This is a genomic window from Pseudonocardia sp. D17 (assembly GCF_036984265.1).
Lineage (GTDB): Bacteria > Actinomycetota > Actinomycetes > Mycobacteriales > Pseudonocardiaceae > Pseudonocardia > Pseudonocardia benzenivorans.
In genome coordinates this window covers 110,543-151,484 of the sequence record NZ_BPRG01000141.1, presented here as the reverse complement: position 1 = coordinate 151,484, position 40,942 = coordinate 110,543, and the positions used below count along the sequence as shown (strand labels likewise).

The 40,942-nt window shown below is 74.7% G+C and carries 40 protein-coding genes; 12 read left to right on the top strand and 28 right to left on the bottom strand.

Annotated elements, in window-relative coordinates; all coding sequences use genetic code 11:
• The 13 genes from PSD17_RS22290 to PSD17_RS22230 all read right to left on the bottom strand — a co-directional run.
• Nucleotides 1-1,029, bottom strand: a 1,029-nt coding sequence (locus tag PSD17_RS22290) for an NAD-dependent epimerase/dehydratase family protein (protein WP_339124407.1), incomplete at its 3' end; no start/stop codon positions are given.
• 196 nt (nucleotides 1,030-1,225) lie between these two features.
• On the bottom strand, nucleotides 1,226-1,327 hold the full coding sequence (locus PSD17_RS22285) for a 30S ribosomal protein bS22 (RefSeq protein WP_010241351.1): 102 nt from the start codon (nucleotides 1,325-1,327) through the stop codon (nucleotides 1,226-1,228).
• 179 nt (nucleotides 1,328-1,506) lie between these two features.
• Complete coding sequence (locus PSD17_RS22280) at nucleotides 1,507-1,719, bottom strand: helix-turn-helix domain-containing protein (RefSeq protein WP_013677658.1); 213 nt, start codon at nucleotides 1,717-1,719, stop codon at nucleotides 1,507-1,509.
• 151 nt (nucleotides 1,720-1,870) lie between these two features.
• Nucleotides 1,871-2,683 (bottom strand): pyrroline-5-carboxylate reductase, encoded by an 813-nt coding sequence (gene proC / locus PSD17_RS22275; RefSeq protein WP_013677659.1) that lies wholly within the window; start codon nucleotides 2,681-2,683, stop codon nucleotides 1,871-1,873.
• 412 nt (nucleotides 2,684-3,095) lie between these two features.
• Nucleotides 3,096-3,950: an acyl-CoA thioesterase gene (locus PSD17_RS22270; protein ID WP_339124403.1), complete on the bottom strand. Its 855-nt coding sequence runs from the start codon at nucleotides 3,948-3,950 to the stop codon at nucleotides 3,096-3,098.
• On the bottom strand, nucleotides 3,947-4,882 hold the full coding sequence (locus tag PSD17_RS22265; RefSeq protein ID WP_339124401.1) for a proline dehydrogenase family protein: 936 nt from the start codon (nucleotides 4,880-4,882) through the stop codon (nucleotides 3,947-3,949). Before PSD17_RS22265 ends, PSD17_RS22270 begins: the two co-directional genes overlap by 4 nt.
• A 52-nt stretch (nucleotides 4,883-4,934) precedes the next feature.
• On the bottom strand, nucleotides 4,935-5,786 hold the full coding sequence (locus tag PSD17_RS22260; RefSeq protein WP_445261031.1) for a sugar phosphate isomerase/epimerase family protein: 852 nt from the start codon (nucleotides 5,784-5,786) through the stop codon (nucleotides 4,935-4,937).
• Nucleotides 5,783-7,204: a hypothetical protein gene (locus PSD17_RS22255; RefSeq protein WP_339124399.1), complete on the bottom strand. Its 1,422-nt coding sequence runs from the start codon at nucleotides 7,202-7,204 to the stop codon at nucleotides 5,783-5,785. Before PSD17_RS22255 ends, PSD17_RS22260 begins: the two co-directional genes overlap by 4 nt.
• Nucleotides 7,201-8,211, bottom strand: a complete 1,011-nt coding sequence (locus PSD17_RS22250) for a Ppx/GppA phosphatase family protein (protein WP_083845312.1) — start codon at nucleotides 8,209-8,211, stop codon at nucleotides 7,201-7,203. The genes PSD17_RS22255 and PSD17_RS22250 overlap by 4 nt, the downstream gene beginning before the upstream one ends.
• A gap of 91 nt (nucleotides 8,212-8,302) precedes the next feature.
• Nucleotides 8,303-8,992, bottom strand: coding sequence for a response regulator transcription factor (locus PSD17_RS22245; RefSeq protein WP_013677665.1), 690 nt, complete (start codon nucleotides 8,990-8,992; stop codon nucleotides 8,303-8,305).
• A 1-nt stretch (nucleotide 8,993) separates the two neighbouring features.
• Nucleotides 8,994-10,214 (bottom strand): sensor histidine kinase, encoded by a 1,221-nt coding sequence (locus tag PSD17_RS22240; RefSeq protein WP_339124398.1) that lies wholly within the window; start codon nucleotides 10,212-10,214, stop codon nucleotides 8,994-8,996.
• Nucleotides 10,215-10,363: 149 nt separating this feature from the next.
• A complete protein-coding gene (locus tag PSD17_RS22235; protein WP_041760081.1) occupies nucleotides 10,364-11,113 on the bottom strand; it encodes a phosphoglyceromutase in 750 nt (249 codons plus the stop codon).
• A 23-nt stretch (nucleotides 11,114-11,136) separates the two neighbouring features.
• Nucleotides 11,137-11,685 carry a MarR family winged helix-turn-helix transcriptional regulator gene (locus PSD17_RS22230; protein ID WP_013677668.1) on the bottom strand — a complete coding sequence of 183 codons (549 nt, stop codon included), beginning with the start codon at nucleotides 11,683-11,685 and terminating at the stop codon, nucleotides 11,137-11,139.
• Between the two features lie 94 nt (nucleotides 11,686-11,779).
• On the opposite strand from PSD17_RS22230, the gene PSD17_RS22225 reads away from it, so the two are divergent.
• Nucleotides 11,780-12,289, top strand: a complete 510-nt coding sequence (locus PSD17_RS22225; RefSeq protein ID WP_013677669.1) for a VOC family protein — start codon at nucleotides 11,780-11,782, stop codon at nucleotides 12,287-12,289.
• Nucleotides 12,290-12,892: 603 nt separating this feature from the next.
• Here the strand turns inward: PSD17_RS22225 and PSD17_RS22220 are convergent.
• The 5 genes from PSD17_RS22220 to PSD17_RS22200 form a co-directional block, all read right to left on the bottom strand.
• The gene (locus PSD17_RS22220) at nucleotides 12,893-13,978 is read right to left on the bottom strand and encodes a DUF4349 domain-containing protein (RefSeq protein ID WP_339124397.1); all 1,086 of its coding nucleotides are present in this window, start codon (nucleotides 13,976-13,978) and stop codon (nucleotides 12,893-12,895) included.
• A 668-nt stretch (nucleotides 13,979-14,646) separates the two neighbouring features.
• Entirely contained in the window at nucleotides 14,647-15,126 is a 480-nt protein-coding gene (locus tag PSD17_RS22215) for a YbjN domain-containing protein (RefSeq protein ID WP_013677671.1), read from the bottom strand.
• A gap of 18 nt (nucleotides 15,127-15,144) precedes the next feature.
• Nucleotides 15,145-16,518, bottom strand: coding sequence for a D-inositol-3-phosphate glycosyltransferase (gene mshA, locus PSD17_RS22210; RefSeq protein ID WP_013677672.1), 1,374 nt, complete (start codon nucleotides 16,516-16,518; stop codon nucleotides 15,145-15,147).
• The gene (locus PSD17_RS22205; protein ID WP_339124396.1) at nucleotides 16,515-19,478 is read right to left on the bottom strand and encodes a sacsin N-terminal ATP-binding-like domain-containing protein; all 2,964 of its coding nucleotides are present in this window, start codon (nucleotides 19,476-19,478) and stop codon (nucleotides 16,515-16,517) included. Before PSD17_RS22205 ends, mshA begins: the two co-directional genes overlap by 4 nt.
• A 38-nt stretch (nucleotides 19,479-19,516) precedes the next feature.
• Nucleotides 19,517-20,350: a DUF3027 domain-containing protein gene (locus tag PSD17_RS22200; RefSeq protein ID WP_013677674.1), complete on the bottom strand. Its 834-nt coding sequence runs from the start codon at nucleotides 20,348-20,350 to the stop codon at nucleotides 19,517-19,519.
• A gap of 28 nt (nucleotides 20,351-20,378) precedes the next feature.
• Between PSD17_RS22200 and PSD17_RS22195 the strand changes: the two genes are divergently transcribed.
• The 3 genes from PSD17_RS22195 to PSD17_RS22185 are packed head-to-tail and all read left to right on the top strand — an operon-like array spanning nucleotide 20,379 to nucleotide 23,638.
• Nucleotides 20,379-21,140, top strand: coding sequence for a glutaminyl-peptide cyclotransferase (locus PSD17_RS22195; RefSeq protein WP_339124394.1), 762 nt, complete (start codon nucleotides 20,379-20,381; stop codon nucleotides 21,138-21,140).
• A gap of 21 nt (nucleotides 21,141-21,161) precedes the next feature.
• Nucleotides 21,162-23,135, top strand: a complete 1,974-nt coding sequence (locus PSD17_RS22190) for an MFS transporter (protein WP_339124393.1) — start codon at nucleotides 21,162-21,164, stop codon at nucleotides 23,133-23,135.
• A 23-nt stretch (nucleotides 23,136-23,158) separates the two neighbouring features.
• A complete protein-coding gene (locus PSD17_RS22185; RefSeq protein ID WP_339124392.1) occupies nucleotides 23,159-23,638 on the top strand; it encodes a DUF2771 family protein in 480 nt (159 codons plus the stop codon).
• A 15-nt stretch (nucleotides 23,639-23,653) separates the two neighbouring features.
• Here PSD17_RS22185 and PSD17_RS22180 read toward each other — a convergent pair whose 3' ends face one another.
• A complete protein-coding gene (locus tag PSD17_RS22180) occupies nucleotides 23,654-24,040 on the bottom strand; it encodes a cold-shock protein (RefSeq protein WP_041762662.1) in 387 nt (128 codons plus the stop codon).
• Between the two features lie 220 nt (nucleotides 24,041-24,260).
• Nucleotides 24,261-25,925 carry an AMP-binding protein gene (locus PSD17_RS22175; RefSeq protein WP_339124391.1) on the bottom strand — a complete coding sequence of 555 codons (1,665 nt, stop codon included), beginning with the start codon at nucleotides 25,923-25,925 and terminating at the stop codon, nucleotides 24,261-24,263.
• Nucleotides 25,926-26,059: 134 nt separating this feature from the next.
• Here PSD17_RS22175 and serS point away from each other — a divergent pair, with 134 nt between their 5' ends.
• A complete protein-coding gene (serS, locus tag PSD17_RS22170; RefSeq protein WP_013677680.1) occupies nucleotides 26,060-27,322 on the top strand; it encodes a serine--tRNA ligase in 1,263 nt (420 codons plus the stop codon).
• A 30-nt stretch (nucleotides 27,323-27,352) separates the two neighbouring features.
• On the opposite strand, the gene PSD17_RS22165 is transcribed toward serS, so the two are convergent.
• The 5 genes from PSD17_RS22165 to PSD17_RS22145 form a co-directional block, all read right to left on the bottom strand.
• Entirely contained in the window at nucleotides 27,353-28,876 is a 1,524-nt protein-coding gene (locus PSD17_RS22165; protein ID WP_339124390.1) for a S8 family peptidase, read from the bottom strand.
• Nucleotides 28,877-29,373: 497 nt separating this feature from the next.
• Nucleotides 29,374-30,501, bottom strand: a complete 1,128-nt coding sequence (locus PSD17_RS22160; RefSeq protein WP_013677682.1) for an ABC transporter ATP-binding protein — start codon at nucleotides 30,499-30,501, stop codon at nucleotides 29,374-29,376.
• Complete coding sequence (locus PSD17_RS22155) at nucleotides 30,498-31,259, bottom strand: ABC transporter permease (RefSeq protein ID WP_049803780.1); 762 nt, start codon at nucleotides 31,257-31,259, stop codon at nucleotides 30,498-30,500. Before PSD17_RS22155 ends, PSD17_RS22160 begins: the two co-directional genes overlap by 4 nt.
• A 138-nt stretch (nucleotides 31,260-31,397) precedes the next feature.
• On the bottom strand, nucleotides 31,398-32,189 hold the full coding sequence (gene modA / locus PSD17_RS22150; protein ID WP_339124389.1) for a molybdate ABC transporter substrate-binding protein: 792 nt from the start codon (nucleotides 32,187-32,189) through the stop codon (nucleotides 31,398-31,400).
• Nucleotides 32,186-32,599: a TOBE domain-containing protein gene (locus PSD17_RS22145; RefSeq protein ID WP_379652790.1), complete on the bottom strand. Its 414-nt coding sequence runs from the start codon at nucleotides 32,597-32,599 to the stop codon at nucleotides 32,186-32,188. Before PSD17_RS22145 ends, modA begins: the two co-directional genes overlap by 4 nt.
• 60 nt (nucleotides 32,600-32,659) lie before the next feature.
• On the opposite strand from PSD17_RS22145, the gene PSD17_RS22140 reads away from it, so the two are divergent.
• The 3 genes from PSD17_RS22140 (at nucleotide 32,660) to PSD17_RS22130 (ending at nucleotide 35,414) form a co-directional block, all read left to right on the top strand.
• Complete coding sequence (locus PSD17_RS22140; protein ID WP_013677686.1) at nucleotides 32,660-33,865, top strand: acyl-CoA dehydrogenase family protein; 1,206 nt, start codon at nucleotides 32,660-32,662, stop codon at nucleotides 33,863-33,865.
• 200 nt (nucleotides 33,866-34,065) lie between these two features.
• The gene (gene moaA / locus PSD17_RS22135; protein WP_049803781.1) at nucleotides 34,066-35,127 is read left to right on the top strand and encodes a GTP 3',8-cyclase MoaA; all 1,062 of its coding nucleotides are present in this window, start codon (nucleotides 34,066-34,068) and stop codon (nucleotides 35,125-35,127) included.
• 14 nt (nucleotides 35,128-35,141) lie between these two features.
• A complete protein-coding gene (locus PSD17_RS22130; RefSeq protein ID WP_013677688.1) occupies nucleotides 35,142-35,414 on the top strand; it encodes a MoaD/ThiS family protein in 273 nt (90 codons plus the stop codon).
• 63 nt (nucleotides 35,415-35,477) lie between these two features.
• On the opposite strand, the gene PSD17_RS22125 is transcribed toward PSD17_RS22130, so the two are convergent.
• The 3 genes from PSD17_RS22125 to PSD17_RS22115 all read right to left on the bottom strand — a co-directional run bounded on the left by PSD17_RS22125 (nucleotide 35,478) and on the right by PSD17_RS22115 (nucleotide 37,826).
• Nucleotides 35,478-36,494 carry a P1 family peptidase gene (locus PSD17_RS22125; RefSeq protein ID WP_339124387.1) on the bottom strand — a complete coding sequence of 339 codons (1,017 nt, stop codon included), beginning with the start codon at nucleotides 36,492-36,494 and terminating at the stop codon, nucleotides 35,478-35,480.
• A gap of 46 nt (nucleotides 36,495-36,540) precedes the next feature.
• Nucleotides 36,541-37,161: a DUF3761 domain-containing protein gene (locus tag PSD17_RS22120; protein ID WP_339124385.1), complete on the bottom strand. Its 621-nt coding sequence runs from the start codon at nucleotides 37,159-37,161 to the stop codon at nucleotides 36,541-36,543.
• A 176-nt stretch (nucleotides 37,162-37,337) separates the two neighbouring features.
• Complete coding sequence (locus tag PSD17_RS22115; RefSeq protein WP_339124384.1) at nucleotides 37,338-37,826, bottom strand: hypothetical protein; 489 nt, start codon at nucleotides 37,824-37,826, stop codon at nucleotides 37,338-37,340.
• A 102-nt stretch (nucleotides 37,827-37,928) separates the two neighbouring features.
• On the opposite strand from PSD17_RS22115, the gene PSD17_RS22110 reads away from it, so the two are divergent.
• From PSD17_RS22110 to PSD17_RS22095, 4 genes are all read left to right on the top strand, one after another.
• Nucleotides 37,929-38,609, top strand: coding sequence for a response regulator transcription factor (locus PSD17_RS22110; RefSeq protein WP_339124382.1), 681 nt, complete (start codon nucleotides 37,929-37,931; stop codon nucleotides 38,607-38,609).
• Between the two features lie 3 nt (nucleotides 38,610-38,612).
• The gene (locus PSD17_RS22105) at nucleotides 38,613-39,884 is read left to right on the top strand and encodes a sensor histidine kinase (RefSeq protein WP_339124380.1); all 1,272 of its coding nucleotides are present in this window, start codon (nucleotides 38,613-38,615) and stop codon (nucleotides 39,882-39,884) included.
• Between the two features lie 205 nt (nucleotides 39,885-40,089).
• Nucleotides 40,090-40,242: a hypothetical protein gene (locus PSD17_RS22100; protein WP_339124379.1), complete on the top strand. Its 153-nt coding sequence runs from the start codon at nucleotides 40,090-40,092 to the stop codon at nucleotides 40,240-40,242.
• Between the two features lie 87 nt (nucleotides 40,243-40,329).
• Nucleotides 40,330-40,932: a PepSY domain-containing protein gene (locus PSD17_RS22095; RefSeq protein WP_339124378.1), complete on the top strand. Its 603-nt coding sequence runs from the start codon at nucleotides 40,330-40,332 to the stop codon at nucleotides 40,930-40,932.
• Nucleotides 40,933-40,942: the final 10 nt, after the last annotated feature.

Genomic DNA, 40,942 nt, shown 5'->3' with positions numbered 1-40,942 from the left:
CACCCGTGCCGCGGCCAGCGCCCCGCGTTCGACCGTGTCGACCCATCCGTCGCCGACGATCGGGTGCAGTGCGCGGCCGCGGACGTAGTCGTCGAAGGCCTGTGCGGTCGTCCAGCGTGGGGTGAACCCGAACTCCGTCCGCATCCTGCTGGTGTCCACGACTCGCCCGAAGTTCAGGAAGCGCATCTGCTCCGGGGAGAAGTCGACGATGCGCGCCGACCGGAACAGCTTGCCCACCGGTCCCACCGCGGGCGACGGCACCGGCAGCGGCAGCCGACCCGCACGCCGGATGGCCTGCGAGAGCAGCAGCACCCCGTCGGCGGCGACGTTGAACACGCCCGGCAGCTGCTCGGTGGCGGCTCGCTGCAGGACGGTCAGCGCGTCCTCCTCGTGGAGGAGCTGGACGCGCGCGTCGTACCCCAGGACGGTCGGGATGACCGGCAGGGCGAAGTACCGGGTCAGGACGGTGTCGATCCGCGGGCCGATGAAGTTCGCGAACCGCAGGACCGTGACGCCGACGTCGGGACGGCGGCGGGCGAACCCGCGCAGGTAGCCCTCGATCTCGGCGGCGTCCTTGCCGTAGCCGCCCGAGGACATCTCCTTGGGCGTCATGGCCTCGTCGAACAACGCGGGGTCGCGGGAACTGGAGCCGTAGACGGCCGTCGTCGACTTGAGGACGACACGGGTCACCGACGCCGCCTTCTGGCACGCCGCGAGCAGCTGCATCGTCCCGATGACGTTCATCTCCTTCATCGCCGTCCGGCCGCCGGACCGGGCGGGACCGGCCGAGACCGACGCGTGCACGACGGTGTCGACAGAGGCGTTGGAGATGACCTTGGCGATCAACGGGTTGCGGATGTCCGCGCGGACGAACTCGGCGCGGCCCATGCGGCGCAACAGATCCCGGGGCGGCGGGACCGTGTCCACGCCCAGCACCCGGTCGATCGAGGAGTCGGCGGCGAGGCGGGCGGCCAGATGCCCACCCAGGAACCCGCTCACACCGGTGACCAGGACGACGGAAGGAGCCACGGGGCCTCACAGAAGGGCGTCGGAGAGCCCCGATGCTAGCCCTCCCGGCCGAGCTCGGGGGCCGGTGCAGGAAAAGGCTGTGTGACGTCCGGGGCCGCAGGATCGGCGCGGCGGCGCGCCGTGGTCGTGGCCGGGTGCGGACGGTCGTGCGGCGGACCGGGGGCCGGTCGCCCGGGTGCGGGCGACCGGCCGGCGGTCACTTGCCGAGCTTGCGACGCTGGACGCGGGTCTTGCGCAGCAGCTTGCGGTGCTTCTTCTTCGACATACGCTTGCGGCGCTTCTTGATGACCGAGCCCATACGGGTTCCTTCCATGATGTGACGTGCGGGGTGCACAGCGCGGCGCGGGTCCGCGAGGCGCGGCGTACCGGAGCACGCCGACATCGTGACGGTCCGGACGAAACCGGGGCCGACGACGCTGATCGGCCATGCTACCTGCCGCCCACGGGCCGCCCCCTGCCCGGGCGCGGCCCCGGGACTCAGCCCGCGTCGAAGTACGCGCTGCGCAGGTACTCCTCGACGGCCCTCTTGGGCACGCGGAACGACCTGCCCACCCGTGCGGCCGGGAGCTCCCCGCCGTGCACGAGCCGGTACACGGTCATCTTCGACACGCGCATCATGGCAGCGACCTCGGCGACGGTCAGGAACTGCACCTGGGCCAGGTTGAGCTGCTCGGGCTGCTCGGACGGCATCCGAACACCGCCTTCCGCTCTCGCACCGTCCGTGGAGGGGACGATGTTCACCCGTGAGGATAGCGGTGCCGTTGTGACTGGCCCGACAGGGATGCCACCCGGGCGTGGGCCCGCGGCGGCACGTCAGGGTGCCCCCCGTCCGCCGATCGGGTCAACGTGCCTGCACCGAGCGTCCCAGCTCCACCGAACGGTCGCGGGCGGCCTCGATCGCGGCGATGAGCGCGGCCCGCACACCGTGGCGTTCGAGCTCGCGGATCGCGGCGATCGTCGTCCCCGCGGGCGAGGTCACGGCCTCGCGCAGCAGCACCGGGTGGTCGTCGGACTCACGCATCATCGACGCCGCCCCGTAGGCGGACTGCACGATGAGATCCGCCGCGACCGCACGCGGCAGCCCGAGCAGGATGCCGGCGTCGATCATCGCCTCGACCAGGAAGAAGAAGTAGGCGGGCCCCGATCCCGACAGCGCCGTGACGGCGTCCTGCTGCGACTCGGGCACCTGCACGACGCGGCCCACCGCGGCCAGCATGTCGACGACGGTCCCGACGTGCTCGGCGGTCGCGTGCGCGCCGGGCGACACCGCGCTCATCGCCTCGCCGACCAGCATCGGGGTGTTGGGCATGACGCGCACGACCGGTGTCCCGTCGGGCAGACCGCCCTCGAACAGGGCCGTCGGCAGACCGGCGCACAGCGAGACCACGAGCGTCCCCGGCCGGATGGCACCCTTGAGCTCACCGAGGACCGGCGCGATGTCCTGTGGCTTCACCGCCACGACGACGACGTCGGCCGCCGCCGCGGCCCCTGCCACGTCGGCAGACGCGATGCCCAGCCGCTCCGTCAGCTCGGCGGCGCGCTCGGCGTGGCGCTCGGTGAACACCAGCTCCGACGCCGGTCGGCCGCTCGCCAGCAGTCCGGAGAGCAACGCCTCGCCGATCTTCCCGGCCCCGAGCACAGCGATCCGTGTCATGGCCGGAACGGTAGCCGGGCCCCGCCCGGGCCCGCCGCCGGATTCCCGTACCGCCGCCCACCCGAGCCCGCCGTACCCGAGCCCGCCGCCCCACCCGAGCGCAACCTCACTGCTCCGCCGCGCCCGGAACGGGACCATCGGATTGCGCCCGGCTCTTCGCGCGCAACCTCACCGCTCTCCCGGGCCGCCGCGACGACCGTCAGGTTGCGCCCGGTTCGTCGGCCGCACCCTCAGCGCTCCGCACGCCCATGGCACGGCCCTCGGGACTGCGCGCCGTCCGTCGGCCGCAACCTCACCGCTCCCCCGCGCCCGCGACGCGACGCTCAGGTTGCGCCCGGGCTCGTCGGGCGCAAATGCACTCCCCCGGGCCGCCGCCGGCACCACACCGCGGACAGGCGCGGCCGGCCCCGGGTCAGCGTGGGAGCGGGGCCAGGGCGAGCTGGCGGGCCTGGCAGATCAGCCGGCCGGACTCGTCGACGACGGAGGCGTCCTCGTCGAACCAGGTGCCCGCGACGGTGTGCGACGTCGACGCGCACCGCAGCCATCCCGGCGACGGCCGGCCGCGCAGCAACGCCGTGAGCTGCACGGTCGGCGCCCAGCCGACGGTGCCGCCGAGGTTGAACACGGTCGGCGGCAGGATGTCCCCGGCGAGCAGGGCGAACAGGACGTCGGGTTCCTCGCCGCGGGGCCGCACCCAGCCGCGCATCGTGGCGTCGCCGGTCTCGCCCTTGGCGAAGGGCATGTCGGCGGGGTCGAAGCGCATCTCGCACGCCTTGGCCAGCGTCCGGCCGGGACCGCGGTGGTCGCGGCTCGGGTCGGCGGCCGTGGCGGTCGGCAGCGCGGGCATGTCGGGCAGGCCCGCGGTCCAACGCGGCGGGTCGTCGGGCAGCCGGCCCGTCGTCACCGACGCCGCCAGCATCGGGCGGCCGTCCTGCAGCAGCCGGGCGTGGCACACCGAGGCGGTCCGGCCGAGTTTGACGACGTCGGTGTGGATCTCGACGGGCCCCGGGTCCGGGGCCCGCAGGAAGTCCGCGGCGACGACGAGCGGCTCGGCGGGCGGGCCGTCGGCACCGCCCTCGGCACGGGCCTCGTCGACCCGGTGCAGGACGGTCCGCGTCAGCAGGGCCAGCATGAGCCCGCCGTGCACCTTGCCGCCCGCCGCGTTCCACAGCGTGCCCAGCACGGCCCGGTAGAGGTCCCGGCCGGCGGGCTCGACCACGAGCGCGTCGGAGAACGGTCGCGTCCCGGTCTCGGCAGCCGCGGTCATCGCCTGCCCGCCAGTGCGCGCAGGAAGAAGGCCACGTTGGCGGGCCGCTCCGCGAGTCGTCGCATGAGATAGCCGTACCACTGCGTCCCGTACGGCACGTACACGCGCACGGTGTGACCTTCGTCCACCAGGCGGCGCTGCTCGTCGGGCCGCACGCCGTACAGCAGCTGGAACTCGGCCGTCGCGGGGTCGCGGCCGGTCGCGCGCAGCCGGTCGGTCAGGACGCGGACCAGCACGGGGTCGTGCGTCGCGAACATGGGGTAGCCGGCGCCGTCGAGCAGGGTGCCGGCGCACCGGGCGAAGCTCGCCCGCACCGAGTCCGCGGTCCGGTAGGCGACCGACTCGGGCTCGGCGTAGGCGCCCTTGCACAGCCGCACCCGCGACCCCGGGCCGGCGAGGGTCCCGCAATCGGCCTCGGTCCGCCGCAGCTGGGCCTGCAGGACCGCGCCGACCCACGGCCACGTCTCCCGCAGCTTCGCGACGACGCGCAGTGTCGAGTCGGTCGTCGTGTGGTCCTCGGCGTCGACCGTGACGGTGGTCCCGGCGTCGGCCGCGACCGCGCAGATCGCGGCGGCGTGCTCGTACGCGACGGCCTCCCCACCGGCGCCCAGGCCCTGCCCCAGCGCGCTGAGCTTGACGCTGACCTCGACCCGGTCGGCCAGCCCGGCGGCGGCGACGGCCTCGAGGACCTCGCGGTAGGCATCGACGGCACGGCCCGCCTCCGCCGCGTCGGTGACGTCCTCACCGAGGTGGTCGAGGCTGACGGCGCAGCCGGCGTCGACGAGGGTCCGCGCGACGCGCAGCGCGTCGGCCGTCGTCTCGCCGGCGACGAACCGGTCGACGACGGCGCGGGTGGGGGGCGCCGCGGCGATCGTCGAACGCAGCCGATCGCTGCGGGCGGCGGCGAGGATCGCCGAGCGCAACGGGTTCACGCCGTCACCGTAGGCCCGGTGCCCGACGGCGTGCCGCAGCGCCGGGCGGGTGTCAGCCGCCCGTGGGGGCCGGCCGGGCGGCGGCCCGGTCCGGACGTCGTGCCGTCGGCTGCAGGTGCAGCCGGGCGAAGAGCAGGGACTCCGCGAGCATCGCGACGCGGTCGTGCCGGGTGCGGCAGCGCCGGGTGCTCACCTCGACGACGACCGTCCCGCCCGCCTCGGCGAACCCGCCCGTCACGAGCCGTTCGCACACCTCGGCGCAGGGCTGCCCGCCGCGGCCGGGCACGAGGTGCTCGTCGCGGGCCGCGCCGCTGCCGTCGGCGAGGTGCAGGTGGACCAGGCCTGCGCCCATCCGGTCGAGCAGCGCGAGCGCGTCGGCGCCCGCCGCGGCCGTGTGCGAGAGGTCGAGCGTGTAGTGGGCGTGGCCGGTGTCGGTCGGGTCGAACCCGGGGGCGTACGGCACGGTGCGCAGGCCCCCGCGCACCACCGGGTACATGTTCTCGACGGCCAGCCGCACCCCGCTGGTCTCGCCCGCGCGGGCGACCTCGTCGGCGAACTGCTCGGCGTAGCGGCGCTGCCACCGGAACGGCGGGTGCACGACGACGGTGCGCGCCCCCAGCTCCTGCGCCGCGGCGACGGAGCGGCGGAGCCGGACGAACGGGTCGGCGTCCCAGACCCGCTGGCTGACGGCGAGGCAGGGGGCGTGCACCGCGGTCACGCCCGCACCGTGCCGGTCGACGAGCCGCCGCACGGCCGTGACGTCCTGGCTGACCCGGTCGGACCACACCATGAGCTCGATACCGTCGTAACCCAGCGTCGCCGCGATCTCGAAGGCCGCCGCGGCGGGCTCCGGGTAGACCGACGCCGACGAGAGCGCGACCGGCGGACCCTGCACCTCGATCACACCTGTTGCCGGGCCAGCACGAGGATCGCCGGGGACACGGTCAGCAGCAGGCCGACGAGGACCGCGAAGATCGTCGTCTTCAGGTCGTCGTCGCGCAGCATGGCGCGCACGGCCAGCACGAGGCCGACGGTGACCAGGACCGCCGCGGCCAGCGCCACGACGGGCAGGTGCATCCACAGGAACGCGAACCCGACCCAGAGGCCGGCGCCGACGACCGCGCCGCCGATCCACTGGGCGATGACCGCCGCCCAGGTCTGCGGGGCGGCCTCGACGGGTTCGTCGTCGAGCTCCTCGTCCTCGGCGTCGCCGGCGTCCAGGCCCGCGGGCCGGTCCCGCCCCGGCCGCCGCGGCGTCCGCATGGCCGAGGTGGGCTGCTCGGGCGCCCGCAGGGCCGTCGTGGCCTGCGGCGGGTCGTCCTCGTCGGCGGACGCGTCGACGGCCGCGCGGCGACCACCGGCCGGGAGCGCCGTCGTCAGGCCGTCGAGCCCGTCGTCGTGGTCGCTGTCGTCGAGGTCGTCGGGGTCGAACGCGGCGGCCTGGGTCGGCGGACCCCCGTCGGCGCGGGTGTCGTCGATCGGCGGGGCGCCCAGCACCGTCGGCGGTCCGCCGTCGTCCGCGCCGCGGCGGGCGGGGGAACCGGGTCCCGTGCGGGGGGCGTCGATGGGGCCGGTGTCCTCGTCGCGGCGGCCGGGCCGGCGGCGGTCGGGGTCACGGCGGTCCGGGTCACGGCGGTCCGGGTCACGGCGGTCCGGGTCACGGCGGTCCGGGCGGTCCACGCGCGGCATCTGCTGCGTCGCACGGTCGGGGACCCAGGGCGTGCGCTGCTCGTCGGGACGGCGCGCGGCGGGGGCGTAGGCGTCCACCCCGGCCGTGCGGGGCGGCGGGGTCGGGCGGGCGGGCGGCGCACCGGCGGGGCCGCTCTGGGGAGCGCGGCCGGGCTCGGGGCCCCATGCCTCGGGAGCGGTCGGGGGAGGCGCCGGGGCGGCAGGCGGGGCGAGCGAGGCGGGCCGGACCTCGGGGACGGTCGGGGGAGCCGGCGGGGTGAGCGACGCGGGCCGGACCTCGGGGACGGTCGCGGCGCCCGCGATCGGCGGCCGGCGCACCGGTGGCCGCTCGGGAGCGGCGCGCTCGGCCGCCCGGGCGGGACGGTCGATGCCCTGCGCTCCCCGGTAGCCGGCGAGCCGCGCGGCGCCGGGCGACGGCGGGGCGCCGGACCGGCCGGCCGGCGGTGCGACGGTGTCGGTCGGGTAGCGCTCGGCGGCAGGGGTGCGCGGGGCGCCGCGCTCGTCGGGAGCGGCGCCGTCACCCGGGTCGTCCGCCTCGCGACGACGGCGTCGCCTGCCGGTCGTGGAGCCTGCGTTCTCCGCGAGCAGCTCCGCGACCGTGCGCTGACGCGGGTGATCGGTGTCTGAGCTCATCCGGTACACCGTGCCCCGAACGGCGTCAAGCCTCCAAGCTCTCGTGGCGAGTCGTGCGCCGAACGGTCTGTCTGAGCCGATCCATCGAGCGTGTCGAGCCTCCGCAGGATGACCCCCTCACGCAGCGCCCACGGACATATCTGGAGGGTGTCGATCTTCAGCGCCCGCATCGCGGCCTCGGCGACGATCGCCCCCGCCGCCAGCTGACGCGACCGGCCGGGGCTCACGCCCTCCAGCTCCGCGATGTCCTCGCTCGACATCCGGCTGACGAACGAGACGAGCTGACGCAGCGCCGCGTGGGTCAGCTCCCGGTGGGCGCGGGGCCCCGCCGAGTAGGGCACGGCACCGGTGAGCCGCGCGAGCGAGCGGAACGTCTTCGACGTGCCGACGGCGAGGTCCGGCGCACCGGCGCCGAGGAAGCGGTCGGCGACGGCCGCGAGATCGGCGTCGATCTTCTCCCGCAGGACGGCGATCTCCGCGCGGGTGGGCGGGTCGGCCTCGAAGAAGTCGCGCGTGAGCCGCCCCGCACCCAACGGCAGCGACGCCGCCGTCGACGGGTGCTCGTCGCGACCCGACGCGAGCTCCAGCGACCCGCCACCGATGTCGAGCACGGTCAGCCGCCCCGCCGACCAGCCGAACCACCGCCGGACCGCGAGGAACGTGTAGCGGGCCTCGTCCTCGCCGGGGAGCACCTCGAGCGCGACGCCCGTCTGCTCACGGACCCGCGCGAGCACCGCCGCCGAGTTCGTGGCGTCGCGCAGTGCCGACGTCGCGAACGCGAGCAGGTCGTCGCAGCTCGCGTCGGTGGCCGCAGCGCGGGCCTGCTCGACGACGCGGACGAGCGCGTCGGCACCCGGCCCGCCCAGCGAGCCGTCCGGCTCCAGGTGCTCGGCGAGGCGGAGCGCGTTCTTCTCCGACGTCATCGGCGTCGGGTGGCCGCCGCGGTGCGCGTCGACCACGAGCAGATGGACGGTGTTGGAACCGACGTCGAGCACTCCCAGTCGCACGCGAGCAGGCTAAGGCTCGAGACCCGCCGGGAACCGGATCGTGACCGGTCTCCCGTGTGAGGTCACCCGACAGTGGACCGACCGGGACGAATCAGGCATCGAACTTGTACCCGAGGCCGCGGACGGTGATGAGGTGCCGCGGCACCGACGGATCGACCTCCACCTTCGACCGCAGCCGCTTCACGTGGACGTCGAGGGTCTTGGTGTCGCCGACGTAGTCCGCGCCCCACACCCGGTCGATCAGCTGGCCGCGCGTCAGCACCCGGCCGACGTTGCGCAGCAGGTACTCGAGCAGGTCGAACTCCTTGAGCGGGAGCGGGACGTCCGCCCCGCCGACGCTGACGACGTGCCGGTCGACGTCCATCCGGACCGGCCCGGCCTCCAGGACACCGCCGCCGCCCTCGGCCTCGGCGCCGCCCTCGCCGCCGCGGCGCAGCACCGCGCGGATCCGGGCGATGAGCTCACGGGCCGAGTACGGCTTCGTGACGTAGTCGTCGGCGCCCAGCTCCAGGCCGACGACCTTGTCGATCTCGCTGTCGCGCGCGGTCACCATGATCACGGGCACGGCGGAACGGGAACGCAGCGAGCGGCAGACGTCGGTGCCGCTCATGCCGGGCAGCATCAGGTCGAGCAGGACGATGTCGGCGCCGTTGCGGTCGAACTCCTCGAGCGCGGACTGCCCCGTCGTCGCGACGGCGGCGGTGAACCCCTCCTTGCGGAGCAGGAAGGCCAGCGGGTCGGCGAAGGACTCCTCGTCCTCCACGATGAGCACCCTGGTCATGTCATCCTCCAGCTCTCCCGGCGAGTTCCGCCGGGTCGGGCAGGTCGGTGGTCGCGGCGGTCGGGACTGCCGTCGGTCCGGCGCTGTCCCGCGGGGAGCCGCTCGAGCCCGCGGGTGCGGGCAGCCGCATGGTGAAGGTGGAACCCGTGCCGGGCCTCGACCACAGCGAGACCCCGCCGCCGTGGTTGGCCAGCACGTGCTTGACGATCGCCAGGCCGAGGCCGGTGCCGCCCGTCGCACGCGAGCGGGCCGGGTCGACCCGGAAGAACCGCTCGAAGACGCGCTGCTGGTGTTCGGGGGCGATACCGATGCCGCGGTCGGTCACCGCGATCTCGACGACGCCACCGGCGAGCCGGCGCGACACCGAGACCGACGCGTGCGGCGGCGAGTAGGCGATCGCGTTCTCGACCAGGTTGGACAGGGCCGTGACGAGCAGCGTCCGGTCGCCGTCGACCTGCAGACCCGAGTCGTCGTCGACGACGATCTCGATGTCCGACGACTCCGCCGACAGCCGACAGCGAGCCAGCGCCTCGCGCACGACGTCGTCGACGTCGACCTCGGCGAGCTCGGGCAGTCGCTCGGCCCCGGTGAGCCGCGACAGCGCGATCAGCTCGGTGACGAGGTTCCCGAGCCGGGTGGACTCGTTGAGGATCTTGGTGCTGAACCGGCGGACCTCGACGGGGTCGTCCGCCGCGTCGAGCACGGCCTCGGCCAGCAGCGCGACGGCGCCGACGGGCGTCTTCAGCTCGTGGCTGACGTTGGCGACGAAGTCTCGCCGGGTGCTCTCCAGACGGACGGCCTCCGAGGTGTCGGCGGCCTCGACCAGGGTGAACCCGTCGGCGAGCGGCCGGATCGTCGCGAGCACGGCCTCCGGGCGGCGGCCGCGGTGATCGAGCGGGGAGAGGTCGACGGCCTGCACCGTCCCGTCACGCAGCACCCGCTCGCAGACCACCCACGCCCGGGGATCGACCCGGCCCTCGGCGACGACGCCCAACGTCACGGCCTGGGCGTTCGACATCACGACGTCGCCGTGCCGGGACAGCACCGCGAGCCCCGTCCCGCTCGACGTGAAGGCGCGGCGGAGCAGCTCGGCCAACGTCGGCCCCGCATCCGGCTGCGGAGCCGGCGCGGGGGCGACGGACCGGCGGCCCCACCAGAAGCCGCCGGCCACACCGAGCAGGAGGGCCGCGGCAGCCGGCAGCGCGTACGCCAGCGCAGTCACGGCCGCATCGTATGCAGGAAGAACACTGTCAGGGCCAGCCCGAAGGGCCCGTCGTGACCCTCCCGACCCTCCACGGCGCGACATTTCCGCCGCCGTTCACCGGCCGTTCACCCTTCCGCGGGTCGAACGTCCGGGTGACGCCGCGGGGCTCAGCGCCCCTGGTTGGCGACGGCCGCGATCGCGTCCTCGGCCGCGGCGGCGTCGAGGTAGGTACCGCCGGGGTTGGTCGGGCGCAGGTCGTCGTCGAGGTCGTAGCGCAGCGGGATGCCCGTCGGGATGTTGAGCCCGACGATGTCGTCGTCGGAGATCCCGTCGAGGTGCTTGACGAGCGCGCGCAACGAGTTGCCGTGCGCGGTGACCAGCACGACCTTTCCCGCGCGTAGATCGGGGACGATCGCCTCCTCCCAGTACGGCAGGAAGCGCGCGACGACGTCGGCCAGGCACTCGGTGCGCGGCATGTCCGCACCCAGGTCGGCGTAGCGGACGTCGCCGTCCTGGCCGAACTCGTCGCCCTCCGGGATCGGCGGCGGCGGGACGTCGTAGGAGCGGCGCCACTGCATGAACTGCGCCTCGCCGAACTCGGCGAGGGTGGCCTTCTTGTCCTTGCCCTGAAGGGCGCCGTAGTGGCGCTCGTTGAGCCGCCAGCTGCGTCGCACCGGGATCCAGTAGCGGCCCGAGGTGTCGAGCGCGAGGTTGGCCGTGGAGATGGCCCGTCGCAGCAGCGACGTGTGCAGCACGTCCGGGAGCAGTCCCGCCTCGGCCAGCAGCTCGCCGCCGCGGCGGGCCTCGTCCTCACCCAGGGGGGACAGCGGGACGTCGACCCAGCCGGTGAACAGGTTCTCGGCGTTCCACACGCTCTGCCCGTGACGGAGCAGCACCAGGGTTCCCATGCCGGACAGCTTGCCAGCCCGTCGTGATGGTCCTAGCGGCCGAGGGCGGCGTCACGCGAGACGTCGGGCACGCCCTGCGCCCTCTGGAGGGCTCCGCGCAGGGGGCCGGCACCCGGCGCCGCGGCCAGCCGACCCAGCGCAGCCGTGCAGACCTCGGTCAACGCGCGCACCTGGTCGCGGGTGAGCTGGTCGAACAGGTTCTGCCGGACGCACTCGACGTGCCCGGGCGCCGCCGCCACCAGTACCTCCTGGCCCGCCGCGGTGAGCTCGGCGAACGTGGACCGACGGTCGTCGGGACAGGGCCGGCGACGGACCCAGCCGCGGGCCTCGAGCCGCGACACCGCGTGCGAGAGCCGGCTCTGCGAGCTCTGCGTGATGTCCGCGAGGTCGCTCATGCGCAGCGCCCGACCCGGCGTCTCCGAGAGCATCGCCAGGATCTGGTAGTAGGCGTGCGGCATGCCGGCGTCGCGCTGCAGCTGCCGGTCGAGCGCGGACTCCAGCAGCGAGACCGTCGCGAGCAGGGACCGCCAGGCCGCGTACTCCTCGGCGTCCAGCCAGCGTGCTTCGTCCGCGTCACCCATGCTTGCACTGTAGCGGAAAAACTTGAGCTTTCATCTTTCTCTCGTACTGTGGTTGAATATTGAACGTAAGAACTGTCGACCCACGGAGCCCGTCATGCCGGTCCAGCGCCTCAACCACGCCGTCCTCTACGTCCGCGACGTCGCCCGGAGCGTGGCGTTCTACCGCGAGGCCCTCGGCTTCCGGGTGAAGGTCGAGATGCCGGGCCGCGCGGCGTTCCTCCAGGCGGAGGGCTCGTCCAACGACCACGACCTCGGCCTGTTCGCCATCGGCAGCGCCGCCGGCGCCTCGCAGGCCGGGCAGGCGACCGTGGGGCTCTACCACCTCGCCTGGGAGGTCGACACCCTCGCCGAGCTCGACCGCATCGCCGGCGTGCTGCGCGAGCGCGGCTCCCTCGTCGGGGCCTCGGACCACGGCACCACCAAGGCCCTCTACGCCCACGACCCCGACGGTCTCGAGTTCGAGGTCAGCTGGCTCGTCCCCGCCGAGCTCCTCCCTGCCGACGTCGAGATCACCACTCGCCCCCTCGACCTCGCCGCCGAGATCGAGCGCTACGGCGCCCAGACCCAGGGCGGCATCGGCGTCTCGGTCCCCGTCGCGCCCTGACCGTCCCGCGTCTCGGTCGTCGACTGCCCCTCCGGGGTGACCACGGCCCGCGCTCCGGACGGCCACCGGGTGCTCGCCCTGCGGCGGGGTGCTCGCCCCGACCCCGGGTGCTCGCCCGGACACCGGATGCGATCTGGCGGTCGGGTGTGCTGTCCGGGCGCCTGGCGCTCACCCGGCGCTGCGGCTGATCGGCCCCTGCTGCAGGCCCCGGGCCGCAGGTCGCCGGCCGAGGGTGATCAGCCGCGGGGTGATCGTCGAACGAGGGACCTGAGCGCATGCAAGTGCGCCCATGCCCCGCGGCCGGCGATCACCCGGTTCGACACCACGCCCTGCGAGCACCACAGCGAACAGTCCTGCCTCGCCGCACCCGGGCGACTCCACGACGAGTGATCACCGCGCGAGGGACCTGAGCGCATCCTCGTGCGCCCATGCCCCGCGATCGGCGATCACCGGTCGGCACCCACTCCGCGCCACGGCAGCGAGCGCACCCGCCGCGCCGCGCCATCCCGCCGGGCCGCGCCACCCCGCCGCACGCGACCCCTGATGATCCCCACACGCGGGACCTGAGCGCGCCCAGCTGCGCCCACGTCCCACGATTGACGATCAGCCGGTCTCGGCGTCCGAGCCGGCAGGCCCGCCCGCGGCCGGGGCCGGTCCGGCGTCCGATCGCCTCGCCCGGACTCGTCGTGACCGCAGCACGCGGCGGCCGCCCCACCCGAGCAGGACGAGCACCGCGACCACGGGCAGCAGCGGCAGGAGGAACCCGGCCGTCGCGGCCAGCGCCGAGCCGATCCCCCGCAACCATTCCCAGCCGGTACCGAGCCCCGCGCCGAAACCGGGTCCCGGATCGGCGGCGGGAGCCGTACCCCGCGGGACGAGCGCGACGTCGATCGTCGCCAGGTCGGTGCTCGTACGCAGCGCGGCGAGGCGGCGCTCCAGCGCGTCGAGGTCGGCGTGGCGCCGGGTCAGCTCCGACTCGATCGACATGATCTCCGAGACCGAGTCCGCCTGCGCCAGCAGCGCCCGGACGCGGTCGACGCTCGCCCGCATGCTCGCGACCCGCGCGTCGGTGTCGACGAGCTGGTCGGTGACGTCGCGCGCCGTCGTCGACCGGTCCGTCACGGTGCCCAGCCCGCCGATCCGGTTCAGGAACGCGTCGAGGCCGGCCGAGGGGACCTTCACGACGAGATCGGACCGCCCGCTCGCCGACCGCTCGTTCGCCGCGTAGCCACCCGCGGACGAGGCCTCGGCACGGACGTCGGCGGCCGCGACCGCCGGGTCGGCGACCTCGACGCGGACCGTCGCCGAACGGACCACCGCGCGGTCGGGCCCGATCGCGGTCTGCGCGGGGTCGGCCCCCGGGGCGACAGCCCGCGCACCGCTGTCCGAGCTCTCCGACGGCGCGGCCGGCGCGACACTCCCTTCCGCCGCACCGCCCGTCGCCGGTGCGGCGTACCCGGTTGACGATCCCCGCTCGCCGCTCGCACCGGACGAGGTCGTCGCGACGATCATCGCCGCGAGCAGCACCCCCAGCACGAGCGCCGCGAGCACGACGCCCGCGACCCGAAACGCCGTACGCCGGCGCGCACGCCCGCGCGACGACGGTGCCGCCGGGGGTGGTGGCGCCGTCGGGGGTGGCGGTGTACGCACGGGCGGCGCCTGCGGAACCGGGGTCTCGGTCGTCGTCATCTCGTCTCCCCTCGAGGAGAGGTGACCCTCTCCGCGGAGAGGACGGAACGGACACCGGGAACGGTTGGCCGAGCCGCCCCGCAAATCTCACGTCGTCGCCAACCCGCGGACAGCGCGGAGGTTCCCCCGCCCTCGGCCGCAACCTCACTGTCCCGCCCGGCCGCGGGACCAACCCTCAGGTTGCGCCCGGAACCCCGGCCGCCCCTCGGCCCGACGCCGACCGAACCCGCTCCCCCGCACACCGCTGATGGCCCTGACGGTGCGCCACGGCCCACACCGCAACTCACCGGCGAGCCAGCCCGACTCTCGGGGTGCGCCCCACCCTCGGCCGCAACCTCACTGTCGCGCCCAACCCCGACACCGACCCCCAGGTTGCGCCGCCCGGAACCTCGGCTGCCCTCGGTCGACGCCGGCCGACTCGCGTCCTCCCGCACACCGCGGACGGCTCTGACGCTGATCTGGACCACGCCGCAACCTCACCGTGGAGGCGAGCCACCGGACCGACCCTCAGGTTGCGCTCGGGACACCGGCGCCGACCGAGCCACGACCCGGCGTCCCCGGCGCACCGCTCCACGACGGCAACCGCACCGGCGCACCCGGGGGCGGAACCGGCCGCCCGACCCGCGCGCCGGCTCGACCGAAGGGCGCGGCCGTCGCGGTGTCGGCGGTCAGGTGAAGAGGTGCTCGAAGGCGCGGAGGTTGGCCAGGGACTCGCCACGCTCGGTCCGCCAGGCGTACTCCTTGCGGATCGAGGACGCGAAGCCCAGCTCCAGGAGGGTGTTGAAGTCGCCGTCGGCGGCCTCGAGGACCTGGCCGAGGATGCGGTCGAGCTCCGCGGAGGTCACGGCGTCGAGCGAGGCCCGTCCGATCAGGTGGATGTCGCCGATGCGGTCGAGCGCGTAGTGCACACCGTAGAGCCGCGCGTTGCGTTGCAACAGGAAACGGTAGACACCCTCGTGGTTCTCGTCAGGCTGACGACAGACGAAGGCCTGCACGAACAGGGTGTGCTCGCGCACGACGAGCCAGCACGGCGTCTGCAGCCGGTTGGTGCCGGGGAGGGTGACCAGGTACTCACCGCGGTCGCGCCGGGTGTGCTCGACATCGAGGTCCCGCAGCGCGGCCTCGATCACGACGACGGGATCGCTCATGGAGATCGGGTCCCCCGCTCAGCTCTCGCCCACACGCGCGAGACCGTCGCGCACCCGGGCGAGTGTCGCGGCGTCGAGTGTCCGGCCGCCGCCGACCGCCGCGGGGCTGCGCCGGACGGCGAACTCCGCGCCGGCCTCGGCGTAGGTGGCGAGCAGCGCCTCGGTCGTCCGGTCCCAGGAGAACCGGTTGGCGTGTGCGACCGCTCCCGCGGCCAGCCATTCGCGGCGCGCGCGGTCGAGCGCGACGGCGGCGAGGGCGTCGGCCCACCGGGCGGGGTCGTGGCCCCCGACGAGCAGCCCGGACCGGCCGTCGTCGACGGCGACGGGCAGCCCGCCCACGGCGGCCGCGACGACGGGCGTCGCACACGCCTGCGCCTCCAGCGCCACCAGCCCGAAGGACTCGTTGTGGCTGGGCACGGCGACGACGTCGGCGGCGCGGTAGACCTGCACCAGCTCGCGACCGTTCTGCGGGGGCAGGAAGCGCAGCACGTCGTCGAGGCCGAGCGCGGTGCCCAGCTCCTGCAGCGCGCGCGGTTCGGCCAGCCCGCTGCCCGAGGGCCCGCCCGCGACGAGCACGACGAGACGTTCCCGCAGCGCCGGGTCGCGGCGCAGCAGTTCGGCCGCGGCGCGCAGCAGCACGTCGGGTGCCTTGAGCGGCTGGATGCGTCCGACGAAGGCGAGGACGACGGCATCGGGCGGCAGCCCGAGGCGGGACCGGGCGATCGCGGCGGACCCGGGCGTGAACCGGTCGAGGTCCACGCCGGGCGGGATCGTGACGGTCCGCAGCGGATCGGCGTCGTAGAGGTCGAGCAGCTGCCGGGTCTCGATGTCGGTGTTGGTGATGAGCCGGTCGGCCTCGGCGACCACCTGGTCCTCGCCGATCACGCGGACCATCGGCTCGGGCGGGTCACCGTCGGCGAGAGCGGCGTTCTTGACCTTGGCGAGGGTGTGCGCGCTGTGCACGAGGGGGACGCCCCAGCGGTCGCGCGCGAGCCAACCCACCTGACCGGAAAGCCAGTAGTGGGAGTGGATCGTGTCGTACCAGCCGGGCTCGTGGCGGGCCTCGGCGCGCATGACGCCGGAGGCGAACGCGCACAGCTGGCCGGGCAGGTCGTTCTTGCCCAGCCCCTCGTACGGCCCCGCGGCGAGGTGCCGGACGAGCACACCGGGAGCCATCTCGACGACCGGCGGCAGCTCCGACGACGTGGCCCGGGTGAAGATCTCGACGGCCACACCACGTCGGGCCATGCGCTGGGCGGTCTGCACGATGTAGACGTTCATCCCGCCGGCGTCGCCGGTCCCGGGCTGCTCCAGCGGCGAGGTGTGGACCGACAGGACGCACACCCGACGCGGCGGGCGCGCGGGTCGCGGTCCGCCGTGGCGATCGCTCACGAGTTCTTCCTAGCACGCACGCCCGCGGTCCACCCACCGTGCGGCAGGGGCGCCCGCTCGGTCGCGAGCAGCCCGACGAGTGCCCGGAGCGGATCGCTCGCGTGCCATCGTCCGGCCCCGTCGGGCCAGGCTGCGACGGTGCGCCTGCCCAGGTCCGGACGGCGTAGCGCGACGGCGAGCTCGTCGTGCAGCACCAGGTCGCCGGGCGGAACGGGGACCCCGAGTGTGTGGCACGCCACCACGACATCGGGCATTGCGGACCAGGCCACGAGCCGCCCCGCGTCCGGTTCGACCGTCGCGTCCACATAGTCCGATGCGAGCGGCAGGTCGAGCAGCTCGGCGAGCACCGCCGGGTCGCCGCCGGCGACGACCTCGGCGGCGGGCAGCACGGCGGCGAGCCAGGGCGCGTCGAGGACGACGACGTCGTCGACGGGTACGACGCTGGCGTCGAGCACCCGCACCCGCTGCGGGGGCTCGACCGCGGCCGGGTCGACCCGGCCGTCGGCGACGGCATCGGCGAGGGCCTCGTAGGCGGCGAGGACGGTCGCGGGGTCGGGGGCCCGGGACGGGTCGGCGAGGCGCTCGAGCAGGTCGTGGGCGGCCTCGGGGTCGTCGACCGTGAGCCCCGCCCGGACGCCGACGGCCCGCAGCACCGCGTCGTCGACACCGGGCGCGGGCGCCGGGGCGTACAGCGCGGCGAGGTCGGACGCCGTCGCCAGCCTCCAGTGCCCGGGTGGGCGCCCGCCGAGCAGGACGTTGGCACGCAGCCACCAACGAACGTAGCCGTCGGCGAGCACGGCGGCCCGGCTCTCGCGGTCGGCGCCGAGCAGGGCGAGCGCGGCGGGCCAGGCGTCGTCGTCGACGAGGTCGAGGTCGCGCAGGCCGACGAACCGCACGGGTGGCGCGTCCAGGCCGTCCCACCAGACGTCCGCGTCATGCAGGTCGTGGTCGGGGCCGAGGGGCTCGTCGTCGACGACGAGCCCGAACCCGTCCAGCACACCGGCCGCGACGAGCGCCGCGCGCGGGAACCGGGCGGCGACGTCGGCGTCGAGCACACCGACGGGTGCGTCCGGCGCGAGCAGCGGCCGGATCGCGGCGTCGGGCAGGACGAGCTCGTCGGCGCGGGCGGGGTCGCCGTGCTCGTCGGGCAGGGCGAGTGCGCCCAGCCGGGGCCCGGCGTCGGTCAACGCGAGCAGCCCCAGCACCGCGGCGGCCAGGGGCGCGGTGTCCAACCCGGCCTCGGCGTCGTCGACGGACCGTTCGACGGCCTCGCGCAACGCGGGCACCTCGAGCAGCGACGCCGGCTCGGCCGCGACGGCGCCGAGGCGTTCCAGCAGCGGGTGCACGGCGGCCGGGTCGGCCAGGTGCAGGCCGGGGACGTCGAGCCCGGCGAGCAGCTCGGCGGTCTCGGCGACCGGGAGCAGCACGGTCGCCGGCCCGGCGACGACCCGGCCGTCGGCGAGCGGGACGGGCAGCGCGCGCAGCTCGTCGAGCAGGCCCGGGACGAGGTCGACAGCGGGCTCGATCGCCGCGTACACCGAACGCCACCACTCGCCGGGTCGCTCGGTGCCGAGCAGCCGGTCGGCCAGCTCGGCAGGGCCGACGCGGCGCAGCCCCAGCTCGTCGAGCACCCCGGCCGGGACACCGCGCACCGCGTCGGGATCGACGAGCGGGAGGTCGAGCAGCGCGGCGAGGGCCCCGGAGCCGGGCAGGTCGAGCCACTGCGCGCGGCGGGCGACCAGCGTCCCGCCCGCGGCGGCGGGCAGCCACTGTCCGTCACGCAGGGCGGCGAGGACGGCCTCGCGCAGCGCGGCGTCGGTCGTCGAGCGGGGGAAGCCGGGCGCCGGGACGAGCCCGGCCCGGGCGGCGGGGGCGACGGCGTGGACCAGGCCCAGGTAGGCCGGTCCGGCGGCGGCGAGGATCTGCCGGGTCGCGGCGGTGTCCCGGACGCGGCGACGGTCGGGCTCCAGGGGGACGGTCGCGATCAGCCGCGCGGGCAGCGACAGGCGTTCGTCCGACCGCGTCGGCGCGTGCAGCACCTCGTCCGCGTCCGGCGGCAGCGGCTCGGGCGTGCCGTCGGCGGCCGACGGCAGCGCCCATGTCAGCGCCCACTCCCGACGCCCGCGCTGTTCGACGGCCTGGTCGCCGGCGGCGTCGTCGTCGAACGTGCCCGTGGACCGCACGAGCAGCCAGGACCTGCCGCCGACGCGGACCCGGCCGTCGGCCTCGTCGTCGCGGCGGACCGTCACGTCGCCGACGGTGACCTCGACGAGGTCGGGCAGCCCGAGCAGCAGGTCCGGCGCCTGCGCGGCGGCGTCGGCGAGCAGCGGCCCGGGATCGGCCCCGGACGCCAGCGGGAGCCGCACCTCGGTGTCGTACCCGGCGGGCGGCGGTTCCTCGACGACGGGCCAGGCCAGCCGCAGCACCGGCAGCTGCCCGGCACGCCGGGTCAGCTCCGCGGCCGGCCCGGGCAGCGTGCCGACGGCCGACGCGGTCGCCGACGCCGAGAACCGCACGCCGTGGCCGTCGCCACGGACGATCCGCGGCTCGTGGGAGACGGCGAGCACCGCGGCGAACCCGACGCCGAACCGGCCGACGGAGCCCGTGTCGTCGCGCTTGGCCGACGCGCGCAGCGACGCCAGCGCGGTGACCCCGGCCGCGTCGAGCGGGGCACCGGTGTTCGCGACGCGCAGCTCGTCGGCGACCAGCCTGACGAGCACCCGCCCGGGGATCCCCGCCGTACGGGCCGCGTCGGCGGCGTTCTGCGCCAGCTCGACGAACCAGGCGCCGGCGTACCCGCCGAGGAGCAGGTCCTCCTCGGCGTTGGCGTCCTCCCGGAAGCGGGTCGGGGACGCGGCCCAGGCGTCCAGGACCGCACCGCGCAGGGCCCTCGTCCCGAACGGGTCCGCCCCGACCGGATCCGCCCCGACCGGATCCGCCGCGGCCGGGTCGGTGCTCACCGGGTCGGCGCTCGGGGCGGCACCGACGGGCTCAGCGCTCAGGAGTCGGCCGGCTCGAGCTCGGCGGCGGGGCGCTCCACCGTCTCCAGGTCGACCCCGTCGTCGTAGACGAGGGCGGCGACCTGCACCGGCGACCCCGGCTCGACGACGACGTCGGAGTGCGCGCCACAGCCGTACTCGACGGCCACGACCGCCCCGTCGCCCGGGGAGAACTCGTTGGCGCACACGCCGAACCCACCGCGCAGCGAGCCGGCGAGCGGCACGAAGAAGCCGCAGGTCCCGCACACGCCCGGCGCGGAGCGCGCGATCGGCGCGGACGGCCCGCGCGGACCCTCCTGCCAACGGGCGGCAGCCTCGGTGCGCCCGAACCGGCTCAGCACCCGGGTCCGCCCCAGCCCGACCTCGAGGGCGACCTCCTCGACGGCCGGGTCGTCGGACTCGACGTAGCCGGGGACCAACCGCGCGTCGTCGGGAGGCGAGGGCAGCAGGTCGCCGACCCCGAGGTCGCCGGGACGGACCCGCTCCTGCCACGGCACCCACGTGGGCGCGACCAGCGCATCCGGGCCGGGCAGCATCACGACCTCGCTGACGGTGGCCGTCCCGTCCTCGGCCGAGCCCGCGGCCAGCGTGACGGCCCACCGCCACCCGCGATAGCCGGGCCGCGTCGCGGCGAAGAAGTGGGTGTAGGCGGCGCCGCCGTCCTCGGCGACGCCGCACAGGTGCTCGCCGACCGCGGCCGCGGCCTCGGTCGGGTTCGCGTCGGACCCCGCCTCCTCGACGGCCGCCGCGCGGGCGAGGTCGACGGCGTCGGCCAGCAGGCGCTGCGCCTCGCCGCCGGCGGCGCCCTCGTCGTGCGTCGGTTCGTCGCTCATTCCCGGGATTGTGCCACCCTGGCGGATCGTGATCGTCCGCCGTGCGCTCCTGCTGGTCGCCCTGTTGGCGATGGCGGCGTGCGGAGCGGGCTCGCCGGGGGTGCCGACGCTGCGCCCGCAGGTCCTCGGCGAGCTCCCGCACGACACGTCGGCGTTCACCGAGGGCCTCGAGGTCGCCGGCGGCAGCCTCTACGAGAGCACAGGGCTGGCCGGCCGGTCGCAGCTGCGCGAGCTCGATCCGGCGACGGGTGCGCTGCGCCGCGCGGTGCCGCTGCCGGCGGACTACTTCGGCGAGGGCCTGACGGTCGTCGGCGACCGGATCTGGCAGCTGACCTGGCGCGACGGTGTCGCCCTCGAATGGGACCGGGACTCGTTGCAGCTCCTGCGGCAGGTGCCGATCAGCGGTGAGGGCTGGGGGCTGTGTTCGGACGGGGCACGGCTGGTCCGCTCCGACGGCACCGATCTGCTCCGGTTCCAGGACCCGACGACGTTCGCCGAGACCGGGTCGGTGCGGGTGACGGTCGACGGCGAGCCGCTGCCGCAGATCAACGAGCTGGAGTGCGTGGCCGGGCAGGTCTGGGCCAACGTCTGGCAGACCGACCGGATCGTGCGGATCGACCCGGCCACCGGGGTGGTGACGGCCGTCGTCGACGCGTCGGGGCTGCTCTCCGCGGCGCAGCGACCCGGGACCGACGTGCTCAACGGCATCGCCTCGCTCGGCGGCGACGAGTTCCTGCTGACGGGCAAGTTCTGGCCGGTGATGTTCCGGGTGCGGTTCACCGCTTCGTGAGTGGCACGCAACGGAGGGCCCATGGGCCACAATGGTTGCGTGGCTCGGTCCGGATCCCCGCACGCGCGCGAACCGCGGCGCGGCAAGCGCCGCTCGTGGGCGTCGCCGGACGGAGGGTCCCAGGACGGCACCGGGTCCCAGGGCGGCACCGGATCCCAGGACGGCGCAGGATCCCAGGGCGGCACCGGGTCCCTGGGCGGCACTGGCTCCCAGGGCAACACCGGATCCCAGGGCGGGGCCACGGCCCCGCAGCCGCCGGGCTGGGGTGAGCGGCGGCCGGATGCCCGGCCGGTGCCGCCGCCCTACCAGCCGACGGTCCGCCGCCGGTACCCCTGGCACGACGACCCCGACTACGACCCCGCCGAGTACCACCGCGACCCGACGCCCCCGCAGTCGTGGCGCCCGACGGGACCCGCGTCGGGTGCCGCGCCCGGCGGCCACCCGGCCGGTGACCCGCGCCCCGAGATCGACTGGGCGAGCGAGACGGTCCGGGAACAGCCCCGCCGGCCGGCGCCACCGCAACCCCGGGAGACGCAGGCCCGGGAGACGCAGGCCCGGGACACACAAACCCGGGAGACGCCCCCCGAGACGCCCGCCGAGGACGACGGGCCCACCGAGCCGCAGCGTCCTGCGGGCCCGCGGACCCCGCGGAAGCTGACCGTCACCCGCGTCGCGGCGATGCGCAGCCGGCAGTTCGCCGAGCGGGGCGTGCGCACCTTCCACCGCGCCGCGACGGCCGACGGGGCCGACCGGTCGGGCCTGACCGCCCTGACCTACGCGACGATGATGACCTACGCCGTCGACGCCGCGGTCACCGTCGCGCTGGCCAACACGCTGTTCTTCGCCGCGGCCAGCGCCGAGTCGAAGTCCAACGTCGCGCTCTACCTGGCGATCACGGTGGCGCCGTTCGCGGTCGTCGCGCCCGTCATCGGCCCGCTGCTCGACCGGCTGCAGCGCGGCAGGCGCGCCGCGCTCGCGGTGTCGTTCGCGGGGCGGGCCGTGCTCGCGGTCGTGATGGCGCTCAACTACGAGAACTGGCTGCTCTACCCCGCCGCCCTCGGCACGATGGTGCTCTCGAAGAGCTACATGGTGCTCAAGGCGGCGGTCACCCCGAGAGTCCTGCCCGAGACGATCACGCTCACCACCACGAACTCCCGGTTGACGACGTTCGGCCTGGTCGCGGGTGGTGTCTTCGGCGGCGTCGCGGGTGGCGTGGCGTGGATGTTCGGGTCGTCGGGGGCGCTCTACTACACCGCGGCGCTGGCGGTCGTGGGCGTGTGGCTGTGCGTGCGCATCCCGCGCTGGGTGGAGGTCACCGCCGGCGAGGTCCCCGCCGCCCTGCGCACGACGAGGCGGGGCAAGCGCAGACCGATGGGCCGCGGCGTCGTCACGGCGTTGTGGGGCAACGCCTCGATCCGCATCCTCACCGGCTTCCTGGCCCTGTTCGTGGCGTTCGTCGTCAAGGAACAGACCGAGCACGACCCGTCGAGACAGCTGTTCCTCATCGGCATCGTCGGCGCCGCGGCCGGCATCGGCGGGTTCGTCGGCAACGCGGCGGGGGCGCGGTCGGCGTTCGGGCACGCCGACACGGTCGTGGTCTCCTGCATCGCGGGCGTCGTGTGCTCGACGGTCGTCGCCGCGATCATCCCGGGCATCATGACGGCGGCGATCGTCGGCCTCGTCGGCTCGACGGCCAGCGCCCTGTCCAAGGTGTGCCTCGACGCGGTCGTCCAGCGGGACCTGCCCGAGGAGTCGCGCGCGTCGGCGTTCGGCCGTTCGGAGACGGTGCTGCAGCTGGCGTGGGTGTTCGGCGGCGCGCTCGGGGTGCTGCTGCCGCACTCGACTTTCTGGATCGGCTTCGTCGTGATCTCGGTCGTCGTCGCGCTGGCGGGCATCCAGACGACGATGGTCAGCCGCGGCCGCACGCTCGTCCCCGGGTTGGGGGCCAGGGACCCGCGCGTCGACAGCAGGCCCATGGCCCCGACACCGCGCTGAGGTCCCGTCCGTAGGCTGGCCCCGTGCTGCGCCGTGCCCTGCCGCTCCTGCTGGTCGCCTGCGCGTCGCTGCTGGCGGCCTGCGGCGGTTCCGACGACGAACCCCCGCAGGTGACGTTCACCGTCGCCGGGCAGACCCGCACGACGGGACCGACCCAGTGGTGCGACATCAAGGTCACCGACTGCTCCGGCGACCCCGCGGCGGAGATCCACCTCGGGGTGGCGCCGGGCGTCACGGTCGACGTCGCCGTCCCCGAGCCGGTGTCCACGGCGCCGTGGCAGGTCGTGTTCAGCTACCGCAGCGCCGGCGGCCAGCAGGTCGACGGCCGCAGCCCGGTGTTCGCGGCGAACGCGCGCAAGGACTACTCGCTCGTCCTGCCCGCACCCACCGACCAGCTGATCACCGCGCAGGTCCAGCAGTACGGCATCCCGACCGCCGACCCGGACACGGGCCAGGGCGAGTTCCCGATCCGGGGCAGCTGGGTGCTGGTCACCGACGCCTGAGGGGGCCGGGCGGTCTCAGCCGTCGAGGTCCCGGGCCACGGCCCGGACGACCTCCGCGGCGAGCTTGGCCGTCTTGCGCTCGGGGTAGCGGCCGCGGCGCAGGTCGGGCTGCACCTTGGCCTCGAGGAGCTTGATCATGTCCTCGATGAGGCCGTGCAGCTCCTCGGCGGGCCGCCGCGTCGCCTCGACGACAGACGGCGGTGCGTCGACGAGCCGGACCTGCAGCGCCTGCGGCCCGCGCCGGCCCTCGGCCATCCCGAACTCGACGCGCTGCCCCGACTTCAGCGACTCCACACCCGTCGGCAGCGCCGACTTCCGGACGTAGACGTCCTCGCCGCCGTCCTGGGCGAGGAAACCGAAACCCTTGTCGGCGTCGTACCACTTGACCCTGCCGGTCGGCACCTTGCTCACCCGTTCCTCGATCGTCCCCACGCCGCCGTGCCGTGGAAACTCCACCCCCGCACGACGAACGCGCCCTCGGATCACCAGGTCCGCCGCACCATTTCGGTCGGCTCGCCGAGCGACACCGGGACGCGCACGTACCAGCGTAGCCCCGCGACACCCGGGAGCGCACCGCCCAAAACGCCGCCGGCGTCGGCCGGACGGCGCAACGGGCGGCGAGTCAGGCGTTCTTGACCGCGGCGGCGTCGGCCAGGCCGAGCAGCTCGACCGACTTCTCCCGCATCTCGACCTTGCGGACCTTGCCCGTCACCGTCATCGGGAACTCCTCGACCACGACCACATACCGCGGAATCTTGTAGTGCGCCAACTTCCCGGTCGCGAACTCCCGGACCTGCTCCGCGGTCAACCCCTCCACCCCGTCACGCAGCTTCACCCACGCGCACAGCTCCTCGCCGTACTTGATGTCGGGAACGCCGATGACCTGCGCATCCAGCACATCCGGGTGGGTGTAGAGGAACTCCTCGATCTCGCGGGGGTACACGTTCTCCCCACCCCGGATCACCATGTCCTTGATCCGCCCGGTGATGTTCAGATACCCGTCGGAGTCCATCACCGCCAGGTCACCGGTATGCATCCAACGCGCCGCGTCGATCGACTCCGCCGTCTTGTCCGGCTGCTCCCAGTAGCCGAGCATCACCGAATACCCCCGGGTACACAGCTCCCCGGCCTGCCCACGCGGCACCGTCAACCCCGTCTCCGGATCCACCACCTTCACCTCGACATGCGGATGCACCCGCCCCACCGTCGACACCCGCCGCTCCACCGAGTCATCCGCCCGCGTCTGCGTCGACACCGGGCTGGTCTCGGTCATCCCGTAACAGATCGTCACCTCCGTCATCCCCATCCGGTCCACGACCTGCTTCATCACCTCCACCGGACACGGCGACCCGGCCATGATCCCCGTCCGCAGACTCGACAGGTCATAAGAGGCGAAGTCCGGATGGTTGAGCTCGGCGATGAACATCGTCGGCACCCCGTAGAGCGACGTGCACCGCTCCTGCGCCACCGCCCGCAGCGTCGCCTCCGGGTCGAACCCCTGCGCCGGGATGACCATCGTCGACCCGTTCGTCGTGCACCCCAGGTTGCCCATCACCATCCCGAAGCAGTGATAGAACGGCACCGGGATACACACCCGGTCCTCGGCGGTGTAGCCGCACAGCCGGCCCACGAAATACCCGTTGTTCAAGATGTTGTGATGCGAGAGCGTCGCACCCTTCGGGAACCCCGTCGTCCCCGACGTGTACTGGATGTTGATCGGATCGTCCGGGCTCAGCGACGCCTGGGCCTGCGCCAGCGCGGCCCGGTCCCCGCCACGGCCCGACTCCACCAACACCTCCCACTCCGGGCCACCGATGATCACAACCTGCTCCAGCGCCGGGCAGCTGCCCCGCACCTTCTCGATCATGCCTACGTAGTCGGAGGTCTTGAACTTCTCCGCCGACACCAACATCCGGATCCCGGCCTGGTTGAGCACATACTCCAACTCGTGCGTGCGGTACGCCGGGTTGATGTTGACCAGGATCGCGCCGATCTTGGCCGTCGCGTACTGGACCAGCGTCCACTCCGCCATGTTCGGCGCCCAGATCCCCACCCGGTCACCCTTGCCCAGACCCGCCCGCATCAGACCCATCGCCACGACATCGACGTCCTCACGCAACTGCGCATACGTCCACCGCCGGGCCGTCGGCACCTCCACCAGCGCCTCCACATCAGGCTGCGCGGTGGCCGTGCGGTCAAGGTTGTCGCCGATCGTGTCGCCCAGCAACGGCACCTCGGAGATGCCGGAGGCGTAGGACGGGACAGCGGGGGCGCCTGCGGAGGTCACGACGTCGTTCTCCTCGGGTGCGGTCGGGAGGGCTCACGACATCCTGTCTCGCCACAGCGACGCACGCCACTCCCCCGCAGGTCAGGTCCGACCGCCGGGGATATCCGGCTGCGGACGGGCGATACCCTCGTCCGATGCATGACCCGCGCGTCCTGCTCGACCCCGCCACCGACGCCGTGCGCAAGCTCGCCCGCCGCGGCTACTCCCTCGACCTCCCCGAGCTGGAGAAGCTCCTGACCGGGCGCAACTCCGCGATCCAACGGGGCGACGAGGCGCGCGCGGAGTCCAAGCGGGTCGCGACGTCGGTGAAGGGCGCGTCCGCCGAGGAGCGGCCCGCGCTGGTCGAGCGCGCCCGCGAGCTCAAGGGCATCGTCTCGGCCGCCGAGGACGAGCAGAAGGAGTTCGACGCGCAGCTGCAGGACCTGCTGCTGGGCATCCCGAACCTGCCGGCCGACGAGTCGCCCGACGGGACCTCCGACGCCGACGCCGAGCTCGTCCGCACCTGGGGCGAGCCGCCCACGATCGAGTCGCCGGCCGACCACGTCGACATCGCCGAGAAGCTCGGCATCCTCGACCTGCCGCGCGCCACCAAGCTGTCGGGTCCGCGGTTCGCGGTCCTCAAGGGCAGGGGTGCGGCGCTGCAGCGCGCCATCGGCGCCTACCTGATCGACAAGGCGCTGGAGAACGGCTACACCGAGTTCTCGGTGCCGTCGCTGGTCACGCGCCAGACCATGACCGGGACGGGGCAGCTGCCCAAGTTCGAGCAGGACCTGTTCCGCACCGAGGTCGCCGACCGGGAGCTCTTCCTCATCCCGACGGCCGAGGTTCCGCTCACCAACCTGCACGCGCGCGAGACGCTCGACCTCGAGTCGCTCCCGCTGGCGTACACGGCGCACACGCCGTGCTTCCGCTCGGAGGCCGGCTCCTACGGCCGCGACACCCGTGGCCTGATCCGGATGCACGAGTTCGCCAAGGTCGAGCTGGTCCGCTTCGTCGACCCGGCCCGGTCGCGCGAGGAGCTCGACGTCCTGGTCGGGCACGCCGAGTCGGCGTTGCAGGGGCTCGGGCTGGCCTACCGCGTCGTCAAGCTCGCGGCGGGCGACACGGGCTTCTCGGCGGCGCTGACGTTCGACATCGAGGTGTGGCTGCCCAGCCAGGGCACCTACCGCGAGATCTCCTCGTGCTCGGACTTCGGGGTGTTCCAGGCCCGCCGCGCCGGCATCCGTACGAAGGCCAAGGACGGCTCCCGCGGCTTCGCCGGCACCCTCAACGGGTCGGGCCTGCCGATCGGGCGCACGCTCGTCGCCGTCCTGGAGCAGGGCCAGCAGCCCGACGGTTCGGTCCGGCTGCCCGAGGCGCTCGTCCCCTACGCCGGCTTCGCGACGCTGGAGCCCTGACCCGCCGCGAGCGGCCCGCTCACGACCCGGTCAGAGCCCACCGGTGTTGAGGAGCAGGTTCGGGGTGCCGCCCGTCCCGCCGCCCGCGACGACGTTCGGCGTGGCGTGGTCGAGGATCCACTGCCGGACCGTGGCGCTCGGGGCGTCGCCCTTCTCCTGCTTGTAGAGAGCGGCGACCCCGGCGGCGAACGGCGCCGCCATCGACGTGCCGCTGTAGGAGGCGGTGCCCCCGCCCGGGACCGGGGCGATGATCCCGGTCCCCGGCGCGTAGAGGCCGACGCAGGCGCCGGTGCTCGACGTCGGGGCGCGCTTGTCGTCGATCGTCGAGTTGGCGACGACGAGCACGCCCGCCGCGTCGCGCGGGGCGACGTCGCAGTCGTCGGCCCCCGTGTTGCCGGCCGAGGACGCGACGAACACCCCGTTGTCGACGAGGCCCTTCACCGCGGCGGTGAGGACGTCGGACGGGCCGTAGCTCCAGGACATGACGGCGACCGACGGGCCGGAGTGGTTGCGCGCCACCCAGTCGACGCCGGCCAGTAGGGAGGACAGCGTGCCGGTGCCGTTGCAGTCGAGGACCTTGACCGACTCGATCCGGGCCTGCTTGGCGACGCCGTAGGTCGTGGAGGCGGCGATGCCCGCCACCACGGTGCCGTGGCCGTCGCAGTCGGTGGAGTTGTCGTCGATCGTGTCGGTGCCGACGCTCGCGCGGCCCCCGAAGTCGGGGTGGCTGACGTCGACGCCCGTGTCGACGACGTAGATCGTCACACCCGCGCCGGTGCCGTTGACGGTGTAGCGCCCGTCGAGCGGGAGGGCGGCCTGGTCGATGCGGTCGAGCCCCCAGTTCCGCGGCGAGGTCTGGGTCGCCTCGGTGTTCGGGACGGCCGTGGCGGGGGTCGACGCACGGATCGTCCTGGGCTCCAGCGGGCTGATCGTGCGGTCCTGCTCGACGCCGAGGATGCCGGGCAGGGTGTGCAGCGTCGAGACCTGGTCCGCCGTCAGCGTCGCCGCCCAGCCCGCGATGACCTCGCGGAACGTCTGGGTCGGGGTGACGCCGAGCTGCTGTGCGGCCCGGGTGGCGTCGGCCTCGGTGGCGGCGTGGACGACGTAGTCGGCACTGGCGGCGGCCGCGATCGTGGCAGGGGTCGGGTTCGTCCCGGGGCCGGTCGACGCGGGGACGGTCGACGCAGGCTCGCTCGACGCAGGCTCGCTCGGCCCGGATCCGGTCGTGGCCGGCACGCTCGGCGTCGGCACAGCCGGGGCGGTCGTCGCGGGCTCCGGTGGAGCGGGCGTCGCCGCGGTCGTCGGGGCGCCCGCCCCGCGGCCCCCGACGGTCGCACCACCGGCTCGGGCCGACACGTCGCCGGCCTGCGCGCTGCCCGCCCCGACGGAGGGCGGTTGCCCCACGGGGGCACCCGGCCGCGACGTCGCGGCGCTCGTGCCCGCGGTCTCGTCGGCCACCGGGGCGGGGATCTCGCTCGGCAGCGCGCCCGTGGTCGACCCGAACACCACGAGCAGCAGCACCACGACGAGCACCTTCAGGGCAGTTCGCGTCACGTCGAGTGACGGTAAAGGCCGCGAAGCCCGCCGGACAGCCACACGATCGAGTCGGGTGATGCTCGTGTGGCAAAAGTTTGCCGGTGATAGTTGCGGTCAGTGACCCCTCGCGGCGGCGCGGGACCCGCCCCGATGAGCCGACCTCCCGCTGCCGACCTGGGCGAACGGGGTGACCCGCCGCGACCGCCTGCGTCCCCGACCACCGAACCGGACGTATCCACGGCCGAGCGCGCGGTGCGCGGTGACGCAGCGTCGCCGTTCGCGGCGCTCCCGCCCGGTCGTGGACCCGGCGGCGGCGCGTCGAGATCACCCGGCGGGGCGAGCGACACGCGGCCGACGACTCAGCGCGCACGGGCGGCGCCCAGCCGGTCAGGCGCACGCGTCGACCGCGCCGAGGCGACCTCGTGATCACCGAAGCCGGGACCTGAGCGCATCTCCTTGCGCTGATGTCCCGCGCCCGGCGATCAACCAGAGGAGCAGCGGAGCAGGGCGGCGGATCACAGGGCCGCGGGGTGGACGGCCACCTCGGTCGCCTTCACCGCGAACCACAGCTCGGCGCCGGGTTCGACGGCCAGCTCGGCCGCGGCGGCGAGGGTGACGTCGGCGGCGAGCCCGTCGACCCAGGCATGCCCGCCCGCGAGCGGCGCTGCGCGCAGCCGGACGGTGTCGCCCTGCGGCTCGATCGCGGCCAGCCTGACCTGCAGGACGTTGCGAGGGCTCCCGCTCGGCCGGTCCCGGAACACCGCGACGGCCGAGGGCGGGAACACCGCGACCGCGGACTCGCCCTCCGGGAGCGGGTCGTCGAACCGGCCGGCGACGACCGTCCCGTCCCGGGTGCGCAGGCCCTCGGCGCAGGCCGTTCCGGGCACGAGGTCGAGTCCCGCGATCCGGGCGGTGAACGGCGTGCGCGGCTTGGTCAGCACCTCACGCGTCGCCCCCTGCTCGACGATCCGCCCACCGCCGAGGACGGCGATCCGGTCGGCGAGCACGAGGGCGTCGAGCGCGGAGTGCGTGACGAGCAGGGCGGTCTGCTTGGCATCGCGGATGACCCGGCGCAGCAGCGAGCGCATCGCGGGCGTGGCGTCGACGTCGAGAGCGGCGAGCGGCTCGTCGAGCAGCAACAGGCCCGGGCGCGGCGCGAGTGCCCGGGCGAGCGCGACGCGTTGCTGCTGCCCGCCCGACATCTGCGACGGCCGGCGCCGCGACATCTCGTCGGCGTCGAGACCGGGCAGCACGTCGGCGATCAGCTCACGGGCCCGCTCGTGCGCCTCCCGCTTGCCGACCCCCGCCGCCCGCGGCCCGAACGCGACGTTGGCCAGCGCGGTCAGGTGCGGGAACAGCAGGGGCTGCTGGGCGAGCAGCCCGACCCCGCGGCGGTGCGGCGGCACGGAGATCCCCGCGCCGACGTCGGTCACGACGGTCTCGCCGACCCGCACCTGCCCCGCGTCGGGCAGCAGCAGCCCCGCGAGCACCCCGAGCAGCGTCGACTTGCCGGACCCGTTGGGCCCCAGTACGGCGACGACCTCGCCGGGCTCGGCGTCGAGCGCGACGTCGAGGGTGAACGCCCGGCGTTCGAGGCGGACCGACGCCGCCAGGCCGGCGCCCCGGTCGTCGCGCCCGGTCACCGGAGCCCCTCGGTGTTGCGCGGGCGCGCGACGACGATGACGAGGATCGCGACGACGACGAGCAGCAACGACAGCGCGACGGCACCGGCGTCGTCGGTCTCGCGCTGGAGATAGACGAGCAGCGGCAACGTCTGCGTCGTCCCCTGCAGGTTGCCGGCGAAGGTGATCGTCGCACCGAACTCGCCGAGGCAGCGGGCGAACGCGAGCACCGTGCCCGACATCAGCCCCGGCAGCACGAGCGGGACGGTGACCCGGCGGAACGTCAGCGCGGGTGACGCGCCGAGCGTGGCGGCGACGGCCTCGTAGCGCTCCCCCGCGGTGCGCAGCGCCCCCTCGAGGCTGACGACGAGGAACGGCATCGCGACGAACGTCTGCGCGATGACCACCGCGACCGTCGTGAAGGGGACCGTCACGCCGAAGGCCAACCGCAGGCCCTCGCCGACGAGCCCGCGCGCCCCGACGAGGTAGAGCAGCGCCAGCCCGCCGACGACCGGCGGCAGCACGAGCGGCAGCAGCACCACCGAGCGCAGCGCGCGCAGCCCGGGCAGCCTGCCCCGGGCCAGCACCGCGGCGAGCGGGCCGCCGAGCAGGATGCACAGGACCGTCGACGCGGCGGCGGTCTCCAGGGAGAGCCGCAGCGCGGCGAGCGCCGCGTCGCTGGTGAGCAGTTCGGGCATCCGCCGCCAGTCGGCCTCGACGAGCAGGCCGAGGACGGGCAGCGCGATCACCAGGAACCCGACGACCGCGGGCACCCACATCCAGCGGGGCAGGGCGACGTCACGTTCGTGGCGCCGGTCCTGGCGCCGCTCGGCCGTGGGTGCCTGCGATGCGTCGTCGGTGAGGGTCACGGGCGCTCCGAGGTCACCGTCTCACCGTGCAGCACCGTCGTGGAGCCGTCACGCCTGCGGCGCGCCGAACCCGGCCGCCTGCAGCGTCTTCTGGCCGAACTCACCGGTGACCAGGGCGACCCACTTCTGGGCGAGGTCGGCCTGCGGCGCGTTCTTGACCACGGCGATCGGGTAGTTGGTCACGGCCTGCTGCGCCTCGGGGAAGCTCACGCCCTGGACCTGCCCCTTCGCGGCGGTGACGTCGGTCACGTAGACGAGGCCGGCGTCGGCGTTGCCGCTGCTGACCTTGCCGAGCACGGACTTGACGTCGGTCTCCTGGCTGACCGGGGTCAGGGTCACACCGGTGGCCTTCTCGACCTTCTGCTCGGCGGCACCGCACGGGACGGGCGGGGCGCACACGACGACCTTGAGGCCGGGCTTGGCCAGGTCGGCGAACGTCGCGATGCCCTTGGGGTTGCCGGGCTGGGTGGCGATCTGCAGGACGTTCGTGGCGAAGCTCACCGGTGGCGCGGCGGTCAGGCTCTTGTCGGTGACGGTCTTCATCGTCGCGTCGCTCGCGGCGGCGAAGACGTCGGCGGGCGCCCCGTTGACGATCTGGGACGCCAGGTCGGACGAGCCGCCGTAGCTGATCCGGACGGTGACCCCGGGGTTGTCGGTCTCGAACTGCGTCTTCATCGCGTTGAACGTCTCGGTGAGCGACGCGGCCGCGAGCACGGTGAGGGTGCGGGGAGCGGCGTCGCCCGAGGTCGTCGACGCGGTCGAGGCGCCGGAGCCGCCACCGCACCCGGCGAGCAGCAGGGCCAGCCCGGCCAGCAGGCCGAGCAGTGCACGAACCTTCACGAGAGTCCTCCCGGGATCTCCACGACCACGTTGGTCGACTTGATGACCGCGACGGCGAGCGCCCCGGGCTCCAGCCCGAGGTCGTCCACCGCCTCGGCGCTCATCAGGGACACCACCCGGTGCGGTCCGCACTGCATCTCGACCTGGGCCATCACCGTGTCGGCGACGACGGCCGTCACGAGCCCGACGAGCCGGTTGCGCGCGGAGCGCCGGACGTCGGACGGGTCGGGGGTGGCGTCGGCGTGGTCGCGGGCGAACGCGGCCAGCGCCGCACCGTCGATCACCGTGCGGTTCGACGCGTCGGACCGGCTGGGCAGCACGCCTGCGTCCACCCGGCGGCGGATGGTGTCGTCGCTGACGCCGAGCAGGCGCGCGGCGTCGGCGATCCTGAACTGCGGCACGAGCGGCATCTTAGTTCCGCAGATGCGCACGACGCCAGGCAGTCGGGTCAGCTGTGATTGGGTGCGGCGGTGGACTTCGAACCCAGCGCAGCGGCAGCCGATCACACGCGGCGGATGCGCGCCTTCCTCGACGAGAAGGTGCTCCCGGCCGAACCGACCTACGACGCCTGGCGCCTCGAACGCCGCGGCACCCCGCAGGAGTGGGACCTGCCGCCCGTCGTCGAGGAGCTGAAGGCGGAGGCCAGGGAGCGGGGGCTGTGGAACCTGTTCCTGCCCAGCGTGTCGGGCCTGTCCAACCTGGAGTACGCCGCGGTCGCGGAGGTGTCCGGCTGGTCGCCGGTCATCGCGCCGGAGGCCATCAACTGCCAGGCGCCCGACACCGGCAACATGGAGACCCTGCACCTGTTCGGCACGCCCGAGCAGAAGCAGCAGTGGCTCGAGCCGCTGCTCGCGGGCGAGATCCGGTCGGCGTTCGCGATGACCGAGCCCGACGTCGCGTCGTCGGACGCGACGAACGTGCAGACGCGGATCCGCCGCGACGGCGACGACTACGTGATCTCCGGTCGCAAGTGGTGGATCTCGGGGACGGCCGACGAGCGCTGCAAGGTCTTCATCGTCATGGGCAAGACCGACCCGGACGCGCCGCGGCACCGTCAGCAGTCGATGATCCTCGTGCCCCGCGACGCCCCTGGGATGCAGGTCCTGCGCCACCTTCCGACCTTCGGCTACCAGGACCAGCACGGTCACTCCGAGATCGTGTTCGACGACGTGCGGGTCCCCGCGTCGAACCTGCTCGGCGAGGAGGGCGGGGGCTTCGCGATCGCGCAGGCCCGGCTCGGGCCCGGCCGCATCCACCACTGCATGCGGCTGATCGGGATGGCCGAGCGGGCGATCGACCTGATGGTCCGGCGGGCCCGCGACCGGGTCGCCTTCGGGCGCCCGCTGGCCGACCAGGGCGTCGTGCGCGAGCAGATCGCGCTGTCGCGCATCGAGGTCGAGCAGGCCCGGCTGCTGGTGCTCAAGACCGCGTGGCTGATCGACGAGCACGGCTCCAAGGGCGCGGCGACGGAGATCGCGGCCATCAAGGTCGCGGTGCCGCGGATGGCCTGCACCGTCATCGACCGGGCCATGCAGCTGCACGGCGCCGCCGCGATGAGCGACGACTTCCCGCTCGCGTACTTCTACACGTGGGCCCGCGCGCTGCGGTTCGCCGACGGCCCCGACGAGGTGCACCTGCGCTCGGTCGCCCGTCAGGAGCTGGCCGCGCACGAGTGAGCGGCGCGGCATGAGCCCGGGGCCCTGCCTGATCGACCTGGCCTGTCGATCAGGCAGGCCCCCTCGGTGGGATTCGTCACACTGTGTTGATGATCCGCTTCTGCGGCGTCCGAGGCCCGCTTCCCACGCACCTGCGGAGACACGAATTTCCGCTGCTCAGAGGCCTCTTCTCCGGCCGTCCGGATGGTTACTCTCGTGTGGTGACGGCAACGGAGCTCGGCCTGCCCGCACTGCGGACAGCCACCACACGAGACCCCGCCCGCCCAGCCGACGCCCGGCTCATCGACGGCTTCGGCCGGGTGGCGACGGACCTGCGCATCTCCCTGACCGACCGCTGCAACCTGCGCTGCCACTACTGCATGCCGGCAGAGGGCCTGGACTGGATGCCGCGCGAGGAGCAGCTCACCGACGAGGAGCTGCTGCGGCTCATCACGATCGCCGTGCGCGACCTCGGCGTCGAGGAGCTGCGCTTCACCGGCGGCGAGCCGTTGCTGCGCAAGGGCCTGGAGGAGCTGGTCGCGGCGTCGGCGGCGCTTCGCCCCCGCCCGGACATCTCGCTGACCACCAACGGCGTCGGCCTCGCCCGGCGCGCCGAGGCGCTGGCGGCCGCGGGGGTCAACCGGCTCAACGTCTCGCTCGACACGCTGCGCCCGGACCGCTTCGCGTCGATCACCCGACGGGACAGGTTCGACGACGTGGTCGCCGGCATGCGCGCGGCCCGCGACGCGGGACTGTCACCCGTCAAGATCAACACGGTGCTGCTGCGCGGGATGAACGACGACGAGGCCGTCGACCTGCTGCGCTTCGCCGTCGCCGAGGGTTTCGAGCTCCGGTTCATCGAGCAGATGCCGCTCGACGCCCAGCACGGCTGGGAGCGCTCGGAGATGGTCACCGCGGGCGAGATCATGCAGGCGCTCTCGGCGGAGTTCACGCTCACTCCCGATCCCGCGCACCGCGGCGCCGCCCCGGCCGAGCGCTGGGTCGTCGACGGCGGCCCGATGATGGTCGGCATCATCGCCTCGGTGACCCGCCCGTTCTGCGGCGCGTGCGACCGGACCCGGCTCACCTCCGACGGCCAGATCCGCACCTGCCTGTTCGCCCGCACCGAGACCGACCTGCGCGCCATGGTGCGCGGCGGCTCGTCGGACGCGGAGATCGCCGACGTCTGGCGCGACGCCATGTGGGGCAAGCTCGCCGGGCACGGCATCGACGACCCCGGCTTCCTGCAGCCCGACCGTCCGATGAGCGCCATCGGCGGCTGAGAGAGGATGCACGCGTGACGACCGGAACGACGACGCTGACCGCGACCGTCCGCTTCTTCGCGGCCGCACGCGCCGCCGCGGGCACCGAGACGACGTCGGTCGAGCTGCCGGAGGGCGCGTCGGTCGAGGACCTGCTCGACACCCTGCGCGCCGGCCGCGACGCAGAGTTCGCCCGCGTCCTGCAGCGCTGCAGCTACCTGCTCGACGAGATCGCCGTCCGCGACACATCCGTCGTCGTGCCCCACGGGGCGGTCCTCGACGTCCTGCCACCCTTCGCGGGCGGCTGAGCCGCACGCCCTGTGAGTGGCAACAGTTGCTACCGCGACCCGTGCTGCCGCGACCACTGCCACTCACGACCCGGCGACGGCGTCCCGGTACGACGGCCACGTGCCCGCCGGTGTCGACACGCTCGTCGCCTTCAGGACCGCGTGCACGATCGCGCGGGCGACGACGTCCGCCGCCGCCGCGTGCAGCGCGAAGAGGCCGGGCAGCTCGGGGGCGGGCCGCGTGCCCGTCGCCATCGCGAAGATGGTGTCGCCGTCCATCACGGTGTGCACCGGCGCGATCGAGCGCGCGAGGCCGTCGTGGCCCACCGTCGCGAGCCGGGCGCAGCCGGCCTTGTCGAGCGTCGCGTCGGTCGCCAGCACCGCGATCGTCGTGGCCGTCCCCGCGCTGCGGGCGGCGTGCCGGCCCAGCGCTCCGGCGACGGCGGCACCGCCGCGCGCGCCCGGGTCCGGCAGGTCGAACTCGCCGGGCAGGCCGTGCCGCGCGCCGTGCAGGTGCCCCGTCGCGAGGTCGGCCGGTGAGCCGACGGCGTTGACCGCGACGATCGCGGCGACGGTCGTGCCGTCGTCCAGGAGCGCACTGGCCGAGCCGATCCCCCCCTTGAGCCCACCCGCGACCGCGCCCGTCCCGGCGCCGACCACGCCCTGCGCGACCGGGCCGTCGGTCGCCGCGTCGTGCGCGGCGATGCCCTGTGCCGCACCGGGTCGCGCGGTGAACCGGCCCCCGCGACCGAGGTCGAACAGCACCGCGGCGGGCACGATCGGGACCACGCCGCCGGGCACCGCGAAGCCGGTTCCGGCCTCCTCGAGCCTCGCCATCACCCCGGACGCCGCGTCGAGCCCGTAGGCGCTGCCGCCGCCGAGGACGATCGCGTGCACCCGGTCGACGGTGTTGCGCGGGTCCAGCAGGTCGGTCTCGCGCGTCCCGGGCGCGGCGCCCCGGACGTCGACTCCCGCGGCGGCACCGCCCGGCGGCGCGAGCACGACGGTGGTGCCGGAGAGCGCCCCCTCGCCGTCGAGCTGCGCGTGCCCGACGCGGATGCCTGCCACGTCGGTGATGTCGTTGTGCGGGCCCGCGATCATGCCCGCAATCCTGGCACCGGCCCGACCGGCACACCGCGGCCCGACCTCACGACGGCAGGTTCTTCAACCATGTGGCGACGCCGCCGTGGCCCGAGCAGGTCCCGGACCGGTGCTGGCTGTAGGACGGCTCGCCGTCCTTGCAGACGGCCGTCGGGCTCTCCGTGGTCGACGAGCCCGGCCGGGGCACACAGTTGCCGCTGACGTTGACGTAGTGGGTCGACGTGTCACAGGCCGGTGCCGCCCGGGCCGCGACGCTCGGCGGCGCCGCGGTCGGTCGCGGCGCGACGGCTGCCGCCCGCCGGGAGGTCACGGGCGCCGGGGCGACCGTCGTCGGGGAGGCGGCCGACGTCGACACCGGTGCCTGCTGCAGGGACGTCGGCGAGGGCGGCGGGGGCGCGAGCGACGGTACGGCCGCGCGGGTCGTACCCCCGGGTTCCGCCAGCAGCGCAGCCGGGCGGGCCGGGGACGAGGTCGTCGCGACGACGACGATCGCGACGACCAGGAACGTCGGCGCCAGCGCGACCGCCGCGACGGCCGGCCTGCGCACGTTCGGCGGCGCGCCGCGGGTGCGTCGCCAGGCCATCACGGCCGGCACCGACGCGGCGAGGCAGAGGACCAGGCCCAGGGGCGCGGTCGCCGGGATGACGGCGAACAGCGCGCCGAGCACGACCAGGACCGACGCGACGAGGACCGACCGGGGGCGCCGACGGACCGCGTGGAAGGGGACGGTCGGAGGCTCGGGGACGCCTCCGGGAGCGGGGCCGGGCGAACCCGGGCGCCGCGGTGGGGAGCTGCGGGGCACCCCGGGAGTTCGGTCCGCGGGCCGCCGCCGTTACGGCCGCGTCAGCCGTGCCGCTCGACGCGCACGTCGCCGACGGGAGTGCCCGCCACACAGGACAACCGCACCTCGACCCGCAGGTCGTCGCTCTCGAAGCGGACCCGCCCGGCGTCGTCGCCGTGGTGGCCGTCGTCGTGACCGGGGTCCTCGACCTCGAACCCCTGCGCGGGACTCGCCGAGACGACCCGCGGCGTCATCGCGTCGCACCGGGCCACGACGGTCCCGCCGGGCGCCCCGGGGACGACCACGGCCCGCCCGGGCGGGGCGGCCGGGGGCGCCGACGACGACGGCGCCGGGCTCGGCGACCCGGGGGCGGTCGACGGCAGCGCCGCGAGCCGGGCGTCGACCTCCGCGGGGGTGAGCGGGCGCAGACCCTCCCCCGTGATGCCGGACCCGATTGCGCCGACGGCCGTCAGCCCGACGACCAGCGCGCCCACCGCGGCCCCCAGCCACACCACGACGAGCGCGGCGGAACGGGCACGGGCGGGACGCACCCGCAGAGCATGCCGCCCAGGAGGTTAAGGCCCGGACAAGACGCGCCTAAGGCTCACGCCGGACGTGCGTCGCACCCACCGGTTCTGCCATACGGTGCGCACATGGCCCAGGTGTTGCTCGTGGAGGACGACGCCGCGATCCGCGGTGCGCTGGTCCGCGGCCTGTCCGAGCGCGGGCACGCGGTCGACTCCGCGCCGACGGCGATGGCCGGGCTGGAACAGGCCGTCGGCAACCAGCCCGACATCGTCGTCCTCGACCTCGGCCTGCCCGACCTCGACGGCACGGTCATGCTGCGGATGCTGCGCGGCGCGAGCGCCGTGCCGGTCATCGTCGCCACCGCGCGCGACGACGAGGCGGAGATCGTCGCCGTGCTCGACGCCGGCGCCGACGACTACCTCGTCAAGCCGTTCGGCTCCGCCCAGCTCGACGCCCGCATCCGCGCGGTGCTGCGCCGCACCGGGGAGCCCGGCACCGATCCGACGGTCACGGTCGGCGGCCTGGTCGTCGACCCGCGCAGCCGGATCGCCCGGCTCGACGGTCGCGAGCTGGAGCTGAGCCCGCGCGAGTTCGACCTGCTGCACTACCTGGCGGCGCGGGCGGGCGAGGTCGTCGGCAAGCGCGAGCTCCTGACCCAGGTGTGGCAGCTGCCCTACGGCGGCGCCGACAAGACCGTCGACGTACACCTGTCGTGGTTGCGCCGCAAGCTCGGCGAGACCGCCCAGGAGCCGCGCTACCTGCACTCGGTGCGCGGCGTCGGGGTGCGGCTGGGCGCCCCGGGCTGATCCGTGCGCCGCCGCGTCCTGGTTCTCGTCACTGCGACGACGACCCTCGTCCTCATCGCGTTCCTCGTGCCGCTCGCGCTGCTCGTGCGAACGGTCGCGACCGACCGGGCCGTCGCGACGGCGACCGCGCAGGCGCAGTCGCTGAGCCCGCTGGTCGCCACCGCGGACCGTGAGGCGCTGGCGCTCGCCGTCGGCCAGGTCGACGCCACGACGCCCGCCGACGTCACGCTCTTCCTGCCCGACGGCACCGTCCTCGGCGCCCCCGCGGCACGGACGCCGCTCGTCCAGCTGGGGTCGCGCGGGGTGTCGGCGTCGGGCGAGGTGCCGGGCGGACGCGAGATCGTCGTCGCCGTCCGCGACGCGACGGGGGCCGGCGGGGCGGTGCGCGCCTTCGTCCCCGACGCCGAGCTCACCCGCGGCGTCGACCGGTCGTGGCTGCTGCTCGCAGGCCTGGGGATCACGCTGCTCGCGGTCGGGCTCGTCCTCGCCGACCGGCTGGCCCGCAGGCTCGTCCGGGCGACGACGGACCTCGCCGTCGTGTCGGACCGGCTCGCCCGTGGGGACCTCGACGCACGCGCCGACGCCGCCGCCCCGGCCGAGCTGGGCGTCGTCGCCGGTGCGCTCAACGGGCTCGCCGGACGCATTGCCGACCTGTTGCGCGAGGAGCGCGAGACCGTCGCGGACCTGGCCCATCGCGTCCGCACGCCGCTGACGTCGCTGCGCCTGGAGGTCGAGTCGCTGCCGGCGGCCGACGCGGCCCGCGTCGGCGCGGGCGTCGACGCCGTGCAGCGCGCGGTGACGGCCGCGATCGAGCAGGCCCGCCGCCGCGGGGCCGATCCGGCCGCGTGCGACGCATCGGCCGTCGTCGCCGAGCGGGTGGCGTTCTGGGCCGTGCTGGCCGAGGACACCGACCGGGAGCTGGCGGTCGAGCTCGCGCCGGGTCCGCTGCCGGTCGCGTTGCCCCGCAGCGACCTCGAGGCCGTGGTGGACGCGTTGCTGGGCAACGTGTTCGCCCATACCCCCGACGGCACCTCGCTCGCCGTGCGGCTGGACGCGGAGCCCGCGGGGGCGACGCTGACCGTCACCGACACCGGGCCCGGCATCCCCGCCGACGCTCCCGCGCTCGATCGCGGGGTGAGCGGCGCCGGGTCGACCGGACTGGGCCTGGACATCGCGCGGCGCGCCGCCGAGCGGTCCGGGGGCGGACTGCGGCTGGAGTCGCCGGGCAGGGGCCTGCGGGTCGTCGTCTCCCTCGGGGCGCCGGACCGCACATAACCTCGTCTCCGCCGTTGACGACGATCTACGCACCGGTTGACGTCGTCCACGTCAGAGACGACGAATCCGGTCCGGCGCGCGGGATGGTACGCATGTGCTCCGTAGCAGGAGTCGGACCGGAGACGCCGCACACCATGGTCGATCACTACGTCGGCGTCCTCGGCATCGCCGAGGCGATGGGCGTGACCCGGCACGCCGTCGGCAAGTGGCGGTCCCGCTACCCCGCGGGCTCGACCGTGAGGAGGCGACGCGCGCGCTCGCGAACTTCGCCGCCGAGTTCCCGGACATGAGCGAGCCGGAGCTGTACGCGTGGATCATCGAGCGGCTCAGCACTGCACGTCCCGTGCCGAGGCCTTAACCGCGCCTTGAACCCCGGACAGCGCGGCCCTAGCCCCGGCGACGGCATCGTCGTCCAGGTCGACACAACGGACCTGGAGGACATCCGATGACGATCCGCCGCCCGCTCGCCCTCGCCGCCGCCACCGGCGTCGCCCTGCTCGCGCTGACGGGCACGGCCCTCGCGCTCGGCGCAGGGGACGACGACGGGGACCGGGGCCCGACCGCGGTCCCGACGGTACCGACGTCCACCGGCCCGACGTCCACCGGCCCGACGTCCACGGGCCCGATGTCCACCGACCCCGCATCCACCGCCCCCGGCGTCACCGGCAGCGGCAGCGGCAGCGGCAGCGGCCTGCTGCTCGCCGGGGACGTCGACCGCGCCGCCGCCGAGCGGGCCGCGCTCGCGCACGTCGGGAGCGGGCAGGTCGTGAAGATCGAGCGCGAGGTCGAGCACGGCCGCACGGTCTGGGACGTCGACGTCCGCACGGAAACCGGGGTGCGGGAGGTGCACGTCGACGCCACGACGGGCGCGATCACCCGCAACCGCGCGGAGTCCTCGGCGAACGACGACGTTCCCGCCGACCGGCGCGGCGACGACAACCAGCGAAGCGACGACCACGGGCGAGGCGACGACCACCGCGGGTCCGCCGACCACCACGGCAGGGGCGGCGACGACGGGCCGGGCGACGACCGGGGCGGCGACGACTGATCGGCGCAGG

What these genes read in the sequence shown, in the direction of transcription:
- PSD17_RS22280 (WP_013677658.1), bottom strand. Translation starts at nt 1,719, where the DNA reads ATGCCGTCCGAGCAGCCCGAGCAGCTCAACCTGGCCCAGGTGCAGTTC.
- proC (WP_013677659.1), bottom strand. Translation starts at nt 2,683, where the DNA reads ATGACACGGATCGCTGTGCTCGGGGCCGGGAAGATCGGCGAGGCGTTG.
- PSD17_RS22245 (WP_013677665.1), bottom strand. Translation starts at nt 8,992, where the DNA reads ATGACCAGGGTGCTCATCGTGGAGGACGAGGAGTCCTTCGCCGACCCG.
- PSD17_RS22255 (WP_339124399.1), bottom strand. Translation starts at nt 7,204, where the DNA reads ATGAGCTCAGACACCGATCACCCGCGTCAGCGCACGGTCGCGGAGCTG.
- PSD17_RS22200 (WP_013677674.1), bottom strand. Translation starts at nt 20,350, where the DNA reads ATGAGCGACGAACCGACGCACGACGAGGGCGCCGCCGGCGGCGAGGCG.
- serS (WP_013677680.1), top strand. Translation starts at nt 26,060, where the DNA reads ATGCATGACCCGCGCGTCCTGCTCGACCCCGCCACCGACGCCGTGCGC.
- PSD17_RS22155 (WP_049803780.1), bottom strand. Translation starts at nt 31,259, where the DNA reads ATGTGGGTGCCCGCGGTCGTCGGGTTCCTGGTGATCGCGCTGCCCGTC.
- PSD17_RS22215 (WP_013677671.1), bottom strand. Translation starts at nt 15,126, where the DNA reads ATGAGCGATCCCGTCGTCGTGATCGAGGCCGCGCTGCGGGACCTCGAT.
- PSD17_RS22095 (WP_339124378.1), top strand. Translation starts at nt 40,330, where the DNA reads ATGACGATCCGCCGCCCGCTCGCCCTCGCCGCCGCCACCGGCGTCGCC.
- PSD17_RS22285 (WP_010241351.1), bottom strand. Translation starts at nt 1,327, where the DNA reads ATGGGCTCGGTCATCAAGAAGCGCCGCAAGCGTATGTCGAAGAAGAAG.
- PSD17_RS22225 (WP_013677669.1), top strand. Translation starts at nt 11,780, where the DNA reads ATGCCGGTCCAGCGCCTCAACCACGCCGTCCTCTACGTCCGCGACGTC.
- PSD17_RS22230 (WP_013677668.1), bottom strand. Translation starts at nt 11,685, where the DNA reads ATGGGTGACGCGGACGAAGCACGCTGGCTGGACGCCGAGGAGTACGCG.
- PSD17_RS22220 (WP_339124397.1), bottom strand. Translation starts at nt 13,978, where the DNA reads ATGACGACGACCGAGACCCCGGTTCCGCAGGCGCCGCCCGTGCGTACA.
- PSD17_RS22270 (WP_339124403.1), bottom strand. Translation starts at nt 3,950, where the DNA reads ATGACCGCGGCTGCCGAGACCGGGACGCGACCGTTCTCCGACGCGCTC.
- PSD17_RS22145 (WP_379652790.1), bottom strand. Translation starts at nt 32,599, where the DNA reads ATGCCGCTCGTGCCGCAGTTCAGGATCGCCGACGCCGCGCGCCTGCTC.
- PSD17_RS22125 (WP_339124387.1), bottom strand. Translation starts at nt 36,494, where the DNA reads ATGATCGCGGGCCCGCACAACGACATCACCGACGTGGCAGGCATCCGC.
- PSD17_RS22110 (WP_339124382.1), top strand. Translation starts at nt 37,929, where the DNA reads ATGGCCCAGGTGTTGCTCGTGGAGGACGACGCCGCGATCCGCGGTGCG.
- PSD17_RS22190 (WP_339124393.1), top strand. Translation starts at nt 21,162, where the DNA reads ATGGGCCACAATGGTTGCGTGGCTCGGTCCGGATCCCCGCACGCGCGC.